Origin of the sequence: uncultured Methanobrevibacter sp. (assembly GCF_902770715.1) — an archaeon.
GTDB lineage: Archaea > Methanobacteriota > Methanobacteria > Methanobacteriales > Methanobacteriaceae > Methanocatella.
Window position 1 is genome coordinate 1 of the sequence record NZ_CACXTS010000002.1, and the last position, 57671, is coordinate 57671.

Annotated in this window: 67 protein-coding genes, 1 tRNA gene and 1 pseudogene (1 of these 69 running past the window's edge); 19 read left to right on the forward strand and 50 right to left on the reverse strand. The window is 34.8% G+C overall.

The window, feature by feature from the left end; translation table 11 throughout:
• A partial coding sequence (locus QZU81_RS00670; RefSeq protein ID WP_295588941.1) for an aldo/keto reductase occupies window positions 1-750 on the reverse strand: 750 nt, incomplete at its 3' end.
• Window positions 751-937: 187 nt separating this feature from the next.
• Here QZU81_RS00670 and QZU81_RS00675 point away from each other — a divergent pair.
• Both QZU81_RS00675 and QZU81_RS00680 read left to right on the forward strand, forming a co-directional pair.
• Window positions 938-1207 (forward strand): helix-turn-helix domain-containing protein, encoded by a 270-nt coding sequence (locus QZU81_RS00675; RefSeq protein ID WP_295588942.1) that lies wholly within the window; start codon window positions 938-940, stop codon window positions 1205-1207.
• Window positions 1208-1517: 310 nt separating this feature from the next.
• The gene (locus QZU81_RS00680; protein ID WP_292850741.1) at window positions 1518-1973 is read left to right on the forward strand and encodes a GNAT family N-acetyltransferase; all 456 of its coding nucleotides are present in this window, start codon (window positions 1518-1520) and stop codon (window positions 1971-1973) included.
• A gap of 305 nt (window positions 1974-2278) precedes the next feature.
• Here QZU81_RS00680 and QZU81_RS00685 read toward each other — a convergent pair whose 3' ends face one another.
• The gene (locus tag QZU81_RS00685; protein ID WP_292850744.1) at window positions 2279-2617 is read right to left on the reverse strand and encodes a hypothetical protein; all 339 of its coding nucleotides are present in this window, start codon (window positions 2615-2617) and stop codon (window positions 2279-2281) included.
• A 254-nt stretch (window positions 2618-2871) separates the two neighbouring features.
• Here QZU81_RS00685 and QZU81_RS00690 point away from each other — a divergent pair, with 254 nt between their 5' ends.
• Window positions 2872-3693: a 4Fe-4S dicluster domain-containing protein gene (locus QZU81_RS00690; protein ID WP_292850747.1), complete on the forward strand. Its 822-nt coding sequence runs from the start codon at window positions 2872-2874 to the stop codon at window positions 3691-3693.
• 77 nt (window positions 3694-3770) lie between these two features.
• Here QZU81_RS00690 and QZU81_RS00695 read toward each other — a convergent pair whose 3' ends face one another.
• The 8 genes from QZU81_RS00695 to tgtA all read right to left on the reverse strand — a co-directional run bounded on the left by QZU81_RS00695 (window position 3771) and on the right by tgtA (window position 12909).
• Window positions 3771-4997, reverse strand: a complete 1227-nt coding sequence (locus tag QZU81_RS00695; protein ID WP_295589037.1) for an ATP-binding protein — start codon at window positions 4995-4997, stop codon at window positions 3771-3773.
• A gap of 349 nt (window positions 4998-5346) precedes the next feature.
• On the reverse strand, window positions 5347-6270 hold the full coding sequence (locus QZU81_RS00700; protein WP_292850750.1) for a DUF1848 domain-containing protein: 924 nt from the start codon (window positions 6268-6270) through the stop codon (window positions 5347-5349).
• Between the two features lie 24 nt (window positions 6271-6294).
• On the reverse strand, window positions 6295-7452 hold the full coding sequence (locus QZU81_RS00705) for a thiolase domain-containing protein (protein WP_292824828.1): 1158 nt from the start codon (window positions 7450-7452) through the stop codon (window positions 6295-6297).
• Window positions 7453-7464: 12 nt separating this feature from the next.
• On the reverse strand, window positions 7465-8502 hold the full coding sequence (locus tag QZU81_RS00710; RefSeq protein ID WP_292824831.1) for a hydroxymethylglutaryl-CoA synthase: 1038 nt from the start codon (window positions 8500-8502) through the stop codon (window positions 7465-7467).
• A 144-nt stretch (window positions 8503-8646) separates the two neighbouring features.
• Window positions 8647-8720 (reverse strand) — tRNA-Gly (locus QZU81_RS00715).
• A gap of 105 nt (window positions 8721-8825) precedes the next feature.
• Entirely contained in the window at window positions 8826-10253 is a 1428-nt protein-coding gene (locus tag QZU81_RS00720; RefSeq protein WP_292850753.1) for a flippase, read from the reverse strand.
• A gap of 9 nt (window positions 10254-10262) precedes the next feature.
• Window positions 10263-10925, reverse strand: coding sequence for a class I SAM-dependent methyltransferase (locus QZU81_RS00725; protein ID WP_295588945.1), 663 nt, complete (start codon window positions 10923-10925; stop codon window positions 10263-10265).
• Window positions 10926-10929: 4 nt separating this feature from the next.
• Entirely contained in the window at window positions 10930-12909 is a 1980-nt protein-coding gene (tgtA, locus tag QZU81_RS00730) for a tRNA guanosine(15) transglycosylase TgtA (protein WP_292824840.1), read from the reverse strand.
• A gap of 228 nt (window positions 12910-13137) precedes the next feature.
• Between tgtA and QZU81_RS00735 the strand changes: the two genes are divergently transcribed.
• Window positions 13138-14355 (forward strand): MnmC family methyltransferase, encoded by a 1218-nt coding sequence (locus QZU81_RS00735; RefSeq protein WP_292850759.1) that lies wholly within the window; start codon window positions 13138-13140, stop codon window positions 14353-14355.
• On the opposite strand, the gene QZU81_RS00740 is transcribed toward QZU81_RS00735, so the two are convergent.
• The 8 genes from QZU81_RS00740 to QZU81_RS00775 form a co-directional block, all read right to left on the reverse strand.
• The gene (locus QZU81_RS00740; RefSeq protein ID WP_295588947.1) at window positions 14356-16179 is read right to left on the reverse strand and encodes a collagen binding domain-containing protein; all 1824 of its coding nucleotides are present in this window, start codon (window positions 16177-16179) and stop codon (window positions 14356-14358) included.
• 443 nt (window positions 16180-16622) lie between these two features.
• The gene (glmS, locus tag QZU81_RS00745) at window positions 16623-18407 is read right to left on the reverse strand and encodes a glutamine--fructose-6-phosphate transaminase (isomerizing) (protein ID WP_292824849.1); all 1785 of its coding nucleotides are present in this window, start codon (window positions 18405-18407) and stop codon (window positions 16623-16625) included.
• Window positions 18408-19127, reverse strand: coding sequence for a uroporphyrinogen-III C-methyltransferase (gene cobA, locus QZU81_RS00750; protein ID WP_292824852.1), 720 nt, complete (start codon window positions 19125-19127; stop codon window positions 18408-18410). It abuts the gene before it with no gap.
• Between the two features lie 9 nt (window positions 19128-19136).
• On the reverse strand, window positions 19137-19781 hold the full coding sequence (gene purQ / locus QZU81_RS00755) for a phosphoribosylformylglycinamidine synthase subunit PurQ (protein ID WP_292824855.1): 645 nt from the start codon (window positions 19779-19781) through the stop codon (window positions 19137-19139).
• A gap of 8 nt (window positions 19782-19789) precedes the next feature.
• Entirely contained in the window at window positions 19790-20056 is a 267-nt protein-coding gene (gene purS, locus QZU81_RS00760; protein WP_292824861.1) for a phosphoribosylformylglycinamidine synthase subunit PurS, read from the reverse strand.
• A complete protein-coding gene (gene purC, locus QZU81_RS00765) occupies window positions 20057-20785 on the reverse strand; it encodes a phosphoribosylaminoimidazolesuccinocarboxamide synthase (protein ID WP_292824864.1) in 729 nt (242 codons plus the stop codon).
• 82 nt (window positions 20786-20867) lie between these two features.
• On the reverse strand, window positions 20868-21152 hold the full coding sequence (locus tag QZU81_RS00770; RefSeq protein WP_292850765.1) for a hypothetical protein: 285 nt from the start codon (window positions 21150-21152) through the stop codon (window positions 20868-20870).
• A 5-nt stretch (window positions 21153-21157) separates the two neighbouring features.
• Window positions 21158-21517 (reverse strand): flagellar protein, FliL, encoded by a 360-nt coding sequence (locus QZU81_RS00775; RefSeq protein ID WP_292824869.1) that lies wholly within the window; start codon window positions 21515-21517, stop codon window positions 21158-21160.
• Window positions 21518-21613: 96 nt separating this feature from the next.
• Here QZU81_RS00775 and QZU81_RS00780 point away from each other — a divergent pair, with 96 nt between their 5' ends.
• Complete coding sequence (locus QZU81_RS00780) at window positions 21614-21823, forward strand: hypothetical protein (protein ID WP_292824872.1); 210 nt, start codon at window positions 21614-21616, stop codon at window positions 21821-21823.
• On the opposite strand, the gene QZU81_RS00785 is transcribed toward QZU81_RS00780, so the two are convergent.
• The 11 genes and pseudogenes from QZU81_RS00785 to aepX form a co-directional block, all read right to left on the reverse strand.
• Window positions 21820-22197, reverse strand: coding sequence for a DUF2283 domain-containing protein (locus QZU81_RS00785; protein WP_295588949.1), 378 nt, complete (start codon window positions 22195-22197; stop codon window positions 21820-21822). The two genes, QZU81_RS00780 and QZU81_RS00785, sit on opposite strands and share 4 nt — an antisense overlap.
• Window positions 22184-22507 carry a hypothetical protein gene (locus tag QZU81_RS00790; protein ID WP_292850774.1) on the reverse strand — a complete coding sequence of 108 codons (324 nt, stop codon included), beginning with the start codon at window positions 22505-22507 and terminating at the stop codon, window positions 22184-22186. Before QZU81_RS00790 ends, QZU81_RS00785 begins: the two co-directional genes overlap by 14 nt.
• A 245-nt stretch (window positions 22508-22752) precedes the next feature.
• Window positions 22753-24243, reverse strand: coding sequence for a sodium-dependent transporter (locus QZU81_RS00795; protein WP_295588951.1), 1491 nt, complete (start codon window positions 24241-24243; stop codon window positions 22753-22755).
• Window positions 24244-24409: 166 nt separating this feature from the next.
• Window positions 24410-25394, reverse strand: a pseudogene (locus tag QZU81_RS10910) (UPF0104 family protein).
• A 736-nt stretch (window positions 25395-26130) separates the two neighbouring features.
• A complete protein-coding gene (locus QZU81_RS00810) occupies window positions 26131-26961 on the reverse strand; it encodes a phosphorylcholine transferase LicD (protein WP_295588953.1) in 831 nt (276 codons plus the stop codon).
• 7 nt (window positions 26962-26968) lie between these two features.
• Window positions 26969-28087 carry a phosphonopyruvate decarboxylase gene (aepY, locus tag QZU81_RS00815; RefSeq protein ID WP_295588955.1) on the reverse strand — a complete coding sequence of 373 codons (1119 nt, stop codon included), beginning with the start codon at window positions 28085-28087 and terminating at the stop codon, window positions 26969-26971.
• A gap of 9 nt (window positions 28088-28096) precedes the next feature.
• Entirely contained in the window at window positions 28097-29278 is a 1182-nt protein-coding gene (locus tag QZU81_RS00820; protein WP_295588957.1) for a saccharopine dehydrogenase NADP-binding domain-containing protein, read from the reverse strand.
• Window position 29279: 1 nt separating this feature from the next.
• On the reverse strand, window positions 29280-30053 hold the full coding sequence (locus QZU81_RS00825; RefSeq protein WP_295588958.1) for a DUF6564 domain-containing protein: 774 nt from the start codon (window positions 30051-30053) through the stop codon (window positions 29280-29282).
• Window positions 30054-30063: 10 nt separating this feature from the next.
• Window positions 30064-31068 (reverse strand): NAD(P)-dependent oxidoreductase, encoded by a 1005-nt coding sequence (locus tag QZU81_RS00830; protein ID WP_295588959.1) that lies wholly within the window; start codon window positions 31066-31068, stop codon window positions 30064-30066.
• Between the two features lie 14 nt (window positions 31069-31082).
• Window positions 31083-31814, reverse strand: a complete 732-nt coding sequence (locus tag QZU81_RS00835) for a metallophosphoesterase (protein WP_292824899.1) — start codon at window positions 31812-31814, stop codon at window positions 31083-31085.
• A gap of 8 nt (window positions 31815-31822) precedes the next feature.
• Window positions 31823-33130 (reverse strand): phosphoenolpyruvate mutase, encoded by a 1308-nt coding sequence (gene aepX, locus QZU81_RS00840; RefSeq protein WP_292824902.1) that lies wholly within the window; start codon window positions 33128-33130, stop codon window positions 31823-31825.
• Between the two features lie 122 nt (window positions 33131-33252).
• Between aepX and QZU81_RS00845 the strand changes: the two genes are divergently transcribed.
• The 6 genes from QZU81_RS00845 (at window position 33253) to QZU81_RS00870 (ending at window position 38366) form a co-directional block, all read left to right on the forward strand.
• Complete coding sequence (locus tag QZU81_RS00845) at window positions 33253-34086, forward strand: phosphorylcholine transferase LicD (protein ID WP_292824905.1); 834 nt, start codon at window positions 33253-33255, stop codon at window positions 34084-34086.
• Between the two features lie 18 nt (window positions 34087-34104).
• Complete coding sequence (locus tag QZU81_RS00850; protein ID WP_292850798.1) at window positions 34105-35073, forward strand: NAD(P)H-dependent glycerol-3-phosphate dehydrogenase; 969 nt, start codon at window positions 34105-34107, stop codon at window positions 35071-35073.
• A complete protein-coding gene (locus tag QZU81_RS00855; protein WP_292824910.1) occupies window positions 35074-35769 on the forward strand; it encodes a 2-C-methyl-D-erythritol 4-phosphate cytidylyltransferase in 696 nt (231 codons plus the stop codon).
• Between the two features lie 8 nt (window positions 35770-35777).
• Complete coding sequence (locus QZU81_RS00860; RefSeq protein ID WP_295588963.1) at window positions 35778-36821, forward strand: phosphorylcholine transferase LicD; 1044 nt, start codon at window positions 35778-35780, stop codon at window positions 36819-36821.
• A 72-nt stretch (window positions 36822-36893) separates the two neighbouring features.
• On the forward strand, window positions 36894-37043 hold the full coding sequence (locus QZU81_RS00865; protein WP_295588965.1) for a hypothetical protein: 150 nt from the start codon (window positions 36894-36896) through the stop codon (window positions 37041-37043).
• A 324-nt stretch (window positions 37044-37367) separates the two neighbouring features.
• On the forward strand, window positions 37368-38366 hold the full coding sequence (locus QZU81_RS00870; RefSeq protein ID WP_295588966.1) for a hypothetical protein: 999 nt from the start codon (window positions 37368-37370) through the stop codon (window positions 38364-38366).
• A gap of 31 nt (window positions 38367-38397) precedes the next feature.
• On the opposite strand, the gene QZU81_RS00875 is transcribed toward QZU81_RS00870, so the two are convergent.
• The 7 genes from QZU81_RS00875 to QZU81_RS00905 form a co-directional block, all read right to left on the reverse strand.
• On the reverse strand, window positions 38398-38784 hold the full coding sequence (locus QZU81_RS00875) for a type II toxin-antitoxin system VapC family toxin (RefSeq protein ID WP_295588967.1): 387 nt from the start codon (window positions 38782-38784) through the stop codon (window positions 38398-38400).
• Complete coding sequence (locus QZU81_RS00880; RefSeq protein WP_292850810.1) at window positions 38784-38969, reverse strand: hypothetical protein; 186 nt, start codon at window positions 38967-38969, stop codon at window positions 38784-38786. The genes QZU81_RS00875 and QZU81_RS00880 overlap by 1 nt, the downstream gene beginning before the upstream one ends.
• A 53-nt stretch (window positions 38970-39022) precedes the next feature.
• Window positions 39023-39259 (reverse strand): hypothetical protein, encoded by a 237-nt coding sequence (locus QZU81_RS00885; RefSeq protein WP_292850813.1) that lies wholly within the window; start codon window positions 39257-39259, stop codon window positions 39023-39025.
• Window positions 39260-39366: 107 nt separating this feature from the next.
• Window positions 39367-39882: a flavodoxin family protein gene (locus QZU81_RS00890; RefSeq protein ID WP_292850816.1), complete on the reverse strand. Its 516-nt coding sequence runs from the start codon at window positions 39880-39882 to the stop codon at window positions 39367-39369.
• Window positions 39875-40339, reverse strand: a complete 465-nt coding sequence (locus QZU81_RS00895; RefSeq protein WP_295588969.1) for a flavodoxin — start codon at window positions 40337-40339, stop codon at window positions 39875-39877. Before QZU81_RS00895 ends, QZU81_RS00890 begins: the two co-directional genes overlap by 8 nt.
• Window positions 40340-40438: 99 nt before the next feature.
• Complete coding sequence (locus QZU81_RS00900) at window positions 40439-41236, reverse strand: class I SAM-dependent methyltransferase (RefSeq protein WP_295588971.1); 798 nt, start codon at window positions 41234-41236, stop codon at window positions 40439-40441.
• 246 nt (window positions 41237-41482) lie between these two features.
• Entirely contained in the window at window positions 41483-41926 is a 444-nt protein-coding gene (locus QZU81_RS00905; RefSeq protein WP_295588973.1) for a peptidoglycan-binding protein, read from the reverse strand.
• Window positions 41927-42123: 197 nt separating this feature from the next.
• Between QZU81_RS00905 and QZU81_RS00910 the strand changes: the two genes are divergently transcribed.
• The 4 genes from QZU81_RS00910 to QZU81_RS00925 are packed head-to-tail and all read left to right on the forward strand — an operon-like array spanning window position 42124 to window position 45435.
• The gene (locus QZU81_RS00910) at window positions 42124-42888 is read left to right on the forward strand and encodes a uroporphyrinogen-III synthase (protein WP_295588975.1); all 765 of its coding nucleotides are present in this window, start codon (window positions 42124-42126) and stop codon (window positions 42886-42888) included.
• Between the two features lies 1 nt (window position 42889).
• Window positions 42890-43159 (forward strand): signal recognition particle subunit SRP19/SEC65 family protein, encoded by a 270-nt coding sequence (locus QZU81_RS00915; protein WP_292850824.1) that lies wholly within the window; start codon window positions 42890-42892, stop codon window positions 43157-43159.
• 2 nt (window positions 43160-43161) lie between these two features.
• On the forward strand, window positions 43162-44571 hold the full coding sequence (gene recJ / locus QZU81_RS00920; protein ID WP_295589040.1) for a single-stranded-DNA-specific exonuclease RecJ: 1410 nt from the start codon (window positions 43162-43164) through the stop codon (window positions 44569-44571).
• A gap of 60 nt (window positions 44572-44631) precedes the next feature.
• Window positions 44632-45435 carry a winged helix-turn-helix transcriptional regulator gene (locus tag QZU81_RS00925; RefSeq protein ID WP_292851006.1) on the forward strand — a complete coding sequence of 268 codons (804 nt, stop codon included), beginning with the start codon at window positions 44632-44634 and terminating at the stop codon, window positions 45433-45435.
• Here the strand turns inward: QZU81_RS00925 and QZU81_RS00930 are convergent, their stop codons facing one another.
• The gene (locus QZU81_RS00930; RefSeq protein ID WP_295588976.1) at window positions 45436-46704 is read right to left on the reverse strand and encodes a DEAD/DEAH box helicase; all 1269 of its coding nucleotides are present in this window, start codon (window positions 46702-46704) and stop codon (window positions 45436-45438) included.
• Between the two features lie 26 nt (window positions 46705-46730).
• Entirely contained in the window at window positions 46731-47591 is an 861-nt protein-coding gene (locus QZU81_RS00935; protein ID WP_295588978.1) for a radical SAM protein, read from the reverse strand.
• 97 nt (window positions 47592-47688) lie between these two features.
• Here QZU81_RS00935 and QZU81_RS00940 point away from each other — a divergent pair, with 97 nt between their 5' ends.
• Both QZU81_RS00940 and QZU81_RS00945 read left to right on the forward strand, forming a co-directional pair.
• Window positions 47689-48375 (forward strand): PD-(D/E)XK nuclease family protein, encoded by a 687-nt coding sequence (locus QZU81_RS00940; protein ID WP_295588980.1) that lies wholly within the window; start codon window positions 47689-47691, stop codon window positions 48373-48375.
• 5 nt (window positions 48376-48380) lie between these two features.
• Window positions 48381-48845: a thermonuclease family protein gene (locus QZU81_RS00945; RefSeq protein ID WP_295588982.1), complete on the forward strand. Its 465-nt coding sequence runs from the start codon at window positions 48381-48383 to the stop codon at window positions 48843-48845.
• Here QZU81_RS00945 and QZU81_RS00950 read toward each other — a convergent pair whose 3' ends face one another.
• The 7 genes from QZU81_RS00950 to QZU81_RS00980 all read right to left on the reverse strand — a co-directional run bounded on the left by QZU81_RS00950 (window position 48846) and on the right by QZU81_RS00980 (window position 52533).
• Window positions 48846-49481 (reverse strand): hypothetical protein, encoded by a 636-nt coding sequence (locus tag QZU81_RS00950; protein ID WP_295588984.1) that lies wholly within the window; start codon window positions 49479-49481, stop codon window positions 48846-48848.
• Between the two features lie 29 nt (window positions 49482-49510).
• Window positions 49511-49909 carry an RDD family protein gene (locus tag QZU81_RS00955; RefSeq protein ID WP_292850841.1) on the reverse strand — a complete coding sequence of 133 codons (399 nt, stop codon included), beginning with the start codon at window positions 49907-49909 and terminating at the stop codon, window positions 49511-49513.
• Between the two features lie 9 nt (window positions 49910-49918).
• The gene (gene hypE / locus QZU81_RS00960; protein ID WP_292850844.1) at window positions 49919-50941 is read right to left on the reverse strand and encodes a hydrogenase expression/formation protein HypE; all 1023 of its coding nucleotides are present in this window, start codon (window positions 50939-50941) and stop codon (window positions 49919-49921) included.
• A gap of 105 nt (window positions 50942-51046) precedes the next feature.
• Window positions 51047-51421: a 30S ribosomal protein S8e gene (locus QZU81_RS00965; RefSeq protein ID WP_295588987.1), complete on the reverse strand. Its 375-nt coding sequence runs from the start codon at window positions 51419-51421 to the stop codon at window positions 51047-51049.
• Between the two features lie 193 nt (window positions 51422-51614).
• Complete coding sequence (locus tag QZU81_RS00970; RefSeq protein WP_292824959.1) at window positions 51615-51854, reverse strand: hypothetical protein; 240 nt, start codon at window positions 51852-51854, stop codon at window positions 51615-51617.
• A 7-nt stretch (window positions 51855-51861) separates the two neighbouring features.
• A complete protein-coding gene (locus QZU81_RS00975) occupies window positions 51862-52137 on the reverse strand; it encodes a hypothetical protein (protein WP_295588988.1) in 276 nt (91 codons plus the stop codon).
• Between the two features lie 51 nt (window positions 52138-52188).
• Complete coding sequence (locus QZU81_RS00980) at window positions 52189-52533, reverse strand: hypothetical protein (protein WP_292850853.1); 345 nt, start codon at window positions 52531-52533, stop codon at window positions 52189-52191.
• Between the two features lie 189 nt (window positions 52534-52722).
• On the opposite strand from QZU81_RS00980, the gene QZU81_RS00985 reads away from it, so the two are divergent.
• Window positions 52723-53406: a DNA polymerase domain-containing protein gene (locus QZU81_RS00985; RefSeq protein WP_292824968.1), complete on the forward strand. Its 684-nt coding sequence runs from the start codon at window positions 52723-52725 to the stop codon at window positions 53404-53406.
• Window positions 53407-53444: 38 nt separating this feature from the next.
• A complete protein-coding gene (locus tag QZU81_RS00990; RefSeq protein ID WP_292824971.1) occupies window positions 53445-54137 on the forward strand; it encodes a TIGR02253 family HAD-type hydrolase in 693 nt (230 codons plus the stop codon).
• Between the two features lie 22 nt (window positions 54138-54159).
• Here the strand turns inward: QZU81_RS00990 and QZU81_RS00995 are convergent, their stop codons facing one another.
• From QZU81_RS00995 to QZU81_RS01015, 5 genes are all read right to left on the reverse strand, one after another.
• Window positions 54160-54933, reverse strand: coding sequence for an exodeoxyribonuclease III (locus tag QZU81_RS00995; protein WP_295588989.1), 774 nt, complete (start codon window positions 54931-54933; stop codon window positions 54160-54162).
• On the reverse strand, window positions 54933-56477 hold the full coding sequence (locus QZU81_RS01000; RefSeq protein ID WP_292850863.1) for a phenylalanine--tRNA ligase subunit alpha: 1545 nt from the start codon (window positions 56475-56477) through the stop codon (window positions 54933-54935). The genes QZU81_RS00995 and QZU81_RS01000 overlap by 1 nt, the downstream gene beginning before the upstream one ends.
• Before the next feature lie 99 nt (window positions 56478-56576).
• Window positions 56577-56900 carry a hypothetical protein gene (locus QZU81_RS01005; protein ID WP_292850866.1) on the reverse strand — a complete coding sequence of 108 codons (324 nt, stop codon included), beginning with the start codon at window positions 56898-56900 and terminating at the stop codon, window positions 56577-56579.
• Window positions 56901-57040: 140 nt separating this feature from the next.
• Window positions 57041-57421 (reverse strand): putative zinc-binding protein, encoded by a 381-nt coding sequence (locus QZU81_RS01010; RefSeq protein ID WP_295588991.1) that lies wholly within the window; start codon window positions 57419-57421, stop codon window positions 57041-57043.
• Window positions 57422-57430: 9 nt separating this feature from the next.
• A protein-coding gene (locus QZU81_RS01015; RefSeq protein ID WP_295588992.1) for a triphosphoribosyl-dephospho-CoA synthase crosses the window boundary here: on the reverse strand, window positions 57431-57671 show its final stretch. The gene runs 635 nt beyond the window's last position; 241 of the gene's 876 nt are visible here — the last part of the coding sequence; the start codon falls outside the window, past its right edge — the gene reads right to left on this strand; its stop codon occupies window positions 57431-57433.

Consider the following 57671-nt stretch of genomic DNA (forward strand, 5'->3'; position numbering starts at 1 on the left):
TCTCTCACCCAATTCATACGCTTTTTGCAAATCCTTTGGAAATTGTGTTTTTTCGCTTTCTGCCTTATGTTCAGGGTCAAACATATTGTTCACATATGCAGAATACTGTTTGAACTGTTTTGTGTCATATTTACCGGATAATGCACCCTGCTCCAAAACCATATATGAAAAAAAGATTATGTCATTCTCTTTACAGTACTCAAGAATTCCGGAATCTTCAGATGAACGGTTGAGTAGGCTGTAATGGTTTTGAACGGCTCCAAGCTTTAATCCTGCCTCTTTTAAAATCTCATTTGCCTCTTTGATTTCTGCGAGATTATGGTTTGAAACACCAATCATTTTAATGTCATGCTCTTTTGCGGTTTCAACCAGCTTTTTAGTCCAATCCGGTGCTCCGACAGGATTATGAATCCAGAAAATGTCAATGTCTTCAACACCCAATATTTTCGCACTGTTTTCATACATTGATGTTACCTCATTTGCCTCAAACATCTCGGCAAGCTGAGGTGTGAATTTAGTTGAAATTACAAAATCCTCACGATTGGAAGTCCTTAAGAATTCTCCTAAAACCTCTTCAGATTTTCCCATACCATAGACATATGCAGTATCCCAAAGGTTCAAATCCAATTCCATTGATTTATCGTAGATTGGTTTTAAATCTTCAATATTATGTTCGTTTCCAAAAGTTCCATCATTACCCCATGCCCAAGCGCCAAGGGCGATTTTTGGAAGATTATCTTTTAATGTCATATTTAATTATCTCAATAAAAGAATATAAAAAGTTAAAGTGACGGCTATGACACCTAAACATTAAAATAAAACAAAATAGAAATTTTTAAACCATATGACCTATTTTGATTTTGAACTTACTCACTGCCCAGTTGAATTGTCCCTTGACATAATCAATAGAAAATGGGTTTTGTAAATTATTTGCGACATGTTTTTCGGAAAAACCCGATTTAGCGAATTTCAAAAGGAAAGACCTGAAATGTCAAACAAGGCATTGTCCAGAAGTTTGAAATTCATGGAAGATCAGGGATTGATTAAAAAAGATGTTGACGAATATTTTCTAACAGATAAAGGAAAATCCCTGAATAAAGTCATTTATGATTTGGTTGAATTTACTTTAGACAACAATAAAGAATTATACGATGAAAAAACTATTTTAAAGGCAAATGAAGGATTTAAAAAACAGTTATTGAATTAATCTTGTTGAATATCCTGAGATTTATTAATATTATTATAATAAATAACCATTTAACAATATAATATAATTACTATTTGTTTGGATGGTCCGTAAAACCCATATGAATTATAAAATCAATTAGAAAAGAATATTTAATTATTCATTTCACCCTCTATTTTTAAAACAACACCCCTATCACATTTTAAAACTTAATGAATTGTATTGAAGTAAGTGCTTTAGCAAGTCATAACCCCTGCTCAAATTGTATCAAAGAATAGCTTATAAACAGATTAAATACAAAAATATTAACAATACGATAAAGAGTGAAATAATGATAATTGAAAATGGTGATGAATACATAGCTGAGGTCAAAGAACTTATTATGGAATACACTGACCGTTTAGATAGAGACCTCTCTTTTCAGGGATTGGATGATGAGTTAAATTCATTAGAAGACAAATATTTACCGCCAAATGGAGAACTGATAGTTGCCATTGAAGATGAAAATGTTTTGGGCATGGTCGCATATCACAGACATGATGACAACACATGTGAGATGAAAAGACTGTACATCAAAATTGAAGCCCGAGGATGCCATTGGGGAGACATTTTAGTTTATGAAATAATCAAAAGAGCACAGAACAATGGATTTAAAGAAATGGTACTGGATACCATCGCTCCCTTGAAACCTGCCATTTCACTTTACAAAAAACATGGATTTAAAGAATGCGAACCCTATTACAATAATCCAATGGATGATGTCATTTATATGAAAAAAGAATTATAATCTCTTATTTTAACTTAAACATTAAAAAATGAAGTTTTAACAAGCAAAACCATAGTTTTAAACTTGATGATTAAAACAATCTAGTTTGTGAATCAATATCTAGTTTATCGACTTCATTTACAACATCACCTATCAACAAGGGTGAACAGGATTATGCAACTTCCGGTTCCTTTTGACCAACTTCATATTGCTGTTGGCATAATACACTTTAAATTATCTACTACTTTTAGTGAAATTCAGTTTATACAATACGCCTAATCTTGTTAAAAAATTAAAAATAAGGTTTGTTCATCTGTGAACAGTTATTACAAAGTTCCTTGTTCAATAATTTCTAACCCCTGCCCTTCCTGAATTTTTTTTAATGCCCCTTTAGCGGATCTTTTAGCAAATATTTGGCTGGAACCATCTAAACTGTCTTCACCGAAGAATCCAAAGTTTCTAACCCATGATTCTATTACAATCATGTCATCTTTAAATGTGTATTTAATTAACTGTGGAGATGTGACTATTCCAGATCCATGTTGATAAAATTCCTCTCCTTGGGATTCTCTTTTTTTGTATTTGTTCTCTTCCAAAATTCTCAATATTGTTTGCTCTTCCTCTTCTCTGTTTGTACTTTTAAATTTAAGGTAAGTTCTTGACATGATTGTAATTTTTATTGTTAGAACTATTTAATGTAATAACTATTTGTTTTAGTTTATCTATTGATTAGACAATATTTTTTCCAATATCGGAAAGATAATAATTAACTATTTGTTTAATATGAATAATACAAACATTGTGATGTAGTCATATAAAATTATCATTATTTTCCGCTTTAAAAATATCATGAAAAACTTTTTTTGATATCCCTAGCTATACATAAAATTTAATTATTATGATTAAAAAATTGTTATTCATGAACATTAAAGCGCCAATAATTATGGAGTTAATTTTCATCGCGATTTCTGTTCTGGTATATATTACAACTTCCAACACATTTTTCATATTCAATTTCCTCTATATCGGAACTGCAATAGCTGTTGGACTGTTCATGATGGGTAAAAATAACAGATACGCAAGAAACCTGATTATGCTTGCAGTTGGATGTTACCTGTTTGTTTATGTTGGCATTTTAGGTCATGAAAACTTGTCTCTGTCCGGATTTTGGTATTATTTAAGTTTAGGTGTTTTTGAAGGTGCTGTTATTCATTTTCTAATTGCAAAAATCCTTGGGCCATTACTGTTTGGCCGTGGATGGTGCGGATATGCCTGCTGGACAGCAATGATATTGGATTTGCTACCTTATACAACCCCTCAAAATGAAAGGAAAAACTGGGGGTATGTCAGATACATATTATTTGTAGCAATATCATGCGGTGTATGTTCACTATTCATTTTTAAAGTTGCTAATCTTGATTCAATAATATTCTTCCTGTTTATTTTAGGAAATATTATTTACTATATTCTTGGAATTGCTCTGGCATTTTATCTTAAAGATAATCGTGCATTTTGCAAATATGTTTGTCCGATTACTGTATTTTTAAAAATTTCAAGCTATTTTTCACTTTTAAGAGTTAAAGTTAATGAAAATAAATGCATCAGTTGCGGCAAATGTGTAAAGGCATGTCCGATGGATGTTGAAATGTTAAACAATTCCAGAAAAAGAGAAAACGGTACGGAATGCATATTGTGCCTTGATTGTGTTCACAGTTGTCCGAATGATGCTCTGAAATTATGATTTGAACAGGGTTAATTCAAAAAATCTAGTATTTTCTGTCATCATGAATCTTTTTGATTAAATTGACAGTAATATTATTATCTTAATGCTCCAATCGGAATTACCATTACCCCATCTTTTCGAACTTTTGCAATCGAATCACCCGTTATAACCGCTAAAAAGCTAGGTTCCGGAATATGTGTATTTCCCACAGCAATTTTTTGTTTAATCAACTTATCCATTTTCAATAAGGATTTTGCACCATCATCAATTCTTTTATCTCCTAATTTAAACTCAATCAATCCATAACGCCCATCAGCAATTTGCAAAACACAATCCACTTCCAAAGTACCGTCATTATAATATAATACTTTTCCACCCAATGGTGCGGAATATACTTTTAAGTCTCTAATACATAAGGTTTCAAAAATGAATCCGAAAGTTTCCAAATCATACACCAACATTTCAGGAGTTGCATTAAGACCTGCAACTGCAATTGAGGGGTCTATAAATTCCTTTTTTTCAGATTTTCTTATTTTTTGCTTTGAACGAATATTTGGAGCCCATGCCGGAACATTATCAATGACAAAGAGATTTTTTAAAACAGAGATATATGAATAAAATGTAGGCTCGGAAATTTTACCGTAATTCTCTTCAATATCCGACATTATTTTTGTATTGGCAACTAATGTTGAAATGTTACGTGAATAAGACCTAAGAATCGCTTCAAATAATTTTGAATCACGTTTAACGCCATCAATATTATAAGTATCATCACGACATATGTTATCAAAATAGGAAGATGCCACAATCAATTGTTTTCGCTTGTCTTTAATATTCAATGTTTCAGGCCAGCCCCCACGGGAAGCTAAAAAAGTCAAATCACTTAAAGACAAATCTGAAGTAACTCCATTAATTTTAACATCACTATCATTAAATAAATCAATCAATGAAATCTTACCGTTTGAATCGCCACTTTCATACAGACTCATCGGCCTCATCATCAACCTGTGAATCCTTCCAACACCTTTATGATTTATTTTAGAATTATCAACAATTGTAGAACCAGTTAAAATGTATAATCCATAACCATCAGTTTTATCAACTGAATATCTTACTGCATCCCACAATTCAGGAGCCATTTGCCATTCATCAATCAGCAATGGTTTTTCTCCATCCAATACTAACAATGGATCCACATCTGCCAGTTCAATGTATGATTTACCTAATGTAGGATGTTGCAATTCAATTACTGTTTTGGCGAATTGAGTCGCAGTTGTTGTTTTACCACACCATTTTGGCCCCACTATTAAAACAGCACCCATACATTCAAGTATATCATTTAATTCTTCATCAACATATCTTTTAATATATTCCACATTACCACCAATTAAGTAATTATACTATTTATATTTAAGTAATTATACTATTTATATTTAAGCAATTATACTAATTTTATTTAAGCAATTATACTATTTATATTTAAGCAATTATACTAATTTTATTTAAGTAATAATCGAAGTTATGATTAACCATATTTACATAGATATTTTGAAGTTCTAATTATTTAAAATTAGTTATTTTAACAATAAACGATAAAAAAATAAGTAAAAAGAATATTCAAGAATTAAAACAATATTACAATATGAAAACAATAATTTTTATTGAAAACAATCAAATTAACATTTGTTGAGTATCAATATAACTGGGTTCATTAACCTCTTTTACAACATCACCCTCATTAACATTCCCAATCAGCAATGGTGAATTTGGATTGTGCAACTTTTGGTTCCTTTTGACCAGCTTCATGTTGGAGTTGGCATAGCAATACTTGCATCCATGCATGCAAGTATTATATAACCCAATATCCCTTCCCATTAAGCAGTTGCATTCTCTATTTCTGTATTTTCCTTTAGGGACATTTAGATTATTTCCGATAGCTTTTTCCAGCACCTGCTGGGTCATGCATCCTGTTGAATCAAATCCGAACTGGTCAAGCAATGTTCCTTCAACGCAAGTTTTCATCTTTATATCATATTTCTTGGCAATTCTTGCAAAATTTTCACCAATCACCAAACGCTCTTCAGTTGTAACCTCACGGGCTTCGGGGAAATTTCTCAAAACCTTCTGATATAAATCTATAAAGCTTATTGTGCAGTCGGAAGTGTATTCATGCAATTGAGCGGCCATTTCCTCAAATTTATCAATGTGAAAATCCAGACTATACTTTTCTGTGATGAAAATCGGATCGTATCTCCAGGATATGCAATTTCTTCCCAAAGTTTCAGACAACTCCTCAAATGTCTTCATGACCTTTTTGTAGCTGGGAACATTGACTTCAATATCCTTATCATATGGATTGATTGTCGTAAACCAGAACTGCTTATAGTCAGACAGCTTATCCAAATTCTTTAACAATGGCTTTGGATTTTTAGAGCAAAAACAAAGGCAATCAACGGTTTTTGGATTGAAGTTATATCTGTAAAGCTGATTGTTATACGGATTTTTGGAAATTACAAAGCCCTCTTCAATTCTGTTCAAGAACCATTTACTAAAAAAAGCGGGAATGTCAGTTCTAGTACCTGTATTGATTATCATAAAAAAAAGAAAAGTAAAAGAGATTTATAAATCTCTTCCGAAAATGTGTACGGCTGCGGTACCACCGGTTCCACCAATGTTGTGTGTCATACCGATTTCAGCACCGTCAACTTGACGTGCTCCGGCTTCTCCTCTGAGTTGCCATACGACTTCAGCAGCTTGAGCAATACCGGTAGCACCTAATGGGTGTCCACGTGCCTTAAGACCACCGGAAGTGTTGATTGGGAAATCACCGTCGATTTCTGTTTGTCCTTCCTCAATAGCTATTCCACCCTTACCTTTTTCGGCAAATCCTAAGTCTTCAACCGCTAAAAGCCCATTGATTGAGAAACAGTCGTGCACTTCAGTCAAATCAATGTCTTTTACGGTAACTCCTGCCATTTCATAAGCTTTTCTGGATGCGACTTTTGTAGATTCAATGGTAGTTAAATCTTTTCTATCGTGTAAGGTCAATGTTCCAGAAGCCTGTGCAGAAGCCTTTACATAAATTGGAGTATCAGTATATTTTTTAGCATCCTCAGCAGGCACCATTACAATTGCTGCCGCTCCGTCACTGACAGGAGAACAGTCGAGGAGTGTTAATGGGTCTGCAACCATAGTGGAGTTGATTACCTTATCCACGGTTACTTCAAATGGGAATTGAGCATTTGGGTTTTTGGATGCATTCTTATGGTTTACCACTGAAAATTGTGCCAATTGTTCACGGGTAGTTCCATATTCATACATGTGCCTTTTAGCAATCATTGCATATAATGACGGGAAAGTAGCACCTTGCTGAGCTTCCCATTCCTGATCGGATGCTGTAGCAATAGCTGGAGTAGCGTCAACGACATCAGTCATCTTTTCTACACCTGCAGAAATTACAACATCATGGAATCCTGATGCAACTGCCATGATTCCTTGCCTTAAAGCTAGACCACCTGATGCACAAGCAGCTTCAACTCTTGTGGTTGGAACAGGATTAAGACCTACATGGTCTGAAATAAGAGCAGCAATGTGTTCTTGTTCTACAAATAATCCGGAAGACATGTTTCCAACAAACATTGCTTCAATATCCTCACCATCAATGTCAGCATCGACAATAGCTTTGATTCCTGCTTCAGCAATTAAATCTCTGAATGATGAATCCCATAATTCACCAAATTTAGTTTGTGAAACTCCTATAATCGCAACATCTCTCATATTTAAGCCCCCTTACATTTTAATTTTGCCTTTGAATTTAGCATAAACAGCATAATCGACATAAGTCTTTTGGTCAATCATATCTTGTGTTTTTGGAGCTAATTCTCTTCTTTCAACAATCTCATCTTTAACAGTTATTGTGAATCCATCACTTCCAGCACCAGATCCGTATGAGATGACAAAGATGTTGTCACCAGGTTCAGCAACATCCAAGATGTTGGATAATGCCAATGGCACAGCACCGGAATAAGTATTTCCAATATTTGGAGTGAGTAAACCTTGTTTGATTTGTTCGGAGCTGAATCCTAATTTTTTACCCGCCCTTAAGTAAAATTTACCGTTAGGTTGATGGAAACAAGCATAATCATAATCTTCAGGTTTTGTATCAGTTTCTTCAAATAACATTTTTGCAGCACTTAAAACATGTTTAAAGTAAGCTGGCTCTCCGGTAAAACGACCACCGTGAGAGGGGTAGTCTTGACCTTCTCTTCTGTAGAAGTCAGGAGTGTCAGTTGTGAAACTGCATGTGTGATTAATATCCGCTATTGTATTTTCTTTACCTATAATGTAAGCAGCACCACCAGCGGATGCAGTGTATTCCAATGCATCACCAGGAGCTCCTTGTGAAGTATCCGCACCAATAGCAAGTGCATATTCAACCATGTCAGACTCAACAAGACCCATAGACATTTGAATACCTGCGGTTCCTGCTTTACAAGCGAATTCCAAATCGGCAGCAGTCAATTTTGGAGTTGCACAGACAGCTTCAGCAACAATGGAAGCGGTTGGCTTAACTGCATATGGATGTGATTCGGAACCTACATAAACAGCACCAATCTTTGATGGATCAATTTGAGCTCTTGCTAGAGCATATCTAGCAGCAGTAACTGCAATAGTTGCAGTATCTTCATCGGGAGAAGGTACGGATTTTTCATTAACAACCAATCCGTTTGATAAAGCTACAGGGTCATCACCCCATACTTTAGCAATTTCCTCTACCTTTATTCTATATGAAGGCACATGTGCCCCATATCCTACTATTCCTACCATTAAATCACCTTAAATTATAATCTTAAACGATAATTAAAAATTAATTTAATTATTACTATTATATTTTTATTATTATATAAAAGTAACTAAAAAGGGAGTATTTTTTAAACAAAATAAGAATTTTAAAAAGAATTAGAATCAAGATGCAGTCGCCGGGATTCGAACCCGGGTTGTAGGCTTGGAAGGCCCAAGTAATAACCAGACTATACCACGACTGCATAAAAAATGCGGCGTCCGGCTAGAGTCTTAACCAGGCTGGACTAACACCGCATGAAAAATAACAACAAATAAACTTATGTTTTGATAATATATAAATGTTTGCATTAACGCCCAATTATTTGCTTAACAATAAGTTTATCATCTCGATCAAATGTCCTAAGTAGAATAATTGCGGCAAAGTATACTACAATTGATACTGCTATAGCAAACCACATATTCAAATCAAGAGCATATAATGCAATTCCTAAGATTAATGAAGCACCACAAACCTTTAAGATGTCATAAACAAGATGCATATCTGGAAGTTGACCTATTTTTCTAATCATATATAATTCTAGAATTAATATTAAAACTTCGCTTAAAACTGTTGCAACTGAAGCCCCATAGACTGAATATCTAGGAATCAGAATTAAATTTAAAATTATATTAAACACTGCAGCAATAGAATAAATCTTTGTGACAGAATACTCTTCATGAGATGCATTTAAAATCATTGAGCAAGCCCCATTGACAAACAAGAAGCAGACTGTCCAAATCAATATTTTTAAAACACCACCCGCTTCAATGAACTGTGCTCCATAAATTCCAATTAAATCATAACCATAGAAACAGGTGAAAACTGCAATTGGAATTGTAATTATTGAGAGATATTTAATTGATTTAACAAAGCTGAGAGCCAATAGATCTTTTTCGCCTTCAAATAATTTGCTCATAACCGGGAAGATAACTGCAGTATATATTGTATAGAATAATGCTAAAACACTAATTAACTTGTATGCTGAATTGTACAAACCTGCATTGTAAGTTGTTGACATCTGAGTGATCATTACGATATCTATTGAGTAGTAAATTGTGTAAAAAAGACCTGTTAATGCAAAAGGGATTCCGGCTTTTAATAAGGTCTTGTAAAATGAAAAATCAAATTTGAGTTTTGGTTTGATGAAATGGGCTCTCATTGCATATGTGGCATAGATTAACGCTACAAAATTTGCAAAAAGATAGGCTGCTGTGATTCCTAAAAGTCCCCAATCCGTAAATGTTACAAAAACTATACCTGCCAATGTAAAAATGGTTATGATAATGTTTGTAATGGCCTGATATTTGATTTCTTCATGAGCCTGGAAAGATGAGAAAAAGACATCATGATATGTTTTAATAATGTATTCAATAGCATATAACAAACAAATTCCAATCACATAACGATTCCATCCTAGAACCAACAATGTAATAAAAATCATGAAAAGATAGAAAATTGCCAGAAATATCTTAAGGGATAACGTATTGTTAATGTATTTATCCTCATTTTCAAAATCCGTTGATATGGCTCTTACAAGATAAGTAAAAACACCAAATGTTGCAAATACGCCAAAAATAGAAGATATTGAAACTGCAGTTCCAAAAATACCATATTCTGATGGACCCAAGTATCTTGCACTTAAGATAGTCCAAACAAATGCACAAACACTGGTCAATATCTGTGAAACCATCAGCCAGCTCATATTTGCAAAAATTGTTCTTACATTACTAGCCATATTATAACCTTAAATTTTTCTTGCTGTTACGCAAATCCAATCGTTTTCATCATTTATAAAAGCTTTAAAATCCTTAAATCCGGTTTTTTCCAAAGATTCTTTTAAAACATCTTCAGAATAGATTTTCATGTCAAGAAGTTCGACCAAATCATCGTATTTTTCCATTTCACCTTCTCTATAAACGGCTTCATTGCAGAAAAATACCAAACCCTCCTTTTTAAGAACCCTATTAACCTCTTTCAAGTCATTGATAAAGTCAGGCCAGAAATAAATAGTCTCAAATCCTGTGACTATATCAAAAGTTTCATCATAAAACGGCATGTCAGAAACGGATCCCTGCAGAACATTGACAATTCCCTTATCGATAGCATCTTTATTGAGTTTTTGGGATTTTTCAACACTTACCTCTGAGTAATCGATTCCGACAACCCTTCCATTTTCAGATATCTGTTCTGCAAAGCGTTCAATGTTTCTTCCACCGCCGCAACCGATGTCTAAAATTTTGCTGTCCTCTTCAATTTCAAAATGGCTTACTCCCCATTGAGCCATGGATTCATGAGATTCGTTCATTCTATCCAATATCTGATGACCCAATTCACCAACAGGTTTTCTTGCATTTTTAATAAGTTCCTTATTTTCAATATGATGGCCAGTATTTACCTTATCATCCATATTATCACTTCTTCATTCCTTTACGTGTTTTAATAGCTTGTCCTGTTTCAAATTGTTTTATTTCACAGGCTCCAATCAACGCTTTTCCATATGCCAATAATTTATCTTCTTCATTTACAATTAAAACTTCATCATTTGATCTGATATTATCGTCACAGTCAACTACAAATTTACAGAAAACACTTTTTCCATCAAGAGCAAATGGTTCTGAATCCTTATTTACGACAACTCTGTTTTTAGGATATGGCATTGCATTGTGAAGTCTTTTTGCACCTTCCTTTGATAAAATCAATAATGAATCTGAAGCTCTCATATTCACTATTAAAACCTTTCCATCGTAGATATGTCTTATTTTGCCTGTCTTTTTACTTTTTTCAATGTTGATTTTGCCTGTAAACAATGCATCGCCGGCGCCGACTCCAAACTGATAATCTGCAATTGCCTTAATCTTTTTGACATCATCCTTCTGATATCTTATTTCATCGGAAGCTTCGCATTTATTCAGAAGGCCCAATTCCAAGTCCTCATTGATACGTTTGTGAATGAACACCTGGTCATAATATTCGACGAATTCATCAATGAAATCCTCTGCAAATTCAATTGCATCAACATCACGGGTTCTGGGAGCGTCATTCTGACTTAATGGATATACTTCATCAATTTCCAATGGAACCAATCCGAACGGAATGTCCAATACCATGAAATCAGTGTTTTCCAAGTCAATTTCCTTTTCATCACCGTAGGTGTAGAATTCACCCAGCTTTCCGGAAATGAACTTTGAGTAAGGCTTTCTTGTAGGAGGCAAAATTACCAAGTCCCTCTTTTTGGGCATTTGGCGCAATTTTTGCATATGCCTTAAAACTTCAGACCGGCATAATGATTCGGGACCTGTGTAGAAAAATGCTGATTTCTTGCTTCTCGGATCATACTTTTCCAAATCCTGAGAGTAGTTTCCAAGCTGTCTTACACCCTCTAAAAGTGCAGGATGAGCTCTGCATCTCTCTTCTACAAGTTCCATAAGATTACCGTCATAAATGGCCTGCCTAATTAATCTTAACTCGGCAAATGAAACGTGAAGGTTATGTTGAGCAATAAGGTCTCTGCGCTTTTCCTTTGGCATTGCCCTCAAATCATCGGGAGTGTATTTGGTACACACTTCACAAGAACATGGCATTTCCTGCAAGTTTTCAAGCTTGAATGTTCCTCTTGTGGATAAAAGCCTGTCATCTTCAGCATATAAAATATAAGCGGCAGAGTCAAACAGATCGCAACCCATTGCAACACATAATGCGAATATCATAGGATGTCCCGCACCCATCAAATGGCGGGGAACAGTATCTGACAGCTCTTTCATGGAGTTCATTACAACATCCACAAGGTCTTTGTAGTGATAGGATTCCATTAAAGGAACAACAGCTCCAATCGGATACAAGTCAGCGTCAAGTTTTGAAAGTTCACGGGCGCATTCCTGTCTTAAATCCAAGTAAGTTGAACCTTGAACAACAGAATTCAACAACATTTCAATGTTTTGCTCCTTTTTAAATTCAACAGCTTCCTTCGCACGTTCTATAGTGATTTTTAAATCGCTTTCCGCTTTTTCCCTATCTACGAAAGGCGCTGTAGGAATATCCAGGCTTGTTCCAATATCGGTTTTGATTAATTCCTGAAACTCGATTACTTCCTTATTTGTAATTTCAACATCCCCATAAACAGATAGCTGAAATGAACCTGAATCGGTCATGATCGGTCCGTCAAAGTTGATTAACTTATGCAATCCTTCATCTACAGCTTTTTTCTTCAGTTCTTCATCTTTATAAATTAGATAAGCGTTAGTGATTACTATGTCCGCACCATATTTTCCAACATCAATAGCCTGTTTGCGCGGATGAATAACCGGCATTAATGCAGGAGTCTTTACATTGCCGTGCTTGGTTTTTAAAACTCCAACACGCCCCATATTATCTTTTGCTTTAATTTCAAACATTTAATAACCTTATTATATTAATTAAACAAGAATTCACTACTTTAAAATAAAATCTTAAATTATGAGTCCTCTTAAAAAAAATCATTTCCAAAAATATTTGGACTATCAAATACCTAAATAAAGTTTTAATTAGAAATTATATAAATTTTGCTCATATAAAAAGTTAAGATTGATTTATTTATGGAATGTTTTAATATGATTAAAATCTAAAAATTAAGTTTAGATAAAATGAGTTATGAAAACAGTGCCAGAATAATTAATGACGATATCTTTGATTTAATCAATGAATGTTTCGCCCAAGAAAAAAGTAGTCGAAATAATGAAAGCAGACTTAATTTTTTTGATACCTATAACAATTACTTTGTTTTAACTGAAGATGGATCTTATTCTATTAATTCAAAAGAAATAAATCACAAAGTTGAAACGTTACATACATCTACAGGAGCAATAAGTGAATCATTTGAGAAATTTATCAAACCCATGAAGTTCAATTATGACAAGGATATTGCCATTTTAGACATCTGCGCAGGATTGGGCTACAATTCATCAGCTGCAATAGCTGATTTCATTAAAAATAGCTCCAATTCAAATTTGCAAATTGACATGGTTGAAATTTCAAAAGCCACCTACGCCTGTGGACTTTTGGTGCCTTCTCCGATACCAGAACATGACATTACAAAAAAGGCCATTGAAGATGAACTCATCAAACAGGATTATGCCACATTAAGTTTGGAAAAGGCGGAAATTCCCGAAAACATTAACATCAACGTCTTCATTGAGGATGCAAGACAAACCGTTCAAGGACTTGAAGATGACACCTATGATGCAATATTTTTAGATCCGTTCAGCCAGAATATGGCACCAGAATTATTTTCAGTTGAATTCTTCAAACAGTTCAGGCGCATCATCAAAGATGACGGCATCGTGGCAACCTACACATCCGCCGCACCAATTAGAGCAGGATTCATTGAAGCCGGTTTTTACATAGGTCTCGGTCCGATTTTTGGAAGAAAACAAGGAGGAACCCTTGCCAGTCCAAATCCTGAGATGCTTGACTATTCCCTTCCCAAAAATGATGAGATTAGAATTGCACTATCAGATGTTGGAATTCCATTCAGAGACCCTGGATTAAACAATTCAAGTGAAACAATATTGGAAAACAGAACTGAAGAACGCCACAATGCACGCCATAACACCAAAATCTCATCAGCCGTAAAAACACCAATATTTTTAGGCGATGAAATGGATGATGAAAAATTAAAAAGACGTGTTGAGAGAAACCTCGCTAAAATGAATATTCCATCAACCACATCCAAGGAAGCATTCTTTATTATTGAATGTGAAAAAAATTATTGCGAAAAGCAGGATAGTGAAAATAACTCCACAAATAGAATTTTGGATATGGAAAAAAGATTAAAAAAAGTTAAGAAAGGAAATTATGTTTGATTATTTAACAAAATTTCCACTTTTAAGCATATAAGCTGCTTCTTTTGTTGATTTTGTAGGTGGTATCACTACAGTTAAATGCATTGGATTTGATGTGACATGCTCATTTCCGAATATTGAAAAATCACAATCACAATGGGAACAGAAGATCATACCTTCAGTACTTCCAGGTTCCCTATGGCCTGTTGCAGGGAAAATACCCACTTCGGTTTTTTCATCACCGGCCCAGAAAACATCCCAATACAAGGTGTCGGTATGATGGCAGTATGGGCAAACCCTTTCGAATTCTGTCATATACCAAGTCCAACCGTATTTTGATTCCTCACCTGGAGCGGAAGGTCTTCCAATAGCTAAAATAGTAGTTCCATCTTCAGAAATACCATATTTACTATACGATGTACCATACCTATCTTTCATTACAGTGATTTTTTTAGTTACCTGATAGCCTGTGTCTAAATCTTTAGAAACAACCTTGTATTGGCCAACCGGCAATTTAAAGCTAACAGAAGCCAGACCTTTTGAATTAGTTTTTACTATATGTTTAACGCCATCAATAGTAATCTGCACTTTCTTGCCTTTAGCTATTTTACCGTCCTGACCTAAAAGCTGAATCTGATAGGATGATTTTTCATTATCGATAGCTCCAATATCCATTGCTTTAATAGAAGCCAACTTGACAGTTACCTTCTTGTTTAAAACATAACCGGTATAAGGATCTACGCTCTTAAAGTTGTAAACACCTTTTCCCAATTTGAAACTAACGGTAGCAACACCTTTTGAGTTTGTCTTAACTGTTTTTTTAGCCCCGTCAACATAGACATGCATTTTAGCATTTTTGGCTAAAGTTTCACCTTTATAAAGTGTAACTTCAAATTTAGAAGTTTTTCCAGTGAATACAGTCATGGATTTGGCATAAAGTGTTGGTAAAACTTTAAAGGTATTTGTCTTTTTCTCACCGGTCTGAGTATTGATTGAAGTAATCTTATATGTTCCCGGAGGAGAAATCACTTTAATTGTTGCCTTACCATTGGAATTGGTTTTCTTATAGAAGTAATTGCCTCTTGCATAAAACTTGATGTTTTTATTTTTTAAGACTTTTCCATTTTTGCCATAGAATGTTGCTGTGAATTTTTTAGAGCTTAAATAATGCTTTTTCAAATCAGTTGCAACAATGGATGATTTAACAACAATTTTATTGGAAGTCTTGAATCCATTAGGATGGATTGCATAAATAGTATAAGTACCAACCTTCAATCCTATGGCTAATTTAGCTACTCCTTTTGAATTGGTCTTTTTAGTATATGTTTTACCATTAACCTTGAATTTGACATCTGTATTCGCCAAAGCCTTACCATTGCTTTTCAGGAATGTAGCAGAATAGGAAGCTGTACTCTTATAGGTTTTAGTAAGATCATTTCCTTTAATTACAGGCAATACCTTAATATTATTTTTTGTAGTAGCAAGTTTGCCGTATTTGGCAGAAATTACATAGCTACCTACATTCAAATCCAAAGGCAATGAAACTTTGCCTGAACTATCAGTATTTTTAGTGTAATCTACACCATTAACAGTCAAAGTTATAGGCACATTGCTGACGGATTTATTTCCATTGGATAATGATACTTTATAACTGGAACTGCCTTTATAATACATACTTACATCACTACCGCTCAATTCATAGTTATTTTTTTGAGCTGAAGCAGTGAGCACTTCATTTGTAGATATATCTTCAGAAACCCCCGATGGAGGTTCTTCATCTACATCACTAGCCATTATATCATCAGTTGCATTTGTATCAGCTGCAGCAATTGCAGAGATTGACAACATAAAAACTAGTGTTAACAAAATTAAACTAATTTTTTTATTAAACATAAACGTTAACTCCATCTAACATTTGTTCTTGTTAATTCTTATTTGTCTTTTTCTATAAAAAGCTTTTGATTTTCAAAAAAAGATTAAATAAGCTTAATTTAGCTAAAATAAGCAATTATAAGTTAAAAAATTTAATAAATAGTTTAAATTAAATGAAACTATTATCAAAAGATAAAATTGAATTGAAAATAAATTATTCAAAATAATTCATATTTAATAAAAAGCTTAAAAACAAAGCAATAAGGGTAACCCGAATAAGAAGAGCCGATTAAATAAATTCAATGAAATAATAATAATCCAATAAAAATCAATGAAAACTCAACGAAAAATCCTTAATTTGAAAAATAAATGAAAATTAGCTAAAAAAAGAAAAAAAGGATAAGGTAAAAAATACCTTACTCGACAGTTACGCATTTTGCCAAATTTTTAGGCTTGTCAGGGTCATGGCCCTTTTCAAGTGTGATGTAATATGCTATCAACTGTAAAGGCACAATGTAAACCAAAGGTGCAATAATCTCTTTTACATCGGAATTTATTGCAATGACATCATTGGCTTTAGCTTTTAATGATTCATCATCAGAAGATCCTACAGCCAAAACATAGGCACCACGTGACTTGACTTCCTCCAGATTGCTCATGGTCTTTTTATAAGTATCGCCCGGAGGTATAACCACTACAACAGGAATGCCCTCATCAATCAAGGCCAAAGGACCATGCTTCAATTCACCTGCAGCATACCCTTCACCGTGAATATATGTGATTTCCTTAAGTTTTAATGCTCCTTCCAAAGCTGTTGGATATGAATATCCTCTTCCAAGATAGAAGAAATCTTCAGCAAAATTATATCTTCTTGAGATGTTTTTGATGTATTCAACATCTTCCAATGTCTCATCAATGAAATCAGGTACCTTTTCAAGTTCCTTAAGCAATTCTGTATTCTTAGCAAGCAAAGCTGCGAACAAGTAGATTGATGTCAATTGAGCCACATAAGTTTTGGTTGCTGCAACCCCTATCTCCGGACCTGCCTGGGTTTGGATTACATATTGGGCTCTTCTTGTAATGGATGAACCGGCTACATTAACTATTCCTAAAGTTTTTGATGTCTGGTTTGCAACATCCAATGCCTTAAGCGAATCTGCAGTTTCACCGGATTGGGAAATAAATATCACTAAAGTTTTATCATTTAGGGTATTCGCAGAATATTTGAACTCTGATGCCAAAATCACATCAGTAGGAATGCCCGCAAGTGATTCGATTAAATATTTTCCTGTCAATGATGCATGATAAGAGGTTCCGCATGCAACAAAACAAATCCTTTGAACATCCTCTATTTCTTCAATAATCTCTTGAATATTATCCTTTTGGGTTAAAGTGTTTCTAACAGCTGTGGCCTGCTCATTAATCTCTTTAATCATGAAGTGATCATAGCCTTCTTTTTCAGCCATTTCAGGTGTCCATGTAATTGTATCGATTTCCTTGTTGACTACATTATCGAATTCGTCATGAACAACAACGCCTTCCTTGTCCAGGATAACAATTTCCCCTCTTTCAGGATAAATTATATCCCTGGCATATTTTAAAATTGCAGGAGAATCGGAAGCGAGATAGTAACCTTCTTCACCTATTCCAACGATTAATGGAGAATCTTTACGTGTTGCAACAATTTTATTAGGTTCCTTGATTGAAATTGCAGCAATTGCATAAGCTCCCTGGATAATATCTATGGTTTTTCTCACAGCATGCTCCAAGTCAAATTTTTCATCCATGAATTTCTGAATCAAATGTGGAATGACTTCAGTGTCAGTGTCTGATTTGAATACATGGCCTTCAAGTATTAACTTTTGTTTGATCTCCTCATGATTTTCAATAATACCGTTGTGAACTACAGCCACGGTATTGTCCTCATCCACATGAGGATGTGAATTCAATTTAGACGGGTCTCCATGAGTAGCCCATCTTACATGCGCAATACCAAAGTTGCCAGGCATGTCTGTTAAGTTTAATTTTTTATCAACTTCCTCAATTTTTCCCTTGTCCTTTTTAATATAAATCCTATTATCTGAAAAAGTAGCTAAACCAATAGAATCATATCCTCTGTATTCTAACTTAGATATGCAGTCAAAAAGGATTGGTGCTACATCTTCTTCATTTTTTAAAATGCATCCGACAATTCCGCACATTTAATCACCTTGATAACTGTAAATGTCTTCATACATATTCACAACATCACCAATTATTAGAATGGCTGGTGTGTTGATTTTCTTATCTGAAATGTCACCCAATGTACCGAATACCAGATTCTGATTCGGAAGTGTGCCGCTTTCTAAAGCACATACTGGAGTATCGGCTGAACGATATTTCATTATTTCTGAAGTATTTTCTTTGATATTTCCTATTCCCATTAATATAATTAATGTATCAGCAGTATAATCCCAGTGCACTTGGCTTTCTGGTTTTGTAGGGTCTTCATGACCAGTTACAATAGTAACTGATGTTGCAACTCCCCTGTGAGTTACTGGTAGTCCAATGGAGGTTGGTGCTCCAATAGCTGAAGTTACACCTGGAATAACTTCAAATTTGATATCATGTTCCATTAAAGCCAATATTTCTTCTCCACCACGACCGAAGACAAAAGGGTCTCCCCCTTTCAATCTCACTACATTCTCATGATTTTGAGCCTGTTCAATAATCAACTCATTGATTTCATCCTGAGTTTTGTAATGCTCGCCTGCCTTTTTACCTACATAAATCCTTTCAGCAGTTTCCGGAGCATGAGCCAATATTTCTTCATTAGCTAAATAATCATATAAAACAACATCAGCTTTATTTAAAGCTTTTACAGCTTTAAGAGTTATTAAATCAGCATCTCCAGGTCCCGCACCAATTAAATAAACTACCATCCTATCACTCTATAAAAATCCTTTAAAGAAATTTAAACCGTCCGCAGAACCAAAAATGTCTTCACAAGCACGTTCTGGGTGAGGCATCATAGCAACAACAAGACCGGATTCATCACATACGCTTGTGATTGCTTCCATAGATCCATTAGGATTTTTGCCTTCAAACTGCAAAACTATTTGGTCTTGGTCTTTCAATAAATCCATATTTTCTGTGTAAAATCTTCCTTCAGCATGTGCAATCGGAAGGGCAATGCTTTGGTCTTTCTTAAATGCTTTTGTGAATGGAGTCCTGTTGGTTGCAACTTTCAAATCAACCCATTCACAATTGAATTTAGGGTTTTCATTTGTAATGAAAATTCCAGGAATCAAACCTATTTCTCCTAAAATCTGAGCTCCATTACAGATTCCAAGCACCGGCTTTTCTTCTTTCACCAATTCTTTAATTCCATCAATGACTGGTGTAATGGAAGCCATTGCACCTGCCCTTAAATAATCTCCATATGAAAATCCACCAGGAATGACAATACCATCAAAGTCAGTAAGCTTTTCTTCACTCCACCAAACGTATTCCGGTTCAAGACCTGCCAATTCGCAAGCTTGTGCAACATCCCTGTCACAATTGGTTCCCGGAAATCTAATTACTCCAATTTTCATTTTCTCACCTATTTACCGCAAGCCATGTTCTGTGGAATAACATTGATTTTATAATCATGAATTACAGGATTACAGAGTAATCTTTCACACATGTCAACGACATTTTCTCTGATTACTTCCCTGTCTTCACCTTCCATTTGGAATTTGATAATTTCAACGGTTTTTACGTTTTTAACTTCGTAACCAAGTAAATCGAGAGATCTTTCGATTGTAGTTGCTTCAGGGTTTAACATACCGCTTTTTAAAGAGATTTTAACTTCAATATCAAATAACACTTAAATCACCTTTTCATCATCTGGAATAATTCTATTATATACTTCTATATAAGCATCCATAACTTCGTCATCTTTTCCTTTTCTAAACAATTCCTTATCCAACATGTCTAAGGTTTCGCTATCCCATAATCTGCAGCTATCAGGGGAAATTTCATCACCTAAAAGGATATTGCCTTGGCTGTCTTTACCGAATTCGACTTTGAAATCAACCAAGATAATTCCGGCATCGGCTAAAAATTCAGATAAAACCTCATTGATTTTCAATGCCTTTTCGGTTAAGGTATCAATTTCCTCTTGGGTAGCAATGCCTAATGCCTTGATAATTGAATCATTTAACATTGGATCATGGTATTCATCAGCTTTGAAGTCCATTTGAACAATAGGAGGTTCTAATCTAGTACCATCTGCAATAGGATATTTTCTGATTAAACTTCCAGTAGCAATGTTTCTAATAATTACTTCAATAGGAATCATATCAAGCTTTTTTGCAATCATAACATTAGGTTCAGGCAAGTCAATGAATTGAGTTTCAACACCGTTTTCCTCTAAAACTTTGAATATTTTAGAAGAGATAACAGCATTATAAGCTCCTTTATCGTTCATTACTTCTTTTCTCTCACCGTCACCTGCAGTCATGTCATCTCTAAACTCGATAATGACTTCATCAGGATTATCAGTAGTGTATACACTTTTTACTTTTCCAGAATTAATTAACTCTTTTTTGTTCATGATATCAACAAATAAATTATTATAATATAATTTTTGGTTTTAATATTATATAAAAATAAGTTAAAAAATAAAAAAATAGTAGCTACAATCCGTTGATGTATGCAACATCATCTTCAGTAAGGCCAAATTTCATCCCATTTAACAAACCGCTTGGAAGTTCAGACAGGACGATAACAGGATAATCCTCATCTGGCTTTAAAAACAATTGATGAATAACATCTTGTCTTGTTTTAACTACTATCTTATAGTTGTTATCGCTTTTAGATAGCTCTCCATCAAGAAACACTTTATTGAAAGATTGCTCTAAAAGATAATCCGGAAATGACTCTTCGATATCGAAATGTTTTAACAAATCCCTTAAAATCATTTAAATCATTCCATGCTTGGAAGTTTATCTTGATCGGAATCATATGAAGAACCAATTAACTCATTGCTTTCAGTGTCGAATTGACGGAACCCTCCGTCCCTGTATGTGACTTCACGGTAGTATCCTGAGCCATTTTGATAATTGAACTTGACTTCTTCACTAACAATATCGCTATCGCTATCTGATGAAGTGTCATCATCGACAAGAGTTGCGTTTTTGACTGTGTCGGTTTCCTCTTCAACAGCTGAGTCAGCATCATCACTTTGTTGATTATCATTGGAACCCATAGTATTCAACGCTACAGCTCCGCCAACAATTAATAATGCTATGACAATACCTATCAAGACTATAATTGCGTTTTTCATATTTTCACCTCGCTAAACTTTTCAATAGTTATTTGAGTATAGGCCTTAAAATACTTTTCTATTCCTTTTATATATTCTTAGAGTTAATATATAACCATGAAAATGAAAGATGCCACTATACTTTTAATATTTCTGCTTGCCATATTAGGCCTGATAATTGGTGTTTGCTATACTGAAGCAGAAGATATTGAAAAACCCTCAAACGACAATGATGAAATAGCTTTTGAGGGCTCAGGCGATGAAATCACCATCACTTTAGAACCTAAAGAAAAGAATGAAAGCATTATTGATAAACTGTTTACTTAAGCTAAAACTAATTGTGTGGATATTTCTGGAATTTTAGCATAATTACTTGCATGTGATTGAAAAATCTGTTTGTTTTCAATATCATCAATTAGAACTCCAATTGTAGCATTTATTGAAATTAATTTTTTATCAACACATATATCCGCTTTCAGACAAATAATGTTTTTTAAGCTTCCATTATCTAAATCAAACCTTTTTGAAGCATCTAAAATTTCAAGAGATACTGGAATACCATCTGTGTCAAAATCAAGCAAGATTCCATCATCCATTTCAATAGTTTCATCATATTTAAAATTGCGGGTGACTTTAATTCCTAATGTATCTGATAAATAATCATATCTATAAATTACCTCTTGTGAATCATTTTCTCTCATTTTCGCGTTGCCTCCTAGATTTACTAAAGGAATATACAGTTTTTACTGTAATTTTTTCCAAATCATCAATCTCAATAATTATATACAAATCTTTTGTCTTGAGTTTTTCATGGGGATAAATTAGTTTAAAACGATTTTCTGATGTTTTAGAAATACTTAGAATCATTTTACCTTTTAAACAATCAAAGATATAATCCAAATTGATTTCTCTTTCAAACCAATTATCCAATATATGATTATCCAATCTTAAATCTACACTATCAAAAGATTTTAATATTCTTTGAGCATCTTCAATATTATAATCAAGCATTTTATATCCTCATCAATTCTAAGTTTCTTAAAATCAATTAGAATAAATGGCCAAATATTTTAATAGATTGAAACTACACAAGGAATATGTTTTAAACACTATATTAACTTATTTGAAGTGTTACTGTATGATAAAACATAAAAATGACATATTATTTAAAATTAACTTATAATTGAAGTCAATATTACAAAATGAAAGCAATAATTAAAAAAAAAGAAAAAAATGTTATAGATGAACTATAACAATTACACTCTCTCTTCAGCATTATCCCACTCAGGGTTTTTAGCAGGAAGAATAGTGAATATCAAGGTTGCAATTAATAAGACTGCAGCGGAAATCAATGTAAATACCAACTGTTCGAATGTGCCGTTGCTGATAACATCAACCATTCCACCAATCCAGATAATTGTTACAACTATCGGTAAAACGTATTTTACAATTAAAAGCCACCATTTGCCTAATTTTAATGTTTTACTTTTGGAATTTAAAAAGTCAATGAGTTTTTCAGCCTTAAATATCCATGCAAACACAATACATTCCGCTACAACACCAATTAGAATCGCAATCTGATTGATGAATGTATCTACAACACCCAAGAGGAATCCTCCGAATGCAGTTGCATAAAGCATTGAAACAATAGCCCCTACAGCAATCAATATTGTCATTGTTCTTGACCTTGTCAATCCGAACTTGTTTTGAATTGAAAAGGACAAAGGCTCGATTGTAGACAATATGCTTGTAAGGCCTGCAAGGTAAACTGTTATGAAGAACAGAGGTCCTAAAACATATGCCCAATCACCCAGTACATTGAATACGGTAGGATAAACAACAAATACAAGGCCTGTTCCTTGAGTTACAAGATCAGCTACTGCTGTTCCTGATTGCATTGACATGTAACCTAAGATTGAAAATACTCCCAATGCTGCGAAGTTTTCAAATAAAGAATTAGCAAGCGCGATGGAAATAGTGTTTGTTATTAAATCAGAACCATCTTTAGTGTAGCTTGCATAAGTAAATGCAATAGACATTCCAAGGCTTAATGAGAAAATAATTTGACCGAATGCCGCCATCCAAATGTTAAAATTGAATAGAAGTGACCAATCAGGATTGAATAATTCGGCTAGACCAATTGAAGCACCAGGCAAGGTAAGTGAAAATCCAACAATAACCACCATAATTAGAAACAATAATGGAACTAATACTTTTGAAACTTTACCTAAACCTTCTTCAAGGTCACGGTGTGAAATAAACCAAATAATTACCCAACCGACAAGCATCGCAATAGCAATAATTGGAATGAAATTAAGTAAGCTTGATACGGATTCAGAAGATTGTAGAAGAGTAGTTGAAAAGAAAGCGTTAGGATCTGCTCCCCAACCTTTAGTGAAACTCAAAATCATATAAATTCCATCCCAACCGAGAATAGCTGAGTAATAAATCATAATCATGAATACGGCAACCGGCAAGAACCAACCCAAATACTCCCACTTGACATTAATCTTTTTTATAGCCTTTGCAAAAGATGATTTATAGTTATAACCAACGCCATACTCCAAAATCAAAAAGGGAATACCCATTAAAAGAATTGCAACAATATACGGGATGTAAAATGCACCCCCACCATTAGAATACAATACATATGGATATCTCCAAATGTTTCCAAGTCCAACTGCAGAACCAATCATTGCAAGGATGAATGACAGGTTGCTGCCCCATTCATTTTTATCTTGTGACATAATTAATTTTCCTATACTATTATGTCAAGTATTTTTGTTATTGGAAAGTTAAAAAGGTTTATATTTGAAAAAAGAAGTTGAATTTTAAAAAAAATAAAAAAATCAATTTAAACCAATAATATTATTAGCATAAATTAAACAAATGTAAAATAAATTAAGAATCATCCTATGGATTGTCTATGCTCTCAGCGGAAGTTCCGACTGAAATCTTGTCAAGGACTGATGATCCGTAGTGAGGCAATATCACAAGACCTATTATTGTTGCCATCCAGAATGAGATGAGCCTTTCAATCACTGTGACTGGTGCTGCAAGGGATAGTGATATTCCTGCCTTTGAATAGAACCCTACCATCACACCGTCAACCGCTCCAAGACCTCCTGGCAAGAGTGGAATCATACCGACAAGTGAAGCGATGATGAAAACCTCACCGATTACGATGACGTTCAAAGTGGCTCCGAAGGCCAGGAAAACTATGTATACACGCATAATCTCGAACACCCATATCACGAATGACAAGGGGATTGTGTAGTACAGCACCTTCCTGTTTGAGATGAGCACCTTCATGGTTTCCTGAAATCCGAAGATGTTGTCGTGAATGGTCTTCTCCATGTTTTCTAATCCATTCTTGTACTCCCTGTTTACAATCCTTAAAACGAATTTCTCAATCTTGTATCCGAAATTCGGATTGATACATAAGTAGATTAGAATACTTAAGATTGCAACGATTGCAATCACCGCCAAAATAAGAATGATTACGCCATGTAGGCATCTGGAAGTAGAACACTGTAGCTGCAATTGTTATTATTGCAAGAACGATGAAGGGAAATGTGTCAAGCATCCTATCGGCCACAACTGTAGCCAATGTGTCCTTAAGATGGGAGCCATGTTCCTCCGCAAGGATGTATGCCCTTACAGGCTCTCCGCCTCCACGACCGGAAGGTGTGATGTTGTTCACCGCAAGACCCACCATTGTGATTGGTAAGAGCTGTTTGAAACTCACCTTGATGTCTGTGATGTTGATAATCCATTTCCATCGTAGGTTGTACAATAGATAAGTGAAAATCTGCACACCTATGGCCAATGCGATTAATGCCTTATTGGCGTTTTTCAATGTGATGATTATCTTATCTATTCCTACAAAATAAAGCATTACAGCCAAATGACAATACTTAAAATGATAAAAAATGCAGATTTCTTGTCCATGGTTAATATATAATATTTAGTACATTATAAAAATTTTGAATTGGTGAAACTCAAAATCATATAGATTCCATCCCAACGAGAATAGCTGAGTAATATATCATATCATATATTAAATTATAGTAGAAACATTGTAGTTTAAGTAGTAAACAGATTACTTTTTTTAAAAATAATTGGCAATTAAAAAAAAGCTTTAAAATCAGAATGGGAAAACTCCCATTCCTTTTCACAAATCTTTTACCATGATAACACATGGCCAACATCTAAGATGTCTAACCTATTTTATGAATTTTATCATATTTAAAGTCTTTTATTAAAATGTCTAAAAATAAAATTAAAACAATTTTATCATTTAAAAACAATTTTACAAACCAAATACAATCCCGTATTAAAAAATACTCTCTTACTTAAATAATAAGAGCTATAAAGAGTAAATTCTAAATGTTAATAAAACTTATTCACAAATCTTACGAAATTATGAAATTCAAAGTAACGGTGATAACAATGGTCGAAGATATTGTTTTAGCAATTGCATATTTTATAATTGCAATCCATTATCTCTACCTAGCCATAGGATAAATGGCAAATAGTTGTGTTAAAAACATAGTTATGGATTTTAAATGAATGATATTAACTAAACAATTAGTGGACTAGTTTTCGCACTGCATTTATAGTTTTAAGCACAACTAATATTTTCCAAAATCAATGAAATCAATTGGATGATTATATCTTTTATCCTCAGGAGGCAACTGCATATAATCACCATACAACTCAGTTAAAATCTTATCATAATTTTTAGGAACATTAACATGAATATCCTCAAATTTAACTTGTGTAACCTCTTTAAAATCATTTTTGTCATATATCAATGGATATTCATGAGCCATAGCTGAAATATCAAATACGTTTTTAGCATTAACATCAGCGTACTTATTTAAAAACTTCAAACATCTTTTATTTAATTTGGATGGATTTAAATTTAAAAAATGCAAAATATGATATGCAGAATGTGAAATGACCTTTGAAACAAACGGTAAATCATCTAATCGTATCTTAGACATTATCAATAAACGATTATATAAGAATGCTTTCTTAAGCTGATAAGAACGCTTATATTTATTGTCTGTTAAATCATCAAGAACAAAAATATCAATATTGAATCCTATTGTGAAATCAAGCTGGTCCATCCATTCTTCTTCAAATCGGGTGTTTTTAAGATTTAATTTAGCAAAAAAGTAAGGATAATCACCATGAGACTCGGTTGACAACAAATCATATTTTTCATCAGATGAAAATAGCTTCTTGAATCTTTCAAATTCACTTCTTAACATGCAGACATCCAAATCATCGTCCCATGGGATGAAACCGCTATGCCTTATTGTTCCCAATAGGGAACCTGCATACATGAAATATGTAACATCGTTCTCATCACAAAAACTGATTAAATCCTTTAAAATCATCAATTCAACGTCATGAATATGCTTTAATGTTTCATCATCGTATTCTTTTAGTTTCACTTTATCACTATTTTTCAAGGAATTTCATGAAGTTCTCTTTATTTTCAATTGCAGTAGTTGTTGGCCTTCCTAAATCTTTTCTGGAGCCTATTGAAGACAATATTTCAATAAATGAAAGTTCATTTCGGGATTTTGCCAATGCCAATTCCTTATCCAAATCGTCAAAGTTATCTACTGACACAGCATAGGAATAACCGCATGACTTTGCAACATTAACCAAATCCATTGTTGAAGCTACGGTAGGCATTCCCCCAACAGTTTCATGAGCACTGTTATTTATAACGATGTGCACAAAATTATCAGGATTTACATTACCTACAAGAGCTAGAGAACCCATATGCATTAATGCAGCACCGTCACCGTCTATACACCAAATTTTTTCATCAGGTTTATTGATTGCAACACCTAACGCAATAGATGATGTATGTCCCATTGAACCAACAGTTAAAAAATCATAATGATGCCCTTGATTATTGGACTCTCTGATTTCAAAAAGCTCACGGCTGGCCTTACCTGTAGTTGAAACGATTGGATCTTCTCCAGTCACATTAACGATATGTTCAATAATCTCTTCACGAATCATATCATTATCATTTTCATAAACTACCTTTTCATCATAGGTTAAAGCATTTTTGCGAACTACAAAAGCAACACACTTGCCTGAATCTAAAATGTTATAATACCCATCCATTGTAGATTTAAGCTCTTCTACAGTCGTATCCTCACTAATTACAAAATTTTCTATATCCATCAAATCAAGCAAATCGCAAGTGATTTGGCCTTGATAGATATGCTGGGGCTCATCATGAATCCCCGGCTCACCACGCCAACCGATGACAAAAATGCAGGGAATCGCATAAACCTTATCATTTAAAAGAGAAGCAACAGGATTGATAATATTTCCTTCACCACTATTCTGCATATAGACAACCGGAACCTTGCCAGTAGCCAAATGATAACCTGCTGCAAGAGCAGTGCAGTTACCTTCATTAGCAGCGATTAAATGATGTTTTTCATCAATACCATAGGTATTCATCAGATAATTGCATAATGCCTTCAATTGTGAATCCGGAACACCAGTGTAGAAGTCACAACCCAAAATATCTACAAAATCTTCAACATTCATTGTATTGTCCTACTTATTCAATTGTGGAGTGATTATTTCATCTATAAGGAACTCTGCAGTTTTTTCTATATCGTCATATTTGACTTCTTTAGGTAAATCAACGCCAAATGCCTTATCAACTTTACATATTAAATCATCAGTGTAAATCAATGTTGCATCACGGATATCCTCAACACCATCCAATGCTAATGATTCGCGGTTGGCCTTATCCATCTCATCAAAAGTGAATACTGACTCATCAATCCAAGCGGATATATTTCCATCCTTATAACCAATGATTACAGGATATCCACCTATATGGCCAAACACTCCCGGTGCAAATACCTTTTGATTTTCACCAGTGCGGATTGCATCAATGACTGCGCTGATGATGCGATAGTTACTAGAAGCGTTCATCATGTTCCTTTTTTGGTCAACAGGCATGCTGATGGAACATCTGCTGAATATCTCATCGTGAGGAATGTCTTTTTCTTCTCCTTTGTAGTAGATTTTAAGAGGTAATTCAACACCTTCAGTTTGACCTTCCTTGCTTATGCAAACGTCATGGAAGTGTGCTGCTGCAAAATTAAAGTCAACATTCCAGAAATCATCAACACCTAAAATATCTGCTACTGCAAATTTCATTCTTGGAATCAAATGATTTAAATTTCCGCTTCCAAAGTCAGGATATGCTTTTCCTGCACTTCTAAGCCATGGAATAACTGCATCAGAATAGGAAGTGTTAATAACGACAGCATCGGTATCGGCATTGTCACATGCTTCCATGATATTTTTTGTAAATCTGATTGACAATGGAGTCCAAATTCCATAAGCGCGAACATTGCTCCAGGAAATGCTTCCATATTTAAGGCCAGGATATGCCCTGCTTGAGTTAACAATGAAATCAGGACTATATTTGCTTATTGCTTTTTCAATTGATGCAATGTCATTTAAATCAACGCCCGCTTCAACAATGATTTGAGATTTATTAACTTCACGAATAAGGCCTGCAACACGGACAATATTTACATCAGACTGCATTTTTTCCTGGTTTCTTCCAACAACAACAATTTTTATTGCAGGGTCATTTTTACTTACTAAAAAGTCCAATAAATAGGTTCCAACACTACCTAAACCAATAATCATTATAGTTATTTCCTCATCATTTACGTGTTTTTCAACGATTTTCAATCTTTCATCTAAAGTTTTCATTTTAATTTTCCTCCCAGTAATCTTTTATAAACTGATAATCATCACGAGTATTGCAATTTACCCAATGTCTTAAGCCGATAATCTCAATATCACCCTTATTTTCCACCAAATCAAAATATTTCTGGATTATGCCCAGATTGGTGTCTTCAACAATATTCTCATAGAAATTGTCGTTGGCTATTTTTAATAATTCCATATCATTAAATTTCCAGGTTTGGCCTGAATTGAAAATAGCTTTAAATTGCTCTTCTAATGACAACAATCCATGGTCGCTGTTGAAAAGGTAATGATATTCATCATTTCCATTTTGATATAACACCACAGCTTTATTTGAATAAATCGGTTCATAATTAAAGGTTAACACATTTTTATCAGACATGACCACTTCATTAAATGATTCATTATCAATATCCAAATCTCCTTCAACAAACAATATTTCATCAATATCATTGAAATTATCCAATGCTTCTTTAATTCCAAGATATAAACTATAACCGGAACTTAAATCACTGAAATGGTCGTTGTAGACTAGAGATATTTTATCCTGCAGCTCACTTGAAATGTTATTTTGAACATATTCCTCCAAATCAGAATATTTATATCCTCCGACAATAATTATTTTATCACAATAATCCAGTTTTTTAAGCATTTGATAAATTAAGGTGTTTTGAGGATTTTCTTCATAGTATAGACATTTCAATATCTTGTTTTCCTCAGGAATATCTTTATTGAATCTGCTGGAAACACCAGCGACTGTAATAATCGAAATTTTCAAATTTACTCACCTAATTTTTTGTGTAATTTTGAACACATTCATCCAATCCCTTATTTAAATCGACAATAGGTTCCCAATTGGTTCTAGCCCTAATCTTTTCTGTGGAGAGCAATCTTCTTTCAGGATCGGATTCACGGTAGCCTTCAAATTTAATTACAGGCTCATCAATACCCATTTTTTCAGCAATGAGCTTAGTTAAATCAATGATTGAAATCTCCTCATCGGTTGCAACATTGTATATTGTACCGTCAAGTGCAGAATCTGTTTTAGCAAGTTCCAATACGGCACTGCAGCTGTCATAATTATTCAAAAATGTTCTACGATTCTTTTTGGAGTTTTCAAGCAATGTAACTTCACCAGTATTTTTGAAACTGTCTATGATATGTGGAATGATATGTTTTGGATATTTTTCATCCCTGCTGTAAACATTAGCGAAACGGATTGAACATCCTTTGATTTTACCGTTGTCAACTGCATCCTTCATGAAAAACTCTGTTAATAGCTTTCCAGTTGCATAGCTGGTTCTTTGACTGTGTTCCGCATCAGCCATGGTAATGTAATCAGATTCCTTAACACCACCATCTTCATTCCATGAATTCATTGAATAAATCTCGGAAGTGGAGCAGTTAATGTATTTTTCAGCACCCACACGAATAGCTTGCTCTAAAAAGTTATTCATACTGATGACATTAGTCTCGTAGGTTTCATAAACATTGTAGAAATGCTCTGTGTGGACAACAGCTGCACAATTGATGTAAATGACCTCATCAAAATCATCTTTTAAATCAACAACCATTGCTTCTATTTTATCCATCTCATCTGATTTGTTTAAATCATATTCATAAAAGTCAAATCTTTCATCATCGATACAATCTGCAACTGTATCAATTGAGGAGGCATAGAAATTGTCAAAACCAATAATTTTAACTTCATTTTCACTCTGATTTAATAGTTGGCGTACCAATTCGTTACCGGTCATCCCAGTAACACCACTAATAACATATAAGATTTTCATAAGTTCTTCTCCCGTTAAATTCCATTTTCTAATCTTTTTTTATAAAATTCATCGATGCTGCCATCATACAAAGCCATGGCTTTATCTTTTGGATACTCAATGTATCTTAAATCAACACCCATAGAATCTGTGTCTAGAATTGCATACTGCGCATTTGGATTATGATTTCTAGGTTGACCAACAGATCCCGGATTAATGAATAAAACTGATTTTTTATTTCTGAAATCAGGATTTTCAAATTCATAAAATTTTTGAAAAACGTGAGGATAATGGGAATGGCCTGATAAAACGATATCATACTCAATATAATCCCCATTTAAGTTATCTGGAAAAATTGCTTTCCAATAATAATCATTTAAAGAGCCATGAATAGCTAAAACTTTTTTTCCATCTAAATCTAACTTCAATATTCCTTCATGAGCCAATTCATCATTCAAGTAATCCCTGGACTCATCACTTAAAATAGAATCGGTGAATTTAGCTGACTCAACACCTCTTGAGCTTGAAAAATGATTAAAGTCTTTAGTCAAAATAGCCCTTTCATGATTGCCCCAGATGTTGCAAATAATATCCAAGGATAAATTTTCTTTAATAAAGTCAATCACTTCATTAGACTGCATACCATAATCTATCAAGTCTCCTAAAAGGATTATGGAATCAATTTCCTGATTGACAAGGTCATTGTAAACCTCTTTTAAGGCAAACAAATTCCCATGAATATCGGATAAAATCGCATATCTTGACATTTAATCACTTATAATTCATCAATTAGGGTAATAATATCTTTGATAGATAATAATTCTTCATCTATTTCATGTGCTCTGTGATATTTTAAAATGCTTTTTGCCGCATTTTGCATGGCCGGAAATGCCGCTCTTAATAACTGATTAGCATAAATAACAATATTAACTCCGTGTTCTATGAGCTCATCTTCAGTGATTGTGTTATATGAAGATGGAACCACAATAATCGGAGTTTCCTTATCTTCCTGTCTGAATTTATCACAGAATTCCAATATTTCATCAGGTTCTTTCCTTCTGCTGTGTATCATTATTCCATCTGCCCCCGCATCACGGAAAGCAAATGCCCTTTTAAGCGCATCGTCCATGCCCTGTTCAAGAATTAGACTTTCAATTCTTGCTATAATCATGAAATCATCAGATAATTGTGCATTTTTACCTGCAGCAATCTTTTCACAGAAATGTTCAATTTCATCCTGTGTTTGCTGCACTTCAGTTCCAAACAGTGAATTTTTCTTCAAACCTATTTTATCTTCAATAATTACCGCAGAAACACCCATCCTTTCAAGTGATCTTACAGTATAGACAAAGTGTTCAGCTATTCCTCCGGTGTCTCCATCAAAAATGATTGGCTTGGTTGTCACTTCCATTATGTCATTTATTGTTCTGAATCTGGAAGTCATATCAACCAGTTCAATATCGGGTTTTCCCTTCTCGGTACTGTCACATAAACTGGATATCCACATTGCCTCAAACTGGTCGATGTGCTCATCATCAGCGATTACTGTCTTTTCAGCTATTAAACCAGTTAATCCACTGTGAACCTCGATTGTCTTTACAATAGGCACCATATCCAATAATTGCCTTAATCTTTTCCTTCTAAGTTCAGGCATTGCTAACTGTTCCCTCATTTGCCTGTCAACTTTTTGAATATTTGGGTTATAAGTGTATGGAACCTCTATGAGCTCCCCACCATATTCATCCAAAACTTTTAAGATATTTCTTCTTATAACCTTCATTGAGTCCTCTGACCAGTTATCCCCATGGATAATGTAATCTGGATGAAGTTCACGAACCACATCATCATACATTATTTTGTTTTGAATGATTACCCTTTTTACATCAGGTATTGACTCAACCAAGTCGACACGTTCTTTGGTTGTTTTTAATGGAAACCTATTATATTTAACCATTTCAGAATCACAAAGGACACCTACAACAACATCACCATACTTTTTAGCTTCATTAATCAAATTCAAATGTCCTTCATGAATAATATCAGTGCAAAAACAAGTATATACAATTGGATTATCCTCTTTCATAAACATTACCTTAATTAGCAAAATTTTATTAATTAATTATATTATAAATTTTAAAAAAAGAAATATTTAAAAATTTCCAAGACATATATAAAATTATTTAAAAAATTAATTAAGGGAAAAAAATGTTTAAATCAAAAAGATATAATGATGAAACTTTAAAACACCTCCAGCAAGTCCAAATGAAAATTTTAAAATATTTCATTGAAGTTTGTGAAGAGAATAATTTAACATATTTCATATATGGCGGAAGTCTGCTTGGAACTATCAGGCATAAAGGATTCATTCCTTGGGATGATGATATTGATGTTATAATGTTTAGAGAAGATTTTGAAAAACTAAATAACATTTTTGAAAAAAGCATTGACAGCAAATACTCCTTCATCAATGTCTTAAATGAAGAAACATTCCCTTATACCTTTGGAAGATTATTGTTGAAAAATACTGAATTTAGCGAATGGTGGTATGATCAAGTAAATTTTAAACAGAATATATTTATGGACGTATTCATTTTAGACAATATCCCAAACAGCAAATTCAAACGATTTATACATAAATGGAAAAGTTTCACACTTAATCAGCTCACAATGTATGCATTAATAAAATTTGACAATACATCTAAATTTAAAAAAATAATTCAGAACATAGTTTATTATTTAATAAAAATACTTCATATTTCTCCATACTCAATTAAAAAGAAATGCGTGGAATCCTTTTCAAAATATGAACATGAAAACTGTGATGAAGTTTGTGACTTTCCAGCAGTATGTCAAATGCCAGTTTATTATAAAACTGACTGGCTACCGCCAAAAAGAGCGCAATTCGAAGATATTGAAGTGAACATTCCTAAGGATTATGACAAAATATTAAAAAGAACATACGGAGATTATATGGCATTGCCTCCAGAAGAATCTAGATGGCGTCCCGCTCCCGAAAAAATTGATTTTGGAGAATATTAATCTGAAAGGTGGTAAAAAATGACATTAAACATTGGAGTTATTGGTGCCGGTGCAATGGGAACTGCCATTTCACAGTCAATAGCTGAAAATGCTAATAAATTATTTTTATATGCAAGAAAAAAAGAAATTTGTGATGAAATTAACTCAACACATTATAATTCACAATATTATCCCAACTTAAAATTAAAAGAAAATATTATCGGAATTAATGAATTTGACAAATTAAATGAAGTAGATATCATATTTTTATGTATTCCTTCATCAACTGTTCGTGAAGTAACTGCTGAATTAAATAAGATCATTTCAAAAGATTGCATTCTAGTTACAACCGCAAAAGGGATTGAATCCAACACAAACAAACGTATGACCGAAGTTATTGGGGAAATAATTAAAAGACCAGCAGTTGCATTATCCGGACCGAATATTGCTTCAGAAATGGCAAAGAATCTTTCCACTGCAACAACAATTGCTTGTGAAGATGAAAATTCTCTAATGAAAGTAAAAACCGCATTAGAAACAAAAAAATTCAAGGTTAATGCCAATACTGATGTTATAGGTACTGAATTTTGCGGAATTATTAAAAATGTTTTAGCAATAAGCCAGGGAATCTGTGAAGGATTAGACATTAATGACAATGCAAGATTTGCATTATTCACAAAAAGTTATGCTGAAACAAAAGACATCATTGAAAAATTAGGTGGAAGCCGAGATACAGTAGATGATTATTGCGGATTTGGAGACATAATTACTGCTTCAACATTATCAGTCAGCAGGAACCATACATTAGGAGTGTTATACGGTCAAGGAATTGTAGTTGACGAGAAATCATCTGGAATTTTATTTGAAGGAAGAAATACAACAGTTATTCTAAAAGATATTTGCGATAAATATAACCTTCAAAGTTTGACTGTTAATTTTGTTTATGATGTTATTGTTGATAAAAACAATCCTAGACTAGCTTTTAATAAATTTTGGGATGGTTTATAAATGATTTTTGTAGCAATGCTTGCAGGTGGAATTGGAACTAGAATGAAATTGGACAAACCAAAACAATTTGAAATTGTTGGAGACAAACCAATTCTTGCCCATTCAATTGAAAAATTTTTAGAAGTTGATGAAATTGATAAAATTATAGTTTCTTCACCTGAAAGCCATATTACAACAACAAAAGACTTAATTAAAAACTATTTTAACGATGATTCAAGAATTGTTGTCATACTTGGCGGTGAAACAAGAAACGGCACTATCTTAAATTCAATAGATTATGTTAAATCAAATTATAATGATGGAGACCATATTCTAATAACACATGATGCGCCAAGAATATTTGTAAGTCCAGAATTAATTAGAAAAAGCATAGAAGAACTTGAAGACCATGATGCTGCAAGTCCGGTCATTCCTGCAGTTGATGTTATTTTTGAAAGCAAAGAAAAAGGAAAATTAACTGATATTCCACTTCGTAAAAATTTAGTTCACTCACAAACCCCACAAAGCTTTAAGATTAATAAATTTTTAGAAATTTACCAAGATTTGAGTGAAGATGAAATATCTAAATTAGATGAAGCCATGATGCTATTCTTCTTAAGAGATGGAAATATTTCCCTATTTGAAGGAGACCCAAGCAATTTTAAAATCACAAGAAAGATTGATTTGAAGATTGCAGAAGCATATTTGAATGAATGAGGTAAACCATGAATTTTAGTAAACTTTATAGAAAATTACCTAAAAAAATACAGGACTCTGAAAAACTAATGATATATTGCATTAGGTTTGTAAAATTTATTCGCAGCAAGAAATTGAGAAAAAATGAACCTGCTAAAAACAATCTCCTGAATTTTATATTCAAATCAAGTACAATAAAACCAACTGGAACAATAAGAGATATTCAATTATTATATCTTGAATTGCTAAAATTCATCGATAACGTCTGTGAAAAGCATGATCTTGACTATTGTCTTACATACGGCACATTACTTGGAGCAATACGCCATGAGGGATTCATACCTTGGGATGACGATTGCGATATTTTAATGATGAGAAAAGATTATGATAAATTTATCGAAGTGTTACCTGAAGAAATAAATAAATATGAATTTTTTAAAGAGAATTGTGCTTTAACACGCCTGATTAATTCAACTGACAACTATTTTACAGATTTCAATAATATATACCACAAAGAGCTAGGTCATGATGATTTCTTCAATTTACCGGGTTTGGGAAAATCACTATTTTTACAGTTAGGCTGGTTGAAACCAATGGTGAAATTAGATATTTTTCCTTATGACTATGTAAAAGAAGAATTTGTTAACTATTACACCAAAAATTACCTCGGCCATAAATTCTATTTCAGGGGATTGTATTCCCAAGAGAATTTTTCATTTGAAAAGGAATTTACTAAAAGATTTGAGGAATTAGGTTTGAGCTATGAACCAACTAATTTTATTGCTGAAGGGATTGATGCTTCATTTATAGAAGATTTTCCTCCTTTTAAAAAAGAATTAATATTTCCTACAAAAAGATTGAAATTTGATGAATATGAATTGAAATGTCCAAATAAATCACATGAATTACTTAAATTATGGTACGGAGACAATTATACGGACATTCCACAAAATGTTGTTGTTCATGGATATGCTGATTATAATTTAACATTATTTGAATCAAAATCAGAAATGGATAATGCATTTAAGGACACTATTGAGAAGTTAAAAGAAATTAATCACAACTTTGAATAACTATCAATATTTATAACCTGCTTATCTAAAATATTCAAAATACTTAAATATGACATCCGAGTTATTACTTTCATGAACAAAAAATACATTATTGCAGCTATTGCAATCCTAATAATAATTTGTGCATGCGCTTTCGCTCTCACAAATTCATCCAGCAATGCCTCAACAAGCATTGATGCAAATGCACTGGAGGACAGAGGAAACCTCATTGTTGACTCTTAAAGCTTAGACGAAAGTAAGGGACTATACCACACTGATAGTGCAGATGTAAATACAATTCTTGTCAAAAATGGAGGAGCATTAAAGCTCATCGACTCCATCATCAACAAGACAGGAGACACCGCATCTACCGGTGACGACGCTGATTTTTATGGAATCAATTCTGCCGTTTTAGCCAATACAAATGGCACCATAGACATTTCCAACGTTGAAATCAACACGGACTCCAAAGGATCCAACGGTATTTTTGTAACCAACGCTGAAGCATCTGGAGAAGATTCTTCAGCGCAAGGTGGAAATGCTGGCAGCGGAGGACAACCTCCTGAAATGCCTGACGGAGGCCAGCCTCCTGAAACAATTGACGGACAGGGTCCGGGAGGTAGCGAAGAACCTGGCCAGACCACAGTTTCCGGAACAACTGAAGCAAACATCAAAAACGTTAAAATCACAACACACTCAGACAAATCCAGAGGACTGGACGCAACATACAACGGAATCATCAATGCCGAAAATGTTGTCATCAACACCGACGGCCAAAGCTGTGCGGCACTTGCAACAGACCGTGGAGAGGGCCAGGTACATGTCAAGAACTCAGATATCAACACCGGCGTAAGCAAAGCCAGCGGCAGGGGATCACCTTTAATCTACTCAACAGGAAACATCACCTTGGAAAATACCAAAGGTACTTCCTATGTTTCTCAAATAGCATGCATCGAAGGCAAAAACTCAATTGAACTTACAGACTGTGATCTGACTGGATACGGCGAAGGAAACAGGCAGGATGGTGATGCATACGTCGATTTAGGAGGAGTGTTCATCTACCAGTCCATGAGCGGAGACGCTGATGTCGGAACAAGCCAGTTCACCGCCAAAAACTCCAAATTGACAATACCTCAGGAATCATCCGTTTACGGTGAGGCCCCAATGTTTCATGTAACCAACACCGCCTGTGTTATTAATTTAGACAATACAGAGTTAAGCTTCGGCAGCGGAACATTCCTCGAAGTTTCAAGCCAAAACCAATGGGGAAACACTGGTTCAAATGGAGGAACAGCCGAACTAAACACAGATAATGAAAAGATAGAAGGCAACGTCATTGTCGATTCAATCAGTTCCTTAAACTGGACCATGAAAAATACCGAGTTTAAAGGAGTAATCAATTCAACAGGCAACACTACAGTAAATGTTGCTGAAGGTTCAACATGGACATTGACCGGGGACTCCACAGTCTCTTCATTGGCTGTTTCAGGAAACATCGATTATGGTGACTATTCAATAACGGTTAATGGTCAAAACTACGATAGTTCAAATCCTTTTAACGGATAGGAAAGATTAGTTCTTTCCTAATTTCCTATTTTTAACATAATCTAATTAGATTATCCACTTTATCAAAGTCACTGTCAAAACTGGCAATTTTAAAAATATCCTCTTTTTTCATTATTGCCACATACATTGCATCAAAAAATGAAATCGATGAATCGTATTTTACAAATTCATTCATTGCAGCATCATACAAAGCATTATCATCAACTACATAAAAAAAATTCGGAATATTTCTATATATTTCCAGAATGTCCTTTGTTTCAAGCTTGTTTTTTAATATGGTGACCGTTTCAGCAATGACCAAATTAGATATTACTAGCTTTTCATTCCTTATTTCATTATAAACCTTAACTGCAGATTCATGCCAATCGTCATTGGAAACAAACAAACCCACAACAAAAGTCGTATCTAAAAAAATCATTAAAACTCCCCTTTTTTGAAGTCCTTTTTTATGTTTACACAATTCATTTTGTCATATGCCCTGAATTTTCCAATGAAATCATCCAGACAGAGTTTGTTTTGTGGTGTTTCTTTACTATACATTTTATGTTTTCCTTTACTTTCAGGCGAAGATGTTTCTCTTAGTTTATGACTTAAAAGATTCATTGTATCACCTAACTTTATATTTATCACCTAACTATATAAAGATTTTCATGAAATTATAATTTGCTATTTTTAAATTCATGTTTTAGTTTAACTGAATCAATTTTTTCCACTGCAGAATACTTGCCTATCATTTCATCCAATGTTAAGTCCTTTATGAAATCCAATTCCACTTTTCCATTTTCATTTATCTTCCACTCAACCTTATAAGATTTATCCAAATTAAATTCCTTGCGAATCTCAAGGGGAATTACTGTTTGAAATTTATCATAAATCTTTGTTACACTAACCATCACAAACACTTCCTAACTATAATTTAATTTCCTAACCCAATATAAATATTTATATTATCTTAAAAAAAGTGCAAAAAAATGAATAAAAATAAAAAAAAAGAAAAAAATTAGCAGTCAAAGCCCGCTTCATAAACTTCCTTCAACAATTCAGGCTGGGACTTTACATCTCCAAATCCTGAAAGCACTGCCTTTTCTGTCGGATTTTTGGAAAAGCTGATGAAATCCCTGATTCCGATTAAGACATTTCCATTACTTGAACCTGCTGCGGTTATGATGTAGTAGTCCTTGTTTTCCAGATGCCGGAATATGGGATAGCATCTGTCGAAGAACCTCTTAAGGGTTCCGCACATTGAATAGTAATAGACCGGTGTCGCATATACAATAACATCAGCTTCCATCATCTTGTCAAGAACTTCGGCAAGGCCATCTTCCTGGAAGCATTTCATTTCGGGAGTCTTGCACTTATAGCATGCCTTGCATGCGTGGAATCTGATATCTTCTAGATTGTATTTTACAACAGCATTGTCCGCATCAAGTGCTCCCCTTACGAATTCATCACACATTGTATCAGAATTTCCTCCAATTCTCGGTGAGGAACTTATTACAATTACTTTCTTACTCATTTTCAATCCACCCTTTAGCTTTTGTGACGTCACCCATGAACCTCATTCCCTTTGAGAAATCGAGTTCCGGATAACTTGCCTGCAAATCATTTACGCATTTGTCAATTCCTGAACCGCCTGAGGTGCAGAACGCCTTAATTGTCTTGCCTTTCAGGTCAACGCTTTCTATGAAAGTATTGATTATTGACGGCGCTGTATACCACCATACAGGAAAGCCAATCACAACAGTATCATATGCTGAAACGTCACAAGTTCCGACAATCGGAGGCCTGAAGGATTTATCGTTCATTTCTTTTGTTGACCTTGAATCCTTGTCGGTCCAGTCCAAATCGGCCGGAGTATAGATTTCTTCGGGAATTATTTCAAATAAGTCATATCCATTTTCGCCAGCTATTCTTTCCGCCACATCTTTTGTAACGCCGCTGGCTGAAAAATACGCTACCAATACATTGCTCATTTTATCACCTACATGATGTTCTGTAATTGACAGTAAATAATTGTTTACATTCACAACAATATTTCAATATCTGAATCTGTCAGCAACATTGACTGTTTTTCATTTTTTTAAAGATTCAATCTCACTTTTCAATTCCTGAATTTCCCTTTTAAGATTTCGATTTTCCTCAAACAGATTATTGAATGTATCCGCATCAGTGGCAGATAACCTATCTGAGCGGCCTGCAAATTCCCTAACCTTTCTAAATTTCAGAAGCAATATTGCAGGGCGGATTTCCTCATTATCAAAATCGTAAAATGTAGGGTCATCCAAATTATCGCGAAAACCTGTTTTATAGACCCTTTCAAATACCTTTTCATCAATTAATTCAAAGGCATCCAGAAACTTATCCTTCAAATTCAAATCAATGGTAATCGGTTCGGTTGGAGTCGGCTTATGATTTGCATCAACAATTATTCCGCAAATGCCTCCGACTTTCAAAACACGCTTCATTTCAGATACTGTCGCATCCAAATCATCAACATGGTCCAGGGAGTTAATGGAAAATACAAAATCAAATGTTTCATCAACGAAAGGCATGTCCTCACTGTATCCCTTTACATAATGCATCTTATGAAATAGGGTTCCGCCGTTCAGCTTATAGTACTCATTGATTAAAGGATCAAGACCTACCCTTAAATTAGCCATATCCGCCCATTCCAGACTTCCTCTTGGACCGCAGCCGATATCTAAAATGTTCTTGTCTGCAAAATCATCATACGCCAAATTCAAATCGTTGACGTAAAACTTGTCATAATATGGAACTCCGCCGAATGAATTCTTCAGGGTTTTCTCCATTTTAACCTTTTTAGCCCAGAATTTCAACTCATGCTTGTGTTTAAACTCATTATCCTGCATTATTACCACTGAATAATATTATATCCGACTTAATATAAAAGTTAATGTAATTTGCTTTTGAAGATATACATGTCGAGTTAAAAAGCTGATTGATTTTTGGAAACCTTCCAGTTAATGTGAAATCCAAATTATTAAATGCATAGTTTTTAGATTTGGTTGCTTATAATGGCATGCACATTGCATTATATTGGATGGTGAATTGATTTAAAAAAAGAGAAAAGAATAAGGAATTGAAAATCCTTATCTTTAAATTATTCCAAGCTTTTTGGCAGTCTTTTCGTCAACTTTACCAGTGCCCTTAAGGGTTTTTGCATTCTGGAACTGCTTGACGGCCATTTTAGTGTAGTCCCAGAAGATTCCGTCGACTTTTAGATAACGGCCGTTGTATGTGAGATAGTATCCGTGGTTTTTCAATGCCCTTTGGATCTTTTTGACGATTGCCTTTTCCTTGCTTCCTTTCTGAACTGTTTTCCAGACAGACTTGACCTTGATGCTGACCTTCTTAGTGACTTTCTTGTAGTATTTGCTTCCTTTGAAGGTTACTGTTGCCTTGAAAGTGCCTTTCTTGTTGAGCTGGGTAATCTTGAATGTAGCCTTGCCCTTGGGGTTTGTTGTGGCTTTATAGGTTTTGCCGTTGACTTTAAGGGTAAGTTGGGCATTCCTGATTCCCTTGCCGTTCTTGTTCTTCAAGGTTATTGTGTATTTCTTGGTTTTTGTATAATATAATAATAATTAACAGAACGAATTATCCGATTTTTTAAACTGATGGATTTTTGAAAAAAATTTAATTAATAGTTCAATCTAAAATTTAATTATTTAAAGTGCAATGAGTATCGCCAAGCCGGTACAAATTTAGCGCACTTACAAATTAATGAAGGTAATGTAATATGTCAAAACCTGTTGTTGCAATAACAAGACCTAAGGATAGGGCAAAAAAGGCTTGTGAAATTGTAAAGGAATTGGGCGGCGTGCCTGTTCTTGCGCCGACACTTGACTTGGAGCCTGTAAATACCGAATCACTGAAAAATCTGGTTGAAAGAAAGGATGATTTGGACTGGATTATATTCACATCCCCTACAACCATCGTTTCACTGAACAAGTTCTATCCCGATTTCATCAAAACCCTAAGCTGCAAATTAGCCGTCATCGGAAACAAGACCGGAAAATTGGCTGAAAAAAACGGCATGACAGTTGATTTGATGCCTGATGATTTCACGGCCGAAGGACTCATTGAAGAGTTCAAAAAAAGGGGAATCACCGATAAGGTAATCGGAATTCCAAGAACCGCATCTGCAAGGCCGGTGCTTCCGGAAGAGCTGGAAAAGCTTGGAAATGAAATCATATTGGCTGAAGCCTACAAATCACTTTTCCCGATGGATGAGGATGCAGTAAAAGATTTGATTTCAAAAATCGAAAACAGGGAAATTGATGCGATAACATTTACAAGCCCTTTGACTGTTGAAAATTTCTTTGAAATCGTTGAAAACAAGCAGAAAATAGCCAAATTGCTCTCAGAAAACCTACTGACTGTCTGCATTGGTCCGATTACAGCAAAGGTTTTGGAAAAATATGGCATTGACCACATTTACCCAGATACCTATACAGTTCCAGACATGATGGAACTGCTATTCAAAACATTAGACAGGTGTTAATATGATTACTATATGGCCGCAATACTTAAATAAAAACCTATCCCTGAAAGAGGGACGCAAGATTTCAAAAGAGGATTGCGTAAAGGATCCGAGCATGAATGAAATCGAAAAAGCCTTGAAAAGGCTTGGACTTTCCTACAACATTGACAAGGAACGCGCTTATCCTGGAAAATGGTATGAAAAATCTGGAAGGGTCCTTGTCGAATGGGAAGGAACAAAACTGGAATTGATAAGAGAAGTTAGCTTGAAGATAAAAGAGATTAGACACTGATTATTATGCAAATACCACCACAAATGCACGAACAGTACCTGCAGGCGAAGGAAATTATAGAAAACAGCAAAGACATCAAGGTATATTCCCATATCGACTGCGACGGAATCTGTTCAGGCGCAATACTATCAACCATACTAGACAGACAGAACAAGGAACATGAAATCGAATTCGTAAACCTCGATGTATTGGACAATATCGAACTGACCCATGAGCTTACAATATTTTCCGATTTGGGATCAGGCCAGAACATTGACGGCAAAGCCCGCAAAGGTCAAAAAATTATTGTCCTGGACCACCATCCTCCATTGAGAGACCTGGATTACAAAAACGATAAGAACTATACTTATCTGGAAATCAATCCAATGCATCATGGCATTGATGGGTCATACTATGTCTGCGGAGGAGGTTTATGCTATTTTTTAGCAAAGGAATTTGGATATACTGATTTAAGCTGGATTGGAGTTTTATCCGCAATTGGAGATATGCAAAATACCAAAAGCGGACATTTCGAAGGCCTGAATGAGATTATCCAACAGGACGCCATTGACGGAGGCTATCTTGAATTGACAAAGGATGACCTCAACATCTATGGAAGAAATACAAGACCCCTGTTCATTGCACTTTCCTACTTCAGTGATGTAAAGCTTCCGATTACAAACAATACTGCCGAAACAATGGCTATTCTGGAGGAATTGGGAATCGATGAGAAGCATAACAGAAAAACATTGAATCAACTTACACAGGATGAAAAGAACAGACTGATTCAATACCTCATATCCATGCTTGCAAAAGTGGTTCCGGGAAAATACGTCAGATATATTCCCCAATTGATTATCGGAGATGCATATACTTTCTTAAAGGAAGATCCTCAAAGTTTCCTGAGGGACGGCTCTGAATTTTCAACAGCCATGAATGCATGCGGAAGAAACAGCGAAGAGAAAGTTGCAATGGAAGTTCTTAAGGGAGACAGGTTTGTGGCTTTAGATGAACTTGAAAGCGTGAGTCTAGACCACAGACGCAACCTCGCACAGTCAATTGCCAAAGTTGCTGAAGGCGATGAAACCAACATTATTGAAATGGAAAACCTGCAATACTTTGACGGCACTGGAATCAAACCAGAAATTGTCGGTACCATAACCGGAATGATTTTAGGGTATTGTGATTGGAAAAAGCCAATCATAGGGTTTACACAAACCGACGAAAAGGGACTTAAAGTATCCCTCAGATGTTCCAGATTGCTTTCATATGATGGAATCCACTTCGGTAACATAATCCGTAAAGTTGCAGCTGATGTCGGCGGCAGCGGCGGTGGGCATGCAATGGCATGTGGTGCCTACATCCCTATCGACAAAAAAGATGAATTCCTCAACAAATTCAATGACAGTCTTGACGGCATGTTAACAAATTAGTTTATATAAGATAAAGATAAATATATAAATTAATCAAGTAAAATTGAGGGATGAATCATGATGAAAGCATTTAAGAAAAGAGGTGCACTTACACATTTTCAGATTTTGAGTGAAATATCTAAACAAGATCCGCATCTCAAACAAAAAGATTTGGCTAATACTTTGGGAATTACTATACAGGCTGTTTCTGAAAACATAAAAACATTGATTGAATTGGGATACATCACTTCCAAAGACGGAAGATCACCATATAAAATTACTCAGGCAGGCATTGATAAAGTAAAAAAAGATGCAATAAGCTTAAGGAAATATTCTGATTCTGTTTTAGAAACAATGAATCATTATAAAACAATTTGGCCGGCAATCGCAACAGAAGACCTTAAAAAAGATGATATTGTGGGTCTTTACATGGAAAATGGAGTATTATACGCTCACAAAAAAGAGGAAAATGCGACAGGTCTTGTTTTAGATGATGCAGAAGCGGGCATGGACGTATCCTTAACTAACCTAACCGGACTCATTGACATGAGCGTTGGCGAAGTTACTGTTATTATAGTTCCTACAATCAAAGATGGCGGGTCCAAAGCTTGTGATTTGGATTTAATCAGAAATGTCTATGAAAAAGGTACAAACACCGGTGAAGCAATCGATAAGGTTGCAGTGGCAGGTACAGTTTCACGCGCCGTCGCTAAAAAACTAGACATTCCTATAGATATTGAATTTGCAGCACCTCAAGCAACAGCAAATGCAGCCCGTAAAGGCCTGAATGTCGTTGCAATCTGTGTAGGGGACATGAGTAAAGCATTCACTCGTGAGCTCGAATCTGAAAAAATTAAATTTAACATTATTGATGGGGCAAAATAACTAATTTTCCCTCATTCTCTTTAATAAAGCTGCTGCAAGCTCTAAATCTGTAAAATTCTTATTTTTGTTGTTTTCAATTATTTTTATATATTTGTTTAAATTTTCTTTTGATTTCTGAACATTGTTTAAAATCAAGTTTACTTTAATTATATCAATCTCACTATGCGTGGGAATTTCCTTTTCAGTTATCTTATTGGATTTTAAAATATTATTAAATCTTGGAATTTCATCTTTGGAAACTAAAGTGAATGCGAATCCGGTTTTTCCCGCTCTAGCAGTCCTTCCAATCCTATGAATATAATCATCATTATTTTGAGGAACATCGTAGTTAATGACAAGGTCAACACCATTGATGTCAAGGCCACGTGCGGCCACATCTGTTGCAACCAGAATGCCAATGTTTCCATTTCTGAATTTATTCATTACCTTATCTCTTGCCTGCTGTGTCATGTCTCCATGAAGGGCATCGGCTGAATAGTTCTGTTTTTTCAAGTGTTTTTTTACAAAATCAACACTCTTTTTTGTATTGCAAAATATCAAAACGAGCTTTGCATCATACGCTTCTATCAATCGAGTCAAGTAGTCGAATTTATCTTTAATATCACATTTAAAGGAATACTGAGTTATTTTTGGGATGTTTTTCTTTTTGTTGGAAACCCTAATAAATTTCGGATTCTTTTGATAATTTTCGGCAATTTCCCTAACCTCATCAGGAATTGTGGCCGAAAAGAGCAGAGTCTGCCTTTGATAGGGAGTTCTGGACAATATCTCTTCAATATCCTCCCTGAAGCCCATCTCCAACATTTCATCGGCTTCATCCAAAACAACAGTTTCAATACCTATCAAATCCAGATTGCCTCTTTCAATATGGTCAATGACACGGCCGGGAGTTCCAACAACGATGTGGACACCTTTCTTCAATACTCTTGTTTGCTTTCCGATTGGTTGACCTCCATAAACTGCCAATATTTTAAGTTTCTTTATTCTGGAACCTGCTTTTGCAATTTCACTGGCTACTTGCATGCATAGCTCCCGTGTAGGGCATAAGACAATAGCCTGTGGAGATTTATCCAGAAGGAATATCTTTTCCAAAATGGGAACTGCAAATGCCAATGTCTTTCCGGAACCCGTTTGGGCCTGACCGATAATATCTATTCCTTTCAATACATCTGGAATGGCTCTGGATTGAATGGGAGTTGTTTTAGTGAAACCCATATCCCCGATAGCTTCCTTTATTTCATCGCCAATGTTAAAATCATCGAAATTCATTAATATTAATATTTAAAAAACAAGTTTTATATTAGTTTTGATTGAACTGATTTTTGAGGAAATTCCCTCAAATAGGTCAATATCTCATAAGTATCACTCATGATTCCCGCATCGGCAGTTCTTCCTTTAAAATATTTCATCAGCTCATCATTATTCGGTGAGCCGACACCATAGCTATCACCGAACTCCTTTATGTATCTCTCTTTCAATCCAGGGAAGTGCTCATCCAATTTTTCATAAAAGTATAGGCGATTTTTATCCCTTAAAGTTAAGCCCATGTTAAAGCAAAAGATTCCCTTAACGTTGACTTCAACACAAAAATCAAGTATTTCCTTTATATTTTCAAAATCGTCGTTGATGTAAGGCAGAATCGGACACAGCCATACCACTGTAGGAATTCCCGCATCATCCAGCTCTTTTAAAACTTCCACTCTTCGTGAGGTCGGACAAACATTAGGCTCTATGATTCTGCACAAATCGTCATCTGCAGTTGTCAGGGTCATCTGAACAACCGCCTTTGCCTTTTCATTGATCTTTTCAAGCAAATCCAAATCCCTTAAGACCAAGTCGGATTTTGTGATGCAGGTGAATCCAAATCCGTATCTGTAAATCATCTCCAATGATTTTCTGACATATTGCAAATGACTTTCGGCAGGAATATATGGGTCAGTCATCGAGCCTGTCCCGATCATGGCCTTTGGACGTTTGATGAGTTCCTTTTTAAGCAGCTCGAGAGCATTTTCCTTAACTTCGATATCTTCAAAATCATGGTCCATATTATATCGTTCACTTCTGGAATCGCAATATATGCACCCATGGCTGCATCCCCTATACAGGTTCATGCCGTTTTTGGGCGACAGTATAGTTTTGGCTGTTACATAGTGCATAAATTAAAATTTAATCGAAATGTTATATAAATGGATAGTTAGAGCATATGGAAAGTATTGGGCAAACATCAAATATGAAAAATGACAAAGAAAGATTATGGAACAAAAAAACATTATTGGATATTCAAAGGAATACGAAATTAAAGACCATCCTTCAGTGGAAGGCCTTAAAATAATTGAAGGAAAAAGCAATTTCCCAATTAGCTGGCTCAATAAGCAAGGATATTGCGAATATCAGTTATATCTTGAGCACATGAAAGGCATAAAAACACAGGCAACACCCGAAATGACACATGGAATACAGATCCATAAGGAGTTGGAGAACATATTCAAAGAGTCATCAACACCATCAACATTTGAAGATGCAGTCGAGGCATCCAAAAAGGAAGCGTCAATGTCAAGGGAATGCTTCGTGATAGCTCCCGATTATGGAATCAGAGGATACATTGATGAAATCTGGATGACTCCCAACGAAATTGTAATCATCGATGACAAACCTGGAAGAACACCTTACCAGTCCACTATGAACCAGGTTAGAGCATATTGCCTTGCATACAAGAACATGACAAATGAAGAAAGAAAAATCAAGGGCGCCCTAAGGGAGCGCGGAACCGGTAACCTGTTCTGGATTGAAGTGTTTACCCCTGAAGTCGAAAAGGAAATCAAGTTTACAATTGACAGAATGCATGGGCTGTTCGACGGTACAAAACCATTCATACCAACTAAAAATCCAAACAAATGCCGATCATGTAACTTTAAAAATGATTGCGAACATGCAAACTGATTTAAATGAATAAAAAACGCATTTCACAAATATTATTGATAGTATTCATAATAACAATGATGCTGACCGTTGCAAATATCTTCCTACATGACAGCAACACCCAAGAAAATCAGACAGGAACATTGAACATCAGCAACAAAACTGTTCACTATGAAAAAGCGGGAAAGTGTCTGGAAGTTATTGACGGCAACACAATTCAGGTTTACGGCGTGGGCAGGGTTCAGCTAATACAGGTAGACACCCCCGATAAGGAACCCGGATTAAGCCAGGCAAAGAAATTTGTCGAAGACAGATGTCTTGGAAAAACAGTGTATCTTGACATAGATGACAAACAGAGCGAGGACAAATACGGCCGTACGCTAGCTATCGTCTATACAGACACATCAGACATCAACAAAGAACTGCTTGACAATAGCTTGGCCAACGTATCCTATTTCACACCAAGCGAATTTAAAAAAGGAGAAGTGTGATTAAACAACTCTGTTCAATCCCAAATAGATTTTGTTTTTCTTATATACCTTTTCCAATATTTCATTCCATTCATCAACGCTTATATGGCCTTTATTTGGAATTAGGTTATCAAGAGAGGATTCGTTCAGATTCAATATGTCTGCAAGAACAAATGACAGTGCCCTGCCGGTCAACGGCAAATCATAAGGATCATATCCAGTGACTGCCAAAACCCAAACATTTTCCTTTGAAGCACTGTTATACTCTTTCCTAAGGCTGTCAAACCAGCTGGCTATTCTTCCTTCACCATTTCCGACACCGTCAATTGAGATATAATAATCCTCACCGGAAAAATCAATTGAATCAATAGCCTTTTGAATCTTAAGGTTCAATTCGGGAGAACCTATTTCCAAATCAAACTCGTTGTTCGTGATGCTTTTGGAAATATGATTTTCTATTTCCTTTTTGTTTTTGAAATATCCGAGAGGCTCCAGTCTATCAGGGTCCCTATCGCATAAATCATAAATTAAATCCTCATCAACGTCAACGATTTCATATCCTTCAAGCTTATGGGATTTGTATTCTTTAAAATCAATGCAATAATTTTCTAAATCTTCCTTATTTAAATACCAAAGAACTTGAACTTTCTTAATCATTTCAATCTTTAAAAATAGAATGAATGAGCTTAAAGCTCATCAATAACAATTGTTCTAGTAATATTGTTTAAAATCCTATCAGTCTTCAATATTTTACCAATAGCCCAATCGAAAATAATTGGAATCCAATATATTTTAGTTAAATTACGTACAATTGCCTGTGGCCATGAAATATCATAACCGTTTTTGGATTTAACTTGTAAATACATTAAAGATTTGCCTACGGTAGCCCCAGCAAACTTCTCACATAAAATGAAGTAAACCAATGTCAAAATAGGGGTTACATATGGGAAATACTGATATACCATGTACGAATTATATGGATTTACAATGAAAAACAACAAATAGGATACAATCCACATAAATGCTGAAACGACAAAAAAGTCAATTACATATGCGACAACTCTTCTTGAAAATACACTTACCATCTTATCACCTTAACACACTCTAGGAACCGGATCGGCAATAGGTGCCTCCAGAATTCTTTCACCGCCAATCGGAGTGTTGACAACAACATAATCACCTTCAACAACTTCACCGATAATGGCCGCATTCTCCCCATATTTTTCACTTCTTATTGCTTCAAGGATCTCTTCCGCCTTATCGGCCTTAACTCCCATAACAACTTTGCCTTCATTTGCTACTTCAAATGGGTCGATACCTAACATTTCAGATACTGCATGAACCTCCTCCTTAATAGGAATTGCATCCTGTTCAAGAACTACACCCACACCGGATTTTGAAGCCATCTCATTGATTGCATTGGCAAAACCTCCGCGGGTAGGGTCTTTCATGGCAGTAACTCCACCAATTTCCAAAGCTTTTTTAATGATATTCCACATAGGAGCAACATCAGATTTTAAATCAGTCTCAAAACCGAAACCTTCTCTAAAAGACATTAGACTCATTCCGTGGTCTCCTAAACTGCCTGTGATGATAATCTTATCACCGACCTCTAAAGTAGAATCGCGAATTACTTCACCTTTTTTAGCAATACCTATTCCTGTAGTGACCATTACAATACCGTCAAGTTTGTCCTGAGGCATCACTTTAGTATCACCGGTAATCACGGCAACATCAACTTCCTGACATGCTTCATTTAATGATTTTATGATCCTGTCCAAGTCTTCAATTGGAAATCCTTCCTGCATGATGATTGCGTTAGATATAGCCAATGGGCGAGCCCCCATTACTGAAACATCGTTAATTGTTCCTGCAGCTGAAATTCTACCAATATCTCCACCTGGGAAAAATAACGGATCGATAGTATGACCATCTGTTGTAAAAACAATTTCATAATCGTCTCCAAGAGGGATGGAAGCACCATCATCTAAAGCATCTAAACTAATACCGCCGTTAACGCTTTTTTTAGTGATATTATCCAATATTGTGCTGGCAATTAAATTAGCCATAACTTCTCCACCAGCACCATGATTCATACTAATTTTATCGTCTGACATTTTATCTCCTATACTCTAATAAATATATGATATAGTATCTGTTAAAACAAGTATATTAATTTAGTTAAAAAAATTTAAAAAAAAAGAGAATTTAAGAAATTAATCTTAAATTAAAATTCCGTTAATAACACCGTCTTGACCAGGTCTGGATGTTACTTTTGCATTACCTTCAGGGGTTTCTACGATAGCACCTTTGGTAATGATGTTCCTTCTTACGTAGTTAGGGTTTGCGGTGTTTTCGATAACGTTTAAGATTTCTACTACTTTGGTTTTACCGTTAGCGTCGGTTACATTAATTTGATTACCGGTAGCTAATCTGAGTTTTTCGTTTCCACCACGAGTTCTAATTTTTCTTAATTTTTTTTCATCTAATCTAGTTTCTGCTGGGTCTCTTCCGAGTTCTGATTTTCTTTTTCCACGGTTTGCAACATTTCTTGCACCGGAAGGACTCCTTGTTGATTTTCCTTGAGAAATTGCCATTATTTCACCTAAATAAATATAATCTATTAATTAATAATCGCTGTCAATAAGCCTCTTTTCAATCAAACTGTCGGCAAGATAAATGACAGTTCAATTATTGAGAGCAAAAAAGAGCCTTAATGAATAATGATAATTAAATATTAATTTATCATTATATATAAATGTTTTATTTTTTAGCAAAAAAATAGGTATTTTACTTCTTATTTTTTAAAATGAATTCTTCGACAAGCTTGTCAAAGTCTTCCTCACTAAGTTCCTCATCAGATGCTGCATCTAAAATTTTCTGTATTTCTTCAGGGCTGACGTCGTCGCCTAAAAAATCAATTAATAAATCCTTCAAATCATTATCGTCGATATATGCCTCGGCATTTGAAGAGAAACTTTCAACATTGCCTTCCTCATCTAAAATGTAATATGGAATTTCATTCTGCATTATTTTTCTACTCTCCTACAAATTCATAGTAAACAATTCCATAAGGATCATCATCGAAATACCATTCCATTGGCTCTTCATCCTCATCGTATTCATCCATAATTTCATCTTCAAGCTCTTCGGCCCCTTCAACTTGAATTATGATATTAACATCCTCATCTAAATTTTCAACATCAATGCCCAATGCGTCTAAGTCAATGACTATCTCGTCTTCGTCTGCATCTTCGGGGACAATGATAACAATCTCATCTCCCGCTTTAATGTCAATATTGGGATTTTCCATCTCATCACTTCCTTGAGAAATTTATGTTCTAATATTTGTAGATAGTAACCTTTAATGGTTACTATCAATTTCAAAGTTTATGGCAGGTATCCTGTAATCGTTTTTACATTTGACGGAACAGATTTTCAAATCCTCAATGCACATATTGAAATTCAAGAAAAATGCGTCGCAGATAATTCTAATCTTCACATTGGAGTTTTCCAATATTTGCTTTGGTATATCCAAGACCTCAGATGCATTGCTGACATAGACTGAAGCCGGGAGATTGTTCTCGTCAATTCCTAAAAATATCCCATTTGAGATATCATAGTCCGCACAGAAGCCGTTTCGGCCTTCAACCTTTCCGACAAATGTGTCGGTTACCTCGTCATAACTTGTAATCAATCTTTCTTTCATTGTATCAAACCTCACACATACTATGTAGCATTTGACATATAAAAAACTTCTAAGAGCATCTGAAAAGTAATATGAACTAACTATAATGTAAATAAACCTATTTTAAAGCAATAATATTGAAATAATTTAAAATCGATTTAGAAAAGTATTATTAATATGATAAATCAAAATTTTAATCAGGTGTAAAAATTGGTTGAAGAGACAAAAGAACAGTTAGAACTTGAAGCGGAAATTAAAGCGCAAGCTCAAAAATTCTTAAAATACCTTAATTCAACACTTCCTGAAAGCATGGAATTGGAATACGAAGGATTTTACAGAAGAGGATTCTTTGTAAGCAAAAAAAGATATGCTGTAATTGAAGATGGTGAAATCATAGCAAAAGGATTGGAATTGGTCAGAAGAGACTGGGCACCAATAGTTAAAAAAACACAGGAATCCGTATTGATGGCAATCCTAAGAGAAGGGGATTCCGATAAGGCCATCAGCGAAGTCAAAAAAGTTCTAAAAAAAATTAAAAAAGGGGATGTTGATAAAAAGGAAATGATTATTCACACCCAAATTACAAAACCTCTTGACCAATACAAACAGGTGGGGCCACATGTCGTAGCAGCCCGCAAAATCGAAGAGCACGGCATTAAGGTTTCACGGGGAACCATCATCCAGTATATTATCGTAAAAGGAAAGGGATCCATCAGCCAAAGGGCTGTTCCATACGAATACAGCGAGGGATATGAATACGATAAGGACTATTATATCAACAACCAATTGATTCCGGCCATTGAAAGGATAATGTATTCCTTCGGATATACAAAAAAAGACCTGGAGGATATGGCCCGTGGAGAAGTCCAACAAAGTTTGGATGCTTTTTTCTAAAAAAATTTAAATATTTTTAAAGGCATAATATCAATCATATGATGAACAATGATGATAGCGTAGTCTTTTTTGATATAGATGGTACATTGCTTGACACTTCAGATTTTGCTGAAACTGCAAGAAAAGCAGCAATCGGATTAATGGTTGATAACGGTCTCCCATTAGATAAAGATGAGGCATATGGTGTTCTAAAAACAATTATCCGTGAAAAAGGATCCAATTACGGTAAACATTTCAACGTATTGACCCAAGTCGTTTTGGGCCATGAAGACCCGATGCTTGTTGCGCTTGGAATGATTACATACCACAACGTTAAAATGGCGCTTTTAAGACCTTATGCTAAAACAATTGATACATTAATCTATCTTAAGAGTCAAGGATATCGCCTAGCAGTTATTTCCAATGGTATTACAATCAAACAATGGGAAAAGCTTGTCAGACTTAATGTGCATTCATTTTTCGATGAGGTCATTACATCCGAAGAAGTTGGAAAAGAAAAACCCGACAAATTAATCTTTGATGTTGCACTTAGAAAAATGAACGGAAACCCTGAAAAATCAGTGATGATTGGAAATAAATTCAAAGCTGATGCATTAGGCGCAGTAAATGCGGGCTTAAGTGCTATTCTTGTCAATTCTGATGTTACAGAAGAAGACAGGGAATACATTAAAAAAGAAAAATTAGATATTACTATTATTGATGACATTGGTGATGTAAACACAATATTATAATCACCAAAATTAACTATTTTTTTTAAAAATCAAGTTCCAAGGTTACCGGACAGTGATCGGAACCGTAAACTTCATTCAATATTTCAGCGGATTTGACCTTATCGACAATTTCTTCATTTACATAAAAATAGTCAAGTCTCCAACCGGCATTCCTCTCACGTGCGCGGGTTCTGTAGCTCCACCAGGTGAAGTTATTCTCGCCTTCATCAAACATCCTGAAGGTATCAACGAATCCGACCTCTTCAAGCTGGTCCAGCCAGGCACGCTCTTCAGGAAGATACCCGGATTTCCCTTCGCAGTTTTTAGGATTGTAAACATCGATAGGGTTGTGGGCAATGTTATAATCTCCAGTGATGATTAAGTTTTTGCCTTGCTGCTTAAGCTCAACCAGCTGCTTCAACAACGCATCGCAGAAGGCAACCTTAAAATCAAGCCTTTTTGCCTCCATACCACTGTTTGGGAAGTAAATATTGTACAAGATAAAGTCAGGATATTCAATCCTTAAAACCCTGCCTTCGCTGTCAAGCTCTTCAACGCCCAAGCCCTTAACAACATCAACGGGTTCGATTTTTGAGTATGTTCCGACTCCGCTGTATCCCTTCCTTTCGGCTTCATTGAAGCATTGGTGAAAATCATCGACATTAGCCAATTTCTTAGGAATATCTTTTTGTGTAGCTCTAACTTCCTGAAAGTTAATAATATCAGCGTCGGTATTGTCAAACCAGTCCCAAAATTCATCTTTTTTTGAAACTGCCCTAATACCATTTACATTCCAAGAAACCAGCTTGATTGACATTATAACCTGACTCCTCTGTCAATAGGCAATTCGCGAAGCCATTTGATGTCACTTTTGTAAAGCATACGAATGTCTTCCACATCATACCTGATCATTGCAAGCCTTTCAATACCTAAACCGAAAGCCAAAGCAGGCTGATTGATTCCAAGAGGTTTTAATACTTCTGGCCTGAACATTCCAGCCCCTCCAAGTTCAATCCAGCTTTCCTTTTCCTCCAAATAGATTTCAGTTTCTGTGGACAAGTAAGTGTATGGGAAATAAGCCGGCCTGAATCTGACTTCAAATCCTAATTTCTTATAGAATTCCTTTAATGTTCCTAAAAGGTTTTGGTAACTGATTCCTTCATCACAGACCAATCCTTCGACTTGGTGGAATTCAGGCAAGTGCTTGTAATCGAAAGTTTCTCTTCTAAATACCCTTCCTACAGAAAACATTTTAATTGGAGGTTCATGATTAAATAAGTGTTTAGTGGATATTCCGGTAGTGTGAGTTCTTAAAACGCTTTGGCGAGCAATGTCTTCACTCCAGTCATATTGCCAGCCTATAGAACCTGTGTCCGCACCGGTTTCATGAGTCTCAGCAGTAAGTTTTACAAGCGCATCATCAGGCAAGTCACATGTTAGCGGATTTTTAAGATAGAAAGTGTCCTGCATTTCACGGGCAGCGTGGTCTTGTGGCTGGAAAAGTGAATCGAAGTTCCAGAATGCAGATTCTACAAATTCTCCGTTGTCCTCTGAAAATCCCATATTAAGGAAGATTTCCCTTATCTCATCAATGATTACCCTCAAAGGATGTTTTTTACCTGCAAAAATAACAGGCGCTTCAGCATTAATGTCATATGGACGGTACTGTAAGCTTTTCCATTCACCGTCTTTCAGTTGTTGGTGTGTTAATTGAGTGGCTTGCTCTTGAATAGTGAATCCTTCATCCAATATAGCTTCACCTTTATCTAAAAGTTTAAAAGAGTGTGAGGTATTCTTTTTAATGTTTAAGATGTTTTTCCTATCATTCAATTTCTTAAATCCATCCAAAAGGCCTTCTTCCTTTATGGAATTGATAATTGTTCTGGCTCCCTTCAATTTATTCAGCAATTGTTCATCATCACCTAACTTGTCCTTAAAGTCCATTCCGACATCAGTGATTTTCACTTCGCCCTTATCGATTTGAGCCCAATTCTTACGACGCAGCCAGCCAATGGCAATATTGGCTTCCTTTTTGTCGATGCCTGTTGCATCAGCCAAGTCTTTCATAAGAATGGAACTCCTTTCAGCTAAAACATCCAATATTTTACGTTCAGGAAGGCCTTTGTCGGCATATTCCAATCCTGCATCGGATAGGGAGATTTCCTCTTCAATATCCTTTTCAACTTCAATAATGTCTTTTGAAGCAAGTGATCCTGCCGCACTCATCACTGCCTTAATGTCCATGTCGGCATTTTCAGCTATTTCTTCAGGAGTGGCAGTAGGATTTGCCTCAAGTTCCTTTAAAACTTTCTTTTCGTAAATATGCAATTCATTAATGGTTTTTTTAATATCCTCACTCATTTAAACACCATAAATTATAGATTAATAATATAATAATATATGTTTAAAGTGATTTATAAAAGTAGTGTAAAATTTAAAAAAAAATAGAAAAAAAGATAATTAGAATATTATTCTATTACCTGTCCAGTCAACATCATCAAAGGCATTGGCTTTCTTTTCATCTTCAAGATATTGTTCCATGTCCCTGTAAACCTTAACTCTGAAGATATCAGGGTAAGCTATATAAAGCCTATCACCATTAGGTTTGGATTCCTTCACGTAAGTTTGCTGAAATTCAATAATTGTGTCATCTTCCTTATGGAAATGATGAACCTCATTTGCACATAGAATCTTGAAGTGTACGAAATCATCCTTCAGCAATTCATTGACCAAATCCTCAATCAAAGGAGGATTATTTGCATTTTTATTATATCTAATTTCCATTTTCCTCACCATTTTCGGATTTCTAAAAAATAGAAAGCCATGTTAAACATATATTTCATTTTAATTCTTTAAATACTTATTGAAATAAGATTAAACAAGTAAACAATCATCTGATGAACATGCCTAAATCAGGGAATGTTCTAAAATGTTTCGATTGTTTTATTTAATTCCCTGACAATTATTTTAACACACTCTTCGGCTTCAGCGTCCAATCTGAAAGGGTCCTTTGCAGATACTTCATAATCCTCGAGAACTTCATTAACGGCAATTGTGCCAGCCACATCAATTCCCTTATTTTTTAAAATCTTATTCACGCATCCGTTGGCGCAGCCATTTAGTGCAACGATGGGATATTTCTTAAGCATTTCATCATTTTTTCCTTCAATGTCGGCAGATGTTGAACCCATGCAGATTGAAATGACATTTTCATTTGCCTTTCTGCAGTCTCCAACGGCAACTCTGGACACCAACCCGTTTGCACTCATTCCATTGCATGGCGCCAATGCGATTTTCTTATCCATATTACCACATCAGAAATTTGATTTCAAATAGCTTACAAAAATGGAAGCTGCAGTCAAATCTGCAGTTGTTCCTGGATTATACTTGTTGTTAAATAAATAATCATCGAATTCAGCCACCCTGTCAATAAAATCAGGCACATCCTTCATTTTAAGCAAATCCCTTGTCATCAATGATATCTTGAGCGCTTCATCATCTCCGTATTTTCTAGAAATCAATGTATCTGGAACATGAGACAGGATTGTTAAAAAT

What these genes read in the sequence shown, in the direction of transcription:
- QZU81_RS00940 (WP_295588980.1), top strand. Translation starts at nt 47,689, where the DNA reads ATGGAACAAAAAAACATTATTGGATATTCAAAGGAATACGAAATTAAA.
- QZU81_RS00710 (WP_292824831.1), bottom strand. Translation starts at nt 8,502, where the DNA reads ATGGTAGGAATAGTAGGATATGGGGCACATGTGCCTTCATATAGAATA.
- QZU81_RS00845 (WP_292824905.1), top strand. Translation starts at nt 33,253, where the DNA reads ATGTTTAAATCAAAAAGATATAATGATGAAACTTTAAAACACCTCCAG.
- QZU81_RS00790 (WP_292850774.1), bottom strand. Translation starts at nt 22,507, where the DNA reads ATGCTTGATTATAATATTGAAGATGCTCAAAGAATATTAAAATCTTTT.
- QZU81_RS00935 (WP_295588978.1), bottom strand. Translation starts at nt 47,591, where the DNA reads ATGCACTATGTAACAGCCAAAACTATACTGTCGCCCAAAAACGGCATG.
- QZU81_RS00725 (WP_295588945.1), bottom strand. Translation starts at nt 10,925, where the DNA reads ATGGATGATAAGGTAAATACTGGCCATCATATTGAAAATAAGGAACTT.
- QZU81_RS00945 (WP_295588982.1), top strand. Translation starts at nt 48,381, where the DNA reads ATGAATAAAAAACGCATTTCACAAATATTATTGATAGTATTCATAATA.
- QZU81_RS00965 (WP_295588987.1), bottom strand. Translation starts at nt 51,421, where the DNA reads ATGGCAATTTCTCAAGGAAAATCAACAAGGAGTCCTTCCGGTGCAAGA.
- QZU81_RS00975 (WP_295588988.1), bottom strand. Translation starts at nt 52,137, where the DNA reads ATGGAAAATCCCAATATTGACATTAAAGCGGGAGATGAGATTGTTATC.
- QZU81_RS00860 (WP_295588963.1), top strand. Translation starts at nt 35,778, where the DNA reads ATGAATTTTAGTAAACTTTATAGAAAATTACCTAAAAAAATACAGGAC.
- QZU81_RS00870 (WP_295588966.1), top strand. Translation starts at nt 37,368, where the DNA reads ATGCCTGACGGAGGCCAGCCTCCTGAAACAATTGACGGACAGGGTCCG.
- QZU81_RS00910 (WP_295588975.1), top strand. Translation starts at nt 42,124, where the DNA reads ATGTCAAAACCTGTTGTTGCAATAACAAGACCTAAGGATAGGGCAAAA.
- QZU81_RS00675 (WP_295588942.1), top strand. Translation starts at nt 938, where the DNA reads ATGTTTTTCGGAAAAACCCGATTTAGCGAATTTCAAAAGGAAAGACCT.
- QZU81_RS00720 (WP_292850753.1), bottom strand. Translation starts at nt 10,253, where the DNA reads ATGGCTAGTAATGTAAGAACAATTTTTGCAAATATGAGCTGGCTGATG.
- aepX (WP_292824902.1), bottom strand. Translation starts at nt 33,130, where the DNA reads ATGAAAGAGGATAATCCAATTGTATATACTTGTTTTTGCACTGATATT.
- QZU81_RS00850 (WP_292850798.1), top strand. Translation starts at nt 34,105, where the DNA reads ATGACATTAAACATTGGAGTTATTGGTGCCGGTGCAATGGGAACTGCC.
- cobA (WP_292824852.1), bottom strand. Translation starts at nt 19,127, where the DNA reads ATGGTAGTTTATTTAATTGGTGCGGGACCTGGAGATGCTGATTTAATA.
- QZU81_RS01010 (WP_295588991.1), bottom strand. Translation starts at nt 57,421, where the DNA reads ATGGATAAGAAAATCGCATTGGCGCCATGCAATGGAATGAGTGCAAAC.
- QZU81_RS00970 (WP_292824959.1), bottom strand. Translation starts at nt 51,854, where the DNA reads ATGCAGAATGAAATTCCATATTACATTTTAGATGAGGAAGGCAATGTT.
- QZU81_RS00855 (WP_292824910.1), top strand. Translation starts at nt 35,074, where the DNA reads ATGATTTTTGTAGCAATGCTTGCAGGTGGAATTGGAACTAGAATGAAA.
- glmS (WP_292824849.1), bottom strand. Translation starts at nt 18,407, where the DNA reads ATGTGCGGAATTGTCGGATGCATTTTAAAAAATGAAGAAGATGTAGCA.
- QZU81_RS00835 (WP_292824899.1), bottom strand. Translation starts at nt 31,814, where the DNA reads ATGTCAAGATATGCGATTTTATCCGATATTCATGGGAATTTGTTTGCC.
- QZU81_RS00890 (WP_292850816.1), bottom strand. Translation starts at nt 39,882, where the DNA reads ATGAGTAAGAAAGTAATTGTAATAAGTTCCTCACCGAGAATTGGAGGA.
- QZU81_RS00695 (WP_295589037.1), bottom strand. Translation starts at nt 4,997, where the DNA reads ATGGGTGCTGTTTTAATAGTGGGGCCAAAATGGTGTGGTAAAACAACA.
- purQ (WP_292824855.1), bottom strand. Translation starts at nt 19,781, where the DNA reads ATGAAAATTGGAGTAATTAGATTTCCGGGAACCAATTGTGACAGGGAT.
- QZU81_RS01005 (WP_292850866.1), bottom strand. Translation starts at nt 56,900, where the DNA reads ATGGAAATTAGATATAATAAAAATGCAAATAATCCTCCTTTGATTGAG.
- QZU81_RS00735 (WP_292850759.1), top strand. Translation starts at nt 13,138, where the DNA reads ATGAGTTATGAAAACAGTGCCAGAATAATTAATGACGATATCTTTGAT.
- QZU81_RS00865 (WP_295588965.1), top strand. Translation starts at nt 36,894, where the DNA reads ATGAACAAAAAATACATTATTGCAGCTATTGCAATCCTAATAATAATT.
- QZU81_RS00700 (WP_292850750.1), bottom strand. Translation starts at nt 6,270, where the DNA reads ATGATAATCAATACAGGTACTAGAACTGACATTCCCGCTTTTTTTAGT.
- QZU81_RS00880 (WP_292850810.1), bottom strand. Translation starts at nt 38,969, where the DNA reads ATGAATCTTTTAAGTCATAAACTAAGAGAAACATCTTCGCCTGAAAGT.
- QZU81_RS00780 (WP_292824872.1), top strand. Translation starts at nt 21,614, where the DNA reads ATGAAAATGAAAGATGCCACTATACTTTTAATATTTCTGCTTGCCATA.
- QZU81_RS00830 (WP_295588959.1), bottom strand. Translation starts at nt 31,068, where the DNA reads ATGAAAATCTTATATGTTATTAGTGGTGTTACTGGGATGACCGGTAAC.
- QZU81_RS00930 (WP_295588976.1), bottom strand. Translation starts at nt 46,704, where the DNA reads ATGAATTTCGATGATTTTAACATTGGCGATGAAATAAAGGAAGCTATC.
- QZU81_RS00770 (WP_292850765.1), bottom strand. Translation starts at nt 21,152, where the DNA reads ATGATTTTAAGGGATTTGTTAAAACATTTCGATATCGAAGAGTCATTT.
- tgtA (WP_292824840.1), bottom strand. Translation starts at nt 12,909, where the DNA reads ATGTTTGAAATTAAAGCAAAAGATAATATGGGGCGTGTTGGAGTTTTA.
- QZU81_RS00955 (WP_292850841.1), bottom strand. Translation starts at nt 49,909, where the DNA reads ATGGTAAGTGTATTTTCAAGAAGAGTTGTCGCATATGTAATTGACTTT.
- QZU81_RS00950 (WP_295588984.1), bottom strand. Translation starts at nt 49,481, where the DNA reads ATGATTAAGAAAGTTCAAGTTCTTTGGTATTTAAATAAGGAAGATTTA.
- QZU81_RS00775 (WP_292824869.1), bottom strand. Translation starts at nt 21,517, where the DNA reads ATGAAAAACGCAATTATAGTCTTGATAGGTATTGTCATAGCATTATTA.
- QZU81_RS00995 (WP_295588989.1), bottom strand. Translation starts at nt 54,933, where the DNA reads ATGTCAATCAAGCTGGTTTCTTGGAATGTAAATGGTATTAGGGCAGTT.
- QZU81_RS00690 (WP_292850747.1), top strand. Translation starts at nt 2,872, where the DNA reads ATGAACATTAAAGCGCCAATAATTATGGAGTTAATTTTCATCGCGATT.
- purC (WP_292824864.1), bottom strand. Translation starts at nt 20,785, where the DNA reads ATGAACAAAAAAGAGTTAATTAATTCTGGAAAAGTAAAAAGTGTATAC.
- QZU81_RS00990 (WP_292824971.1), top strand. Translation starts at nt 53,445, where the DNA reads ATGATGAACAATGATGATAGCGTAGTCTTTTTTGATATAGATGGTACA.
- aepY (WP_295588955.1), bottom strand. Translation starts at nt 28,087, where the DNA reads ATGAATGTTGAAGATTTTGTAGATATTTTGGGTTGTGACTTCTACACT.
- QZU81_RS00980 (WP_292850853.1), bottom strand. Translation starts at nt 52,533, where the DNA reads ATGAAAGAAAGATTGATTACAAGTTATGACGAGGTAACCGACACATTT.
- QZU81_RS00680 (WP_292850741.1), top strand. Translation starts at nt 1,518, where the DNA reads ATGATAATTGAAAATGGTGATGAATACATAGCTGAGGTCAAAGAACTT.
- hypE (WP_292850844.1), bottom strand. Translation starts at nt 50,941, where the DNA reads ATGTCAGACGATAAAATTAGTATGAATCATGGTGCTGGTGGAGAAGTT.
- QZU81_RS00900 (WP_295588971.1), bottom strand. Translation starts at nt 41,236, where the DNA reads ATGCAGGATAATGAGTTTAAACACAAGCATGAGTTGAAATTCTGGGCT.
- QZU81_RS00685 (WP_292850744.1), bottom strand. Translation starts at nt 2,617, where the DNA reads ATGTCAAGAACTTACCTTAAATTTAAAAGTACAAACAGAGAAGAGGAA.
- QZU81_RS00875 (WP_295588967.1), bottom strand. Translation starts at nt 38,784, where the DNA reads ATGATTTTTTTAGATACGACTTTTGTTGTGGGTTTGTTTGTTTCCAAT.
- QZU81_RS00795 (WP_295588951.1), bottom strand. Translation starts at nt 24,243, where the DNA reads ATGTCACAAGATAAAAATGAATGGGGCAGCAACCTGTCATTCATCCTT.
- QZU81_RS00925 (WP_292851006.1), top strand. Translation starts at nt 44,632, where the DNA reads ATGAAAGCATTTAAGAAAAGAGGTGCACTTACACATTTTCAGATTTTG.
- QZU81_RS00885 (WP_292850813.1), bottom strand. Translation starts at nt 39,259, where the DNA reads ATGGTTAGTGTAACAAAGATTTATGATAAATTTCAAACAGTAATTCCC.
- QZU81_RS01000 (WP_292850863.1), bottom strand. Translation starts at nt 56,477, where the DNA reads ATGAGTGAGGATATTAAAAAAACCATTAATGAATTGCATATTTACGAA.
- QZU81_RS00705 (WP_292824828.1), bottom strand. Translation starts at nt 7,452, where the DNA reads ATGAGAGATGTTGCGATTATAGGAGTTTCACAAACTAAATTTGGTGAA.
- QZU81_RS00820 (WP_295588957.1), bottom strand. Translation starts at nt 29,278, where the DNA reads ATGAAAACTTTAGATGAAAGATTGAAAATCGTTGAAAAACACGTAAAT.
- QZU81_RS00785 (WP_295588949.1), bottom strand. Translation starts at nt 22,197, where the DNA reads ATGAGAGAAAATGATTCACAAGAGGTAATTTATAGATATGATTATTTA.
- QZU81_RS00915 (WP_292850824.1), top strand. Translation starts at nt 42,890, where the DNA reads ATGATTACTATATGGCCGCAATACTTAAATAAAAACCTATCCCTGAAA.
- QZU81_RS00895 (WP_295588969.1), bottom strand. Translation starts at nt 40,339, where the DNA reads ATGAGCAATGTATTGGTAGCGTATTTTTCAGCCAGCGGCGTTACAAAA.